This is a genomic window from Rhodospirillaceae bacterium (assembly GCA_002728255.1).
GTDB lineage: Bacteria > Pseudomonadota > Alphaproteobacteria > UBA7887 > UBA7887.
Window position 1 is genome coordinate 57,672 of the sequence record PBWV01000020.1, and the last position, 57,671, is coordinate 115,342.

Below are 57,671 nucleotides of genomic sequence, written 5' to 3' on the forward strand. Positions count from 1 at the left end.
CAACCAGAAACTGCATAGGCACGTGAGGGTTGAATTGGCAACGATTTTTATTGAGTGGCTTACTTCTAGAGAGGGTCAGGAAGTCATTGAAAATTTCAAGATTAATGGAAGGCAAATATTCTTTCCAATTGTTGATTATTAACTTTGGGGGTCCGAGAAGTGTGTTTGGTACGTCTTCTAAAGAGCGGTAACATCTTGGCTCAAGCCATCAACTTGTTCATGGGTACATATAATACTATCAGGAAACTATGGCTAAGTGAAAATCGTTGATGCTATGGTGAAGCATAAATTCCCTCATATCGGAACTTTTTCCCTCGACAGGCCGGATCTTCAAAGGTTTCCTATTGTGGTTTCATCTCCGCACAGTGGGCGTTTGTATCCCTCTGATTTCCGAAAAATAGCACGTATTTCTGTGGACAGTTTAAGACGATCTGAGGATCGTTTTGTTGATCTTTTGGTTGAAGATATTCCTGTCCTAGGAGTCCCGGTCTTGGCAGCAAACTTTCCTCGTAGTTTTCTTGACTTAAATCGGAGTCCAATGGATTTAGATCCGGAACTTATTAGTGGGCTATCAACAACCTTAACCAGGGGTTTGATGAGCCCAAGAGTACGTCAGGGTTTAGGCGTTATCCCGAGGGTGGCTGCAAATGGAGCCGAGATTTACAACCAGTCCTTATCAATTGGAGACGCCCGAAGGCGGTTGCTAAGTTATTATTTCCCCTATCATAAAATGTTACGAGCTCTAATTTCTTCTACGTGTGCCAAGTTTGGGTTGGCGGTGCTTTTTGATGTCCATTCTATGCCCTCTAGGGCCGTGAATATTAGTGGCAATGCCCCCCGTACTGTCGTGCTTGGCAATGCCTTTGGTAGCTCTGCACCAGCGTATTTGACTGATATGGCTTTGAAAATATTTTCGAGGTTGGGTTATCAAGTTTTCCGAAATGAGCCCTATTCGGGCGGATTTATAACTCAGCACTATGGCCAACTAGAACGGGGTGTTTTTGTTCTGCAAGTCGAGATTTGCAGGGCAGCCTACATGGATGAGGAGACACTCAGGCCCAGGGAAGGCTTCTCTGGTGTTAAGAAAGACTTAGCCCAATTTGTTATGGAGTTTGCCGAGAGCTTGTCATTACTACAAGCGGCTGAGTAGTTTAGGTTGACCCACAAATTTCCTATGAAGTGTGAACACTTGGTTTTTCTGGCGCTGGTGGATTATGGTTTTAGGCAAGAGCCCCAAGATAGGTATTCTCTATTCCGCTGCCACGGGCCGGGTTTCCGGGTTATGGAAGGATTCCAGAAGTTTTGTTTCTCGTTCTTTTGCCTCGCGTACACTTTTCTCTTTAACATGGCCAAATCCACGAATTTTTTCTGGAATTTCGGCAATCTGCACTGCAAGTTCGTAGTTCTCGTGGTCAAGTTTTGCGGCAACATCCTTTATAGTGTCAAAGTATTCGTTAATCATTTTCCGTTCCAGCCTGCGCTCTTCAGTATAACCAAATATATCCAATGCCGACCCACGAACAAATTTCAACTTGGCTAACAGTCCAAATACAGTGAGAACCCAGGGGCCAAACGACATTTTCTTAAGTTTACCGCTATTAGGATCTTTGGGAGCAAAGAGGGGTGGGGCTAAATGAAAAGTCAGTTTGTACTCCCCCTCAAATGTCTTCCGTATTTTATCCCGGAATTCTGGGTCTGAATGTAACCGAGCTACTTCGTACTCATCCTTGTAGGCCATTAGTTTGAATGCATATTTTGCCACGGCTTTAACAAGGAAGGTTTTCCCTGGGGTAGCATTTTCTTCCAATTTTTGTATATATCGTACAAGCTCTGTATAGCGGCTAGCATATGCACGATTCTGATATTTTTGAAGAAACTTTTCACGGTGACCAATGATTTGCTCAAGAGTTTCTGAAAGCTCTTGAACAGGGCCTTGTGTTGAACGCTCCGCCGCGGCAGCCTCTGCCGATTCTAGGTCGTGTGCCGCCAATCGGCCCCAGGCAAACGCACTTTTGTTCATTTCCACTGCGACGCCATTGAGTTCAATTGCCCGCTCAATGGCCTCAGCGGAAACAGGAATCAACCCTCGTTGATAGGCGTTCCCCAGCATAAAAACATTGGTTGCTATTGAATCGCCAAACAATGCAGTAGCTATNTTGGTNGCTTCAAGNAAGTGNCTGTTTTTNTCTCCCGACGCTTTCNTGATTGNTTTCTGGTTTGNTNAAGATTGGAAATCTAGNTTGGGGTNATGAATGAACCCTGCAACAGGTGTNTTATGTGAATTAATGATCGCCCGAGTTTCACCACGCCGAACTTTTGCAAGAGCCTCGGGGCTAGCAGAGACAACTAGATCACATCCAAGTAGAAGGTCTGCGCTGCCGGCCCCAAGCTCAACCGAGTGCAATTCTTCAGGTTGATTAGCAATTTTTATATGGCTTACAACCGCCCCTCCTTTTTGTGCAGCACCCATAATGTCGAGAACAGAACATCCTTTTCCTTCCAGATGGGCAGCCATTCCAAGCAATGCTCCCACCGTGACGACCCCAGTACCTCCAATGCCTGTCACAAGAATTTTGGAGGGCCGATTTAAGAGAGGCAACTCAGGGTTCGGAAGCTTGCCGACAAGTGGATCAGACGTTGTGCTAGCAGTTGACGTATTCGGCTTGCGNAGTCCTCCCCCGTTTATAGTTACGAAACTCGGNCAAAAGCCTTTAACGCAAGAGAGGTCTTTATTGCAAGTCGATTGATTGATTACTCGCTTCCGTCCGAACTCTGTTTCAAGAGGTTCTACTGAAACGCAATTTGATGCTGTAGAACAATCGCCGCATCCCTCACATACTGCTTCATTGATAAAGGCGCGTTTTGGAGGGTCAATCATTGTGCCCCGTTTTCTCCGCCGCCTTTTTTCGCTNGCACAGGTCTGATCATAAATTAGGGTAGAGNCCCCCTGCCACTCACGAAGTTCTTTCTGGACTTCATCTAAGTTGTCGCGATGATGAATGGTTGTGCCGGGAGCGAAACTTGATCCAATCGTGTATTTTTCGGGTTCGTCGCTAACAATGGCAATTCGGCGGATTCCCTCGCCATAGAATTGGAATGTTATGTCTTCGACGTTGATTTTACCGTCGACTGGCTGGCCACCAGTCATGGCTACGGCATCATTAAACAAAACTTTGTAAGTCATATTAGCGCCTGAGGCCACTGCAGCCCGAATTGCAAGGAATCCTGAGTGGTAGTAGGTGCCATCACCTATATTGACAAACACATGTTGGTTCCCATTGAAGGGCGCTTGCCCAATCCATGTCACGCCTTCAGCCCCCATGTGAGTGTAGGTATCCGTGTTTCGGTTCATTTTCTGAACCATAAAATGGCAACCAATCCCGCTTAAGCCCCTGCTTCCTTCAGGCACTTTGGTTGACGTATTATGGGGACACCCAGAGCAGAAATAAGGGGTTCGCAGTATTTGGGCGCTGTCCGAGGATGGGGTAGTTCTATCACGTAATAGCTCAGCCTGGCTGCGGAGCTTTTCCTTATCTCCCAAACCTCCAATCCTTGCCGCCAATGCTAAGCCAATTCCCTCTGACGTAAGTTGATAGGTAGAAGGGAATAATGTCTCCCCTGTTTCATCGTTTTTACCAATGACGAGAGCCGGTCGGTTCTCTTCATTAAATAAAATTTCCTTTATCTGGTCTTCTATAAGACCTCGTTTTTCTTCCACCACAATTATCGTGTCCAAGCCAGCGGCAAATTCCAACAAACCTTCTTTTTCGAGAGGCCATACGAGTGCTGGTTTATACAAACGAACTCCCAGTCTTTTGAGGTCCGTTTCATCTAAATCCAAGTCCGATAAAGCCTGGCGGGTATCGAGGTAGGACTTTCCTGCAGCGACAATCCCTAAAGTATCGTTATCTCCCTGCATCACTATCTTATCAATTTTGTTGGCTCTCGCGTAGGCTTGTGCTGCTGCCAACTTGTATTTGTGTAGTCTCTCCTCTTGATCCAGTTGGGGGTCCGGCCAACGAATATTGAGGCCATCGGCCGGAAGGATTGCGTCCTTAGGTAGGACAGTGGTAAGTCGATCGGGATCGACATAAACTGAAGCTGATGAGTCAACTGTAGTTGTGACACATTTGAAGCCGGTCCAGCACCCAGAGAAGCGGGACATGGCAAATCCGTGTAGACCTAGGTCAAGAAATTCTTGCACTCCCGCCGGGCTAAGCACCGGGATCATGGCGTCCATCATTGCATATTCGCTCTGGTGAGCGAGTGTCGATGACTTTGCAGTGTGATCGTCACCCATTAGGGCAAGCACTCCCCCGTGAGGTGAAGTCCCCGCAGCGTTGGCGTGCTTGAAGGCGTCGCCACAGCGGTCTACGCCAGGCCCCTTACCATACCAAATGCCGAATACACCATCAAATTCTGTCTTCTCCAGCAAGTTTATTTGCTGGGTCCCCCATACAGCAGTGGCTGCCAGATCTTCATTTACACCTGGCTGAAACTTAATATCATTATTTGATAAGAAGGCTCGAGCTTGCCAGAGTGCCATGTCGTATGCCCCAAGGGGCGAGCCCCTGTACCCAGAAATGAAGCACCCGGTCTTCAGGCCGGAAATTTTGTCCCGCTGTTTTTGCAGCATAGGTAGGCGCACCAAAGCCTGGGTCCCCGTCAGGTATACCCTTCCAGATTCAGCGGTGTACTTATCATCAAGCGTTGCTTGTGCCATGTTCATAGTGCCTACACTCCCTCACCAAAAAGATTCGACGTCCGCGATAATCAACGATTATGATGCCCTATTTAATCAAATTGTGGGTGTTTTTCATAGTTAATAAGCCCTATTGTCTGAAGCGTTTGGGGTTTTAACACACGATTGGACCCTTATGCGAAAGGAAGAAAAGAGCTTGGGGCAAGGAGGGCTAAGATTTTGAGTGTTCGTGTGACTATCTTTGGGACTGCAATAGCGGTTATTGGTGAAATATTATGACCACTGTCGTTACTGGTGCAGCTGGCTTTATAGGCCATCATGTTTCCCTGTCGCTAGTTTCCAGGGGAGAGCGGGTAGTTGGGTTGGATAATCTAAACAATTATTACGATGTGGCGTTAAAGCAGGCCCGGCTGAGCCGGCTAGAGAGTAATCCTTCTTTTCACTTCGAACAGCTGGACATATCAAGAGAAGTTGACTTAGCTTCGGTCTTTGAACGATATGGTCCCATCCATAGGGTTGTGCATTTAGCGGCTCAAGCTGGGGTAAGATATTCCATCGAAAATCCAATGGCATATGTTCAATCGAATCTTGTCGGTCAAATTGTTGTCTTGGAGCAGTGCAGGCGTCATGAACCATTTGAGCATCTAGTATATGCAAGTTCAAGTTCTGTCTATGGCGGCAATACCAAACTTCCTTTTTCAACTGATGATCCAGTTGATAACCCCATTTCATTGTATGCTGCTACCAAACGAGCGGATGAATTGATGGGCTATTGTTACAGCCATCTTTATGGAATTCCGGCAACAGGCTTAAGGTTTTTTACAGTTTATGGGCCNTGGGGNAGGCCNGACATGGCTGCTTATCTNTTTGCTGAGGCNATCCTGGNAGGAANNCCAATAAAATTGTTNAATNATGGAAANATGAGGAGAGACTTTACTTATATTGATGANATCGTTTCAGGGGTAATTGCTGCCTTGGATCGACCTCCCGTGTCTAGTAACGGNGGAAAAAATTGCCCGCCACACAAGTTATATAATCTGGGCAACAATAACCCGGAACCGCTAACGAAATTTGTTGAGTTGTTGGAGATGGCACTAGACCGTAAGGCCTTGGTTGAGATGTTGCCCATGCAACCTGGGGATGTGGCCGAGACTTACGCAGATATTACAGCGGCGCGAAAAGATTTATCCTTTGCACCTAGGGTCACAATTGAGGAAGGGTTGCCACTATTTGTTTCCTGGTTTCGCGAGTATCACGGAAGGTAAACTGATTTAGTTTGTTTAGAATAGCCCGGTGATCCGACCATCCTTGTCTAGGTGGATGTCTGCCGCGGCTGGACGTGATGGCAGCCCCGGCATTGTCATGATTTCCCCACAAACGGCAACTATGAATCCGGCCCCTGCTGCCAATCTTATATCTGTTATTTTTAAGTCGTGCCCAGCAGGCGCCCCTTTTATCTTGGGGTCGATAGAAAAGCTGTACGGTGTTTTCGCCACACAAATTGGTAGTGAACCGAATTCTTGGTTCTGTAACTCATTCAACTTTCTGTCCGCAGAGGGATTAATGGTAACAGAATCAGCGCCATAAATTTGTGTTGCGATTATCTCTATCTTNTTTTTTAACAGTTCATGATCATCATACAAGAGTTGGAATTTTCTTGGTTTGTTGTCTATGATAGAGACGACTTTCTCGGCAAGAGAGATCGCTCCCTCGCCGCCAGTTGCCCAGTGATCACATTCAGAGATCTCTGCCCCAATAGAGGAGCAGTAGTCCTTAAGGGATGCAATCTCTTTTTGGGTGTCTGAGGTAAAGCGGTTTAAGGCTATGATAACAGGGACATCAAATTTTCTAATATTATTTACATGTCTAGCTAAATTTTCACAGCCGTGTTTCAGAGCGTTAATATTCTCCTTCCACAGGTCATCGCGGTCAACGCCACCATGCATTTTCAAGGCTCGAATGGTAGCTACTACCACGGCGCAATCTGGCTCTAAGCCGGCTTGACGGCACTTAATATTGAAGAATTTTTCAGCCCCTAGGTCAGCGCCAAAACCGGCTTCTGTGACAACATAATCTGCAAGTTTGAGGGCTGTCTTGGTGGCTATCACCGAGTTGCATCCGTGGGCTATATTTGCAAAAGGTCCCCCGTGAACTAGAGCCGGTGTCGCTTCCAGCGATTGGACCAGATTTGGGAGAAAAGCATCTTTTAGGAGAGCTGTCATTGCGCCATTGGCATTTAGATCCGAGGCCTTGACAAANTTCTTCTTCAGGTCTGAACCAACGATTATTTGACCAAGACGATTGTCCAATTCCTTTAGGTTTTCCGAGAGGCAAAGAATAGCCATGACTTCACTTGCTACGGTGATATCAAAGTTTCCTGAGTGGGAAAACCCATTAGAAACTGCTCCGAGACCAAGTACGATTTCCCGGAGTGCGCGATCATTCATATCCACCACGCGGCGCCAAGTGAGACGCCGCGTGTCAAGTTGTTTTTGGTTGCCCCAATAAATATGGTTATCTACCATGGCGGCTAGGAGATTATTTGCGGCACCGATGGCGTGAAAGTCGCCCGTAAAGTGAAGNTTTATATCTTCCATTGGAATTACCTGTGCGTATCCACCTCCTGCCGCTCCGCCTTTCATGCCAAAGCATGGGCCGAGGCTGGGTTCCCGCAGACAAATAGCTGTTCGCACTCCTATTTGCTGTAAAGCGTCACCGAGTCCAACTGTAGTTGTTGTTTTTCCTTCTCCTGCTGGAGTGGGGGTTATGGCGGTTACCAAAATTAACTTTCCTGATGTTTTTTGTTCTTTAATTATTCTGGCATCCAATTTGATTTTAGCCTTGTTTTCACCAAAATTTATCAGTTGGCTTGGGGACAGTTTTAATTTGGAAGAGGCTAACTCTGTAATGGGCATGCAGTTGGCATCCCGAGAGATTTCGAGGTCAGTTTTAGGGTTACTGTGTTGTTCGTGTGAATATGACATTCATTCTTGAAAGATTAATCTTAGATATGTGTGTTTATTTTTGGTCTGAGGNCTATCCGCTTAAAGTTATCTTTTTCTGAGGTCTAAAACTGATCACTCGTTATTACTTAAATGGATTAATTGCTTAAGAAAAGACCAAATAAGGACTTATTATAAAAGACTGCTCTTGTGCAATAGTTCCCCCATTTATTATATTGCAGAAAGTTGGGGGGTTTCGTGAGTACAATGTTAACCAATCGTGACCAACAAGATGTCTCAAAGAGGGTCTTAGCAGCCCGAAATGGTCTCCACGATAAGCCTCTGGTGAAGTTTCTTCTAATTGGATTCGGGTGGCTAAATGTGGGGTTTGGGGCCGTGGGAGTGGTTGTCCCGGGAATTCCAACTACTATATTTCTATTAATTGCTCTCTGGGCTTTTTCTCAAAGCTCTGAGCGCCTTCGCTCCTGGTTGTACACCCATCATGTATTTGGTGCGTTTTTGCAGAATTGGAAGCAGCACGGAGTAATCCCAAGGAGAGCGAAGATTGCGGCTATATCGGTAATGTCTGTAAGTTGGGTTATATTAATTTTTCTTTCAGCAAAATGGATGGTTTGGGGTAGTGCTGGTTTGGTTATGCTGTGTGTTGCTGGTTTTATTGCAACTCGTCCTAGTGTTCCGCGCGGCGACTAGTGTTTTCCCTTCTTTCCTTTAATAAAAGTCTCCGTTACCCACCAATTAGGGTGGGCCTGTGCGATTTGCGATGCAGATGTGTGCGCCATTTTGTGATTTAGGAAGAGCCCAAAACACGTTGGGCCGCTCCCCGATAGGCGTGACAAATAGCAACCTTGGCTTTCTCTTAAACATGTCAACGCGGTCTTGATATCTGAGCACAAGATTTCGGCAGGGAGAGTTAAGGAGTTTGTCTTCCTAGACAAATAAGCTGCCAAGGATCCAGTCTTCGTGAATTTGAGGCGCTGGCTGCGGTTCTTGACGAATGGGCCTGTAAAAGCCTCAAAGACTGAATTGGTAGCAAGATTTTCTTTTGGTTTCACGAGGACCACCGCAAGCTTTTCGTTGGGTAAGGAAGCCTGGATTATTGTATCTCCAACTCCTCTAATGAGGGCCTCTCTTCCATGCATACAGACTGGAACATCGGCCCCTATACTCAGAGCTAGCCTCATTATATCTGTCTGATCGCTCGAAATGCCCCAATATTGAGATAGCAACGTAATGGTGGCGGCGGCGTCAGACGACCCGCCACCCAATCCAGCTGACACGGGTATGTTTTTAGTAAGGGAAATTCTTACCTTTGGCTCTATGCCTGCGAATGTTCCTAGGGCTAGTGCGGCGCGAATGACTAGATCTTGCTCTGGTTTTGCATCTATCTTTTTTGCGAAAGGCCCGGTGCGTACGAGTTCTAAACGATCTGCTCTTTCGATGGAAATCATGTCATGGAGTTCTGCGAAGGCTACCAAACTTTCAAGATTGTGAAATCCATCCTTGCGCGCTTCTTGGACATGCAAGAAGAGGTTAAGTTTGGCGTGGGCGGGCCGCCGAATAGCATCTGTATTGCCCAACTTCAAATCAAGAGTTGCTAGTAGTGTTGAGGGGCTTCTTAGGGTTGGGTCGTTTGAGTTTCTTTTGCACTGACTCCTTTAGATTTTTTTCGGGATCCAATGATAAGGCCCGTAACCATTGGAACTTGGCTTCAGAGTGACGGCCAATAGCCCAGAGCGCGTCGCCGTAATGGTCATTTATGACTGGGTCATCTGGACGAAGCTCTACCGCCCGTTCCAGATGGACCAAGGCGGCTTCAAATTCTTCTAGTCGATACAAAACCCACCCGAGGCTATCCACAATGTATCCATCATTTGGTCGCTGTTCCACAGCCCGTTGGATCATAGATTTTGCTTCTACAAGTTTCGTCCCTTGTTCCACCCATGAGTAACCCAAGTAATTCAGAACGAGTGGCTGATCCGGCTGAAGTCGAAGAGCCTGTAAAAAATCTATTTCCGCCCGCTCCCAATCATTACTTCTTTCTAGGGATATTCCACGAGCATAAAAAATACTCCAATGCCTCGTTTCAATAGGGTCTATCCGGGAAATCGCCTCATCATAAACGGCTATTGCATCATTATACTGTTCCCGACGCCGTAAAATATCTGCAAGCGCCAACAAGGGTTCAATCCTTCCAAGTTCTATCGTGGCTAATTTGCGCAGTTCAGAGCGCGCCTCTTTGGTGCGGCCAGTTTCTTCTAGGGAGTTAGCCATGCGAATTCTTGCGGACCACGAGTAGGGGGAGGTAGTTGGTATTGTCTGAAAAGTCGACACTGCTAGCGAGTGATTACCAATTGCTACATATATGTCTGCAAGTTGCACTCGGGCGGCGTCTAGATCCGGGTGAAGGAAGAGAGCTGTTTGACAGTATATTAGTGCGGGCTCGTACGCCCGTTCACGGAATAAGGAGGCGGAAATTTCAAACAGTGCCTCGGCAAAGCCTTGAGACGCAGTGATTACTAATTCTTTGCCCAATCTTCCACTCTCAAGACGAGATAAAGCATGTTGAAGCACCATATCTTCGGAGCCGGTTTTCGGAAAAGATTTATAGAGCTGTCGTGCCACCTCGGCGTCACTGTGAAGTTCGTAAAAAGCTCCTGCTGCTAATAAGGAGCGAAGAGAGGGTTGCCTTGTGTTGCTGAGCGCTTTGGTAAAGAAGGACGTGGCCTGTTTTTCTTTACCAAGAAGGTTACTTATCAAGGCTGCATGGTAGTCGTGGGTAGGAGCAAAGTTAGGCGAAGAGTTAAGGAAGTTTAGTGTATCTAGTGCTAAGGCTAAGTTGCCTTCCCCTGCCGTTGTCCAAGCCGAAAGGAGTGATTTAATGAAAGGGTAAAATCTTGTTTCCGGAAAGGCCTCAAGGATCTGCCCAGCTTCAGAAAAACTATTAGTTTTCACTTTACCAGCAGCTAACACCAGCAGTGCCAGTGGCTCAGGTCCACTCCGGTCTTTCAGGTGGCGCGCGACATCCAGTGCTTCCTCCAGGTTGCCTAGTGCAACCTGTGCGACCAACAGCTGATGTAGAAGTTCTGGATTGTCGGGATCCGATCTGACTGTTCGGTTGAAGAACTCAGCGGCGGCTTCTGGGTCAAAGATGCGGCGAGCGTGGTTTCCCGCTAAGTAACCGCCCAGGGCAGACTGTGGCATTGTTTGTATACCGCCTACACTAGTAGGGGCGTTACTTTTAGGTTTTTGAGTAACCCCGTCTTGGGAGGCACAACCCAAGAGTACCATGGTTGTAAGGATTGAAACGCTGCGTCCTATCCAGGATCGTATTAGCCCCACGATGCCTAGTTTGTCTTTTAGGTAATTCATTAGTGCATATTATTCATTTAGGTATTGGGTGTCCAATAGTCGAACTGGTAAAATACACAGAAATTTTAATGCTAACATTTGTATCCCATCTACCTCCAGTTTTGGTGTATATTCTCGGCAAGAATTAGGGATGCGGAGCAACCATACAGGAGCAGGCAATACTATGGCGAGTAAGAATAATCCAAGCCGGCGGAACCGGCAGCAGCAGGAAAAGATGTTTGACGGGAAGAAGGTCAAGCCCGTTCTATATGTGGGTTCTCACGTGGGCCACGGCCGTTATATGGCGACACAAGAGGAGGGTGGGAAGCTTGTTACGGACAAAAGTGGAAAGCCAGTGCCCTATAGCCAGGTATAGTTAGTATGACAATTAACACTTTTATGCGGGGTTGATTTGGTCGAGAGACCTCCAGATAATCTGGGCTCCCTGCGTTGGTTAGTAGAGATGGGTGCGGACGAGGGAGTGTCGAATTGCGCAATAAATAGGCTTGGCAGGATGCCTGGTTGGCCGGGCCGGGGCGCTGTTTCCCGCAGCATCCATGATAATTCTCAATCCCCGGCGCTAGTGGAAAGCGGGAGGCAAGATTTTGTGTCGTCTGAGCAAAGGGCCGAGTTTGAGAATATACGTAGCCTAAGCCAATTAAAGGAAATGGTGGAGAATTTTGAGCTATGTGGCTTAAGGAGGACAGCGACCAAAACAGTCTTTGCGGATGGTAATCCAGAAGCCGATGTGATGCTTGTGGGAGAGGCTCCGGGCGCCGAAGAAGATCGGTCTGGCCTTCCATTTGTTGGGGCAGCGGGACAGTTGTTGGATCGTATGTTGGCTGCAATAGAGTTGGACAGAACTTCCGTATATATTACTAACTTGTTGTTCTGGCGGCCACCAGGTAATAGGAATCCTACTAATGAGGAAATTCAGCAATGTCTGCCTTTGGTGGAACGACACATAGCGTTGATTCGGCCTCGTATTTTGGTCTTGGTTGGGAGCATTTCTGCTAAAACTCTCTTACGGCAGTCTGAAGGTATTACTCGGTTGCGAGGCCGATGGTATGAATATGAGTTGGTTGCTCCCAAAATTTCANTTGCCACCACGTGTATTTTTCACCCTGCTTTTCTTTTGAGGCANCCCCAAAATAAGCGTGAGGCTTGGAATGATCTTATTGCAATCCGAGAGCGCCTAAACCAGTTGACGGGAACCAGCTAATAAGATCTCAAAATTAAGCGTTTAAGTTTTTGAACATTTTGTGACTACCTNCCAATATTTGGTGCAGAACCTGACTATATTGATACTATATGTAGGTATTCAATAGAATGTGGTCAGGCGCATAGTTGTTGTCCACGCTGGGCGCATTGCGGAAAACGTAAAACTGGCTTATACGAGAGCGCGAATTCTGAGGGTAGTGATGTTGTCTAAATATTCCACTTTGGGTTTAGCTTTTACTCTGATGCTTGCTTGGGCTCCGTGTTCTCAATCTGGTGTGTCCTCTCAACCCTTTGGTGACAGCCATTTTGTGGCGGTTTCAACCGAGATTAATCCTGGGTCTATTGTAGTGGCTGCTCGCCAGGAAATCGCCTCGGATCTAGCGATGTCTGGGGAAGTGGGCGGTAATTCCCAGAAGCCAGGGGCGNTGCGTTTAGCAGCACTCTCCTATGAGCCAGCAGGTCTTTACGAGACCAGCAATTTACCGACTATATTATCCGATTCGGACATTTCGAGATATAGAAAAATTTTTGAGCTTCAGGATCAAGGGGCGTGGTCGGAGGCTGACCATCTTATTGGCGAGTTAGTGGATGATATTTTGTTGGGGCACGTGAGATTCCAGCGATACATGCATCCAACAGCATATCGATCCAAGTTTATGGAATTAGCAACTTGGCTCGAGGATTATATCGATCAACCAGGATCGCATAGGATCTATCGGCTGGCTATGAAACGTAAGCCTGGGGGTAGTTCCAGTCCAATTGAGCCGGATCGCAGGTATTTGCATGGTGTAGGGGCGGGTACTCCGTCACCGATACCGCCGCTGCCACGGAGAGCTCTTGAGGCGAAGCAGCGTGTTGTGATTTCTGAATTAGAGGCTGAAATAGCTACCCTAATAAGCAGGGGTATGCCAACAAGGGCCACAGAGCTACTTGAGCGATCAGTTGCTGCCCAATCTTGGATGACCGAAGCTGAGATAGATCGATTGAAGGCTAATATTGGCAGAGGCTTCTACTCCTATGGAAAGGATGAACGTGCTTTAAGTATGGCGGACAGNGCGGCTCAACGTTCTCGGCACTATGTTCCAGATGCATATTGGATAGCTGGATTGGCGTCGTGGCGCCTTGGGGAAGTGGCTTATGCTGTGCAGGCCTTTCAAAATGTGGCGGCCAATGAGTCGGGTAGCGAGGCGCTCAGAGCCGCCGGAGCGTTTTGGGCGGCGCGTGCCCACGAGGCCTTGGGAAACAAGTCTTTAGCTAAGAGTTATTTTGGCCGAGCTGCAGACTTCTCCTACACGTTGTATGGGTTGCTTGCGTTGAGGGTGCTGGGCCAGGTTCCTCCTTTTCATTGGGAGGCTATTAGTCTCTACTCTTACGATCTGGATGGCCTCATTGTTATGGAGCATGTGAAGCGTGCCATAGCTCTCAAACAAATTGGCCAAGATAGATTGGCAGAGCAGGAACTACGCGTTTACTTTCCGCAGGCGCCCGAAGCACTCCGGTCCGCATTGTTGCGGATAGCGGTTGCGTTAGACCTACCGGCTTTGCAGATACGAATAGCTGGATTGTTGGCTGGCAGGGATCTCTCACAGTATGAATCCGCCCTCTATCCAATACCGATGTGGCACACAAGAAACGATGAGTTTTCCATTGACCAGCCGCTTCTGTTAGCACTTATAAGGCAGGAATCGATTTTTGATGAAAGAGCAAAAAGTCGCCGCGGAGCCCGAGGGTTAATGCAGCTAATGCCGAGAACGGCCACTTTCATTGATGGTGATTACAAGTATCACACTAATAGGAACCATGCGGATAAGCTTTTTGAGCCAGGGTTAAATTTGGAGCTTGGCCAGAGTTATTTGCAGCATTTGCTTGGCGGTGAACAGTTTGATGGAAATCTTCTCTTTGCGCTGGCAGCTTATAACACCGGGCCTAGCAAGGTGAAAAAATGGGTTCAGCATGTGGATTTTCGTTCAGACCCATTGCTGTTTCTGGAGAGTGTTCCCTCACCCGAGACTAGGAAATTTCTCAGTCGAGTTTTGACTAACTTTGCAATTTATGGACATCGTTTCGGCAGGGACTGGGGACACTTTGATGCTCTCGCGTCCGGTGAATGGCCCAAGTATGTTCATGGTCGGGAGGATGTAGGAGTACGGCGCGTTGCCAGGGATTGATGAGAAAAGGCCGTTTTTGCCTGTGCAGATTGCGATATTAACAATTTCTGATACCCGCACAAAAGCTGATGACCGATCAGGGGAGGTTCTGGTCGGTCGGATAAAAGATGCGGGGCACAAACTTTATGCTCGAAATATAGTGCCGGATAGCGTGGGTGATATTAACGCACAGCTGGTTTCTTGGATAGATGACCCTCAGGTTGATGCGGTGATAGCCACGGGTGGAACTGGTTTGACAGGCAGAGATGTCAGCCCAGAGGCGTTCGAGAGGCTTTATGATAAGCATATTCAAGGTTTCGGGGAGCTTTTCCGAATGCTTTCGTTTGATAAAATTGGAACATCGACGATTCAATCTCGTGCTACGGCTGGGGTCGTCCGCGGTACTTACCTTTTCTTAGTTCCTGGTTCGCCCANCGCTTGCAAGGATGCGTGGGATGGGATACTTGTCCATCAACTTGATAATCGTTATAGGCCATGTAATTTTGTGGAGTTGATGCCGCGACTTACTGAAGTTTAAGTCTGCTCTCCCAGTTAGTAGTATTTTTTGTCAGCAGTGTTCCTCCAGCGTTCCCAGGAAGGCCCATCATCTACGTCTTCTAGCTCTTCCAGGAATTTCACAGTCATACTATGTCTGATGTTGCTTAGCGTTTGGCCAAGCGTCTCGTTTGTTGACCACTGTACATTTTTGAACGGCATAAAATTGGTCGGCCGTCTCTTCATCCCTATAAGCCAGAAACCTCCATCTTTGGCCGGTCCAATTACAAAGTTGGAGTTTCCTAAAGCCTTAAATGCTGATTGAATGTGTTGTGCATTTATACTTGGAATATCTCCTCCAATAATTACCAAAGGCCCAACCTTTTTATTGCGTGATACTTTCTCCATGCGTTCTCCGAGTTCGCCTCGTCCTTGTAACACGCGCTGAAAATATCCTGGCCAGACCCTAGTTGTGTTGGCTAATGTGTCGGGTGTAAGTGCCAGGTGGCACAGCCAACGTTTGTCGGCACTCAAGCGGCGGTATAGTTTTTGTGTCACGATTCGGGAAAAACGCAAAGCTTCAATTGGGCCAATGTCTGCTNCTAGGCGCGTTTTACTAGTGCCTAGAAGTGGTATTTTTGTGAGGATAAATAGCTGTTTTTGAAGGGTCAACTTGGGCCTGTTTCGTANAGTCTTTTTATGGTTTCTATTGGNACGCCTATGAAGTACAGGCACAAACACATCATGTTTCTAACGGCTCTTAGAAGAACTCCCGTTCGCTTGTAACGCCGACCTGAGGTTAGCGCAAAAGCTCTAAGAACTACAATGTTGCGGCGACCAATTCGTTGACAGAAGTTGATATCCTCCATAATCTCCAGCTCTCTATATCCTCCCAATTGGGTATAGTAACTGCTTTCAATGAGCATTCCTTGGTCGCCATATACCAGGCCAAGATTGCTTCTGACCATTACAAGCTTTTCTAGAAGCCAGGCTGATAGGCCGGTCAAGTCGTTTTGATATTGGAAGGCGGCTGCTTTTCTTCGGTTTTGTGAGACCATGATAAANTGTGAAACAGTTTGGCTCCAGCGGTCATCTAGAATTGTGTCAGCATGTAGAAAAAGAAACCAAGGTTTGGTTGCTACTGCTGCTCCCGCTCTTAACTGTTGTCCCCGGCCACGGGGCGCGACTATGAATTNGCAGCCATGGCTTTTTGCGATGTGGATCGTGCCGTCTGAAGATCCGCCGTCTGCGATGATGATCTCCCCGACTAGTCCACTCAGTGGTTTTAAGCACTGGTCTAATTGGGATGTTTCATTCAGAGTAGGTATAATTACTGATAGGTTTGGAAGGGGAATTCTAGAGTGTGTTATGGAACGCTCCAGTTCAAAATGGCGATTATGCAGGTTTACCTGAGGCGCTTCGGGTTCCATTATAGTTTGGGCGGCATGGCAAAGATTATTCAGATGGTAAAACTTGCAGCCCCTGAAGAGTGTAAGGCTGGCGACACTATACGCTGCTTATTTCTAAGTCGCTACTAGGAAAGACTTAATGCTTTTGCGTGGAATATAGGGTTGATGTTGAAACTTCCAGACTTTTGTATTGAAGATGGTTATAATGGCTTGGTTTGTGGCGTTGATGAGGTCGGAAGGGGGGCCTTATGTGGCCCAGTCCTGGCTGCTGCTGTCATTTTGGATAGAAACAACGTTCCTAAGGGCATTAAGGATTCTAAGCTATTGGCGCCGGGGAAACGTAGGTGTTTGTACTCGGAGATTATAGGGTCTGCTGCTTCGGTTGGCGTAGCTAGTGTGTCGGCACAGGAGGTGGACAGGGTGAACATTCTTAATGCCTCTCTTCTGGCCATGGGACAAGCCGTTTCTAATTTGGGTTTGGAGCCTGACGTGGCTCTGATAGATGGCAATAAAGTCCCCGATCTGGACTGTCTGTCACGCTTTGTGATAGGGGGGGATCGTTTGTCCATATCCATAGCGGCAGCTTCTATTGTGGCAAAAGTGGAACGGGATGGAATTATGGCGAGATTAGCCTTGCAGTATCCTGGGTATGGATGGGAGAGTAATATGGGTTACGGTACNGCTCGACATCTTGAAGAAATTAGGAGTGCCGGCATTACCCCCGAGCATCGGAGGAGCTTTCGTCCGGTTGCCGAGGTNCTGCGTCAATATTAAATGTGGCTAACTTTTGGCTTCGGCATCACTTGCTTCTGTACCCAAATAAGGGATATGATTCAGGTTAGTACGTGGATTTTCCAGATTCATCTCTAGCATCTTGTAGTAAGCCATTGAGTCATAAAGAGGGAAGCCTTTGTATGAGCCCGGACCGCATTTTTGATGATCAGCCTTTTGGAAAGGTGTTGACAGGCAACTGCGTGGCATTGATGGACCAGATGGCAACTGGTTCGGCGGACTTAATTTTTGCTGACCCTCCTTACAATCTTCAGTTACAAGGGGAACTTAAGCGGCCAAACCATACAAAAGTAGTAGGAGTGTCTGAGGAGTGGGACAAATTCTCGGATTTCGCAGACTATGATGAGTTTACACGCTCGTGGTTGATCGCTGCACAACGATTGCTGTCTGAAAGTGGGTCGCTCTGGGTGATTGGGAGTTATCACAATATCTTTCGAATAGGATCCATTTTACAAGATCTGGGGTTTTGGATACTTAATGATGTTATTTGGCGTAAGACAAATCCCATGCCGAATTTCCGTGGGAGACGCTTTGCTAACGCCCATGAGACCCTCATTTGGTGTGTAAAATCCAAAGATAATAAGGGCTACACATTTAATTATCAGGCATTGAAGATGNTTAACGAAGACCTGCAAATGCGTTCGGATTGGTCGCTTCCTATCTGTTCTGGTCATGAGCGCCTGCGCAATGGTGATGAAACCGCTCATCCAACTCAAAAGCCAGAGGCTTTGCTTTATCGATTGATACTGGGGACTAGCAATCCCGGAGATCTTGTGCTTGATCCTTTTTTTGGGACGGGCACTACAGGTGCTGTCGCTAAGGAGCTTGGAAGAAGATACATTGGGATTGAGCAGGATTCGAAATACTCGCTAATGGCTCGAGAACGATTAATTAAGGTTGAACCGAGACGTGGCGATGATATCGAGACTACTCCCTCCAAACGCACGCAGCGGCGTGTGCCGTTTGGTAATTTAGTTGAACGAGGTCTGCTCGTACCCGGGGCTATTCTCTATGATCATAGCCGCCGTTTGACTGCACGAATTCGTGCTGATGGGTCGCTCGTGGCAGGTGGTGTGACAGGTTCTATCCATGGTGTTGCAGCATCCTTGCAGGGTTCCCCTAGTTGCAATGGCTGGACATTCTGGTTTTATGAAGACGCTGGCCAACTAGTGCCTATAGATATCTTGAGACAAAAGGTAAGGGCTGAGCTAGTTTCATTGGGGACAGGCTAAAATGTTTTTATTCCTTAGGTGTTGAGGTAATCAGCAGGACAACTTTTCGCATTAAGCTTGGGAATGGTTGAGAATTTAGATCCTCCACTGCGCACCAAAATGTTCCGATGGGTTGGCTGCTGCTCTTAGTGGTGTAGACGTCGAGTATCAATTTGAAATGGCTGAAAGTATGGTGGATTTTTGCGTTAAGTGGAGACCATCGTGCATTAGAGATTGGGGCATAAGATGTGATTTCATTCGGCGCGATGGGCCTTTGAAACCACTCGGAGGTGATGACTTCGGTCATGCCCCCCAGTAGGCCGTGGTCGGGGCGTTTTTGGAGTAGTACGGCTCCATTTGGATGACGGACTGCAAAGACCACTCCAAATCGCGTTGCTTTTTTAGGGTTTGGCTTTTTGATTGGCCAACGACTTGGGGTTCCTGATGTATGCGCTTTGCACCCCGTCGACCAAGGGCATTGGGTGCAGACGGGTTTCTTCGGGGTGCAAATTTGTGCACCTAGGTCCATCATCGCCTGGGCAAAGTCGCCGGGCCTTTCTTTGGGAAAGATCTTAAGGGCGGCCTGTGCTATTGTTTTCTTTGCTCGAGGTAAGGGCGTTTCTATCGTGAGTAACCGAGCTAATATCCTCTCAACATTTGCATCTATAACTGTCGTTGGAATATTAAAGCCAATAGCTAATATAGCAGAAGCGGTATAAGGCCCTACACCAGGAAGGGATCTCAGTTCCTTGGNGGTACATGGAAAATTGCCATTGTGATGGTCCACGAGAGCCCGTGCGCAGGCATGTAAATTACGTGCTCGAGCGTAGTATCCAAGCCCTGCCCAGGAATGAAGTATTTGTTCTCTCGGGGCTTTGGCTAAAGTGTCTAGTGTTGGCCATTGGTGTATGAACTTATTAAAATAGGGAACTACTGATGCGGCTCGGGTTTGTTGCAGCATTATTTCGCTNAGCCACACATGGTAGAGGTTGGGTAGGTGGTCTGGTGCAGTTCGCCAAGGAAATTGGCGTCGGTTCACGTCGTACCATTCCAATAATACTTCAGCATTTTTTTTTGATAAGGGCTTAAGGTTACTAACCATTGTCGAATATCTAAATTTGTGAGCCTTTTTGATGGGTTTTGTGTTACTTTGAGCCTAAATTTTTATCTTACTCAATAGGAGTATTATGCCTCGGGGTAAAGTGCGTTTGGCTCATCTACTGCCGAAAATTACTCGGGAGGCATTTCGGGACCGGGGCTTTTATCAGGCCTCAATTTTGACTAATTGGGCGGACATTGTTGGAAAAGAAATGGCATCTAGGAGTTGTCCAGAAAAAATTTCAAAAGCAGGTGTATTGACTGTGAGGGTCGAGGGATCATTTGCTCTCGAGTTTCAGCACATAGAACCTCAATTATTGGAGCGAATTGCGACCCATTTCGGGCACAAAGCGGTCGGTCGGATATCTTTGAGGCAAGGTCCCATCCCGAGAGATAAAACCTAGCAATGTATAGGTAAGGTCAATGTTTTTAGAAACTCATATATTGGTGAGAGTATGTTAAGTAGAATATTGTTGGCGGCGGCGCTGATTTTTGCGACTTCTTTGNCTGGGTNAAGGGCGGAGGTGACTGATGAAAAAGTGCTGGGTGATCCCGGTGCAAGGGTTACCATTATTGAGTTTGCTTCTCTTAGTTGCCCACATTGCGCGGAATTTCATAAAACTCGATTCGATTGGTTGAAAAAGACCTACATTGATACTGGCGAAGTAAGATTTATATTTCGTGATTTTCCCCTGAATCGAGCAGCTTTGTTGGGCTCAATGGTGGCGCATTGCGCGGAGCCAAGTAAATACTTTGCCTATCTTAGTCTCTTGTTTAAGAATCAGGAGAAGTGGGCCTTCTCGCAGCCAGTTGAGGAACACTTGGTAAAGCTAGCAAGGGTCTCAGGGATGGGCCAAGAGAAATTATTAAATTGTTTGCAGGATGAGGCATTGGCAGAGAGAATAATTCAATCTCGGTTGGAGTCCCAAAATACTTATAACATTGAATCAACTCCTAGTTTTCTGGTGGGGGACGAGCTTATAATCGGCGTGCCAAGCGAGGATCGTTTGCGAGAATTGATCGAAGGAGTAGGGCACTAGACTAGCCTGGGTGGCCAACTGTTGAGGAGCCTGTATATAGTGCTGGTATGACAAGGTGGCACAGTATATAGTGCTATGTCTCCGTCTTGAGGAGATAGCTGGCCAAGCCGACTGGGGCATATCAGAGTGCAATTTTCACGTCTCAAACTAAACGGTTTCAAGTCCTTTGTTGACCCCACCGAATTGTCTATTTCCCCTGGCGTAACCGGTATTGTGGGACCAAATGGTTGCGGCAAGTCAAATTTGGTCGAGGCTCTCCGTTGGGTTATGGGTGAAAACTCAGCGAAGCAAATCCGCGGATCGGAGATGGATGATGTTATTTTTGCGGGGACGGCTTCTCGTTCCGCAAGACATAGTGCTTCAGTAGAGTTATTACTAGAAAATAGGGATCGTGATGCGCCTGCACCTTATAATAATGGTAGTGCGATTCGTGTTTCCCGCCACATCGAACGGGGGGCCGGGTCATCTTTTCGAATTAATGAAAAAGAGGTCAGAGCCCGNGACCAACAATTGCTTTTTGCTGACGCGTCTTCCGGCGCGCGATCTACAGCAATCGTAAGCCAAGGGCAAGTTGGGGCGGTCATCAATGCAAAACCTAGTCAGCGTCGCCATTTATTAGAGGAGGCTGCTGGAATAACTGGCCTTCACTCTCGTCGACATGAGGCAGAACTGAGATTGAAGGCGGCAGAAGGAAATGTTGAACGTCTAGATGATCTTTTGGTGGCCCTAGGAAACCAGTTACAAGCCTTAAAGCGTCAGGCCCGCCAAGCCTCCAGATATAAGAGTTTAAGTGGGCGGATCAGAAAAGCTGAGGCTATGTTGCTTTATAGTCGTTGGGCTACAGCGGATTCAGATGTTGATGCGGCTTCCAGGGAGCTTGGATCAGTTGAGAGGGAACTCCTAACTTGTGAGGCAGATACTGCTCGGGCTACAACGGCCCAGAGCAACGCGGCCTCTGCGCTTCCACAACTGCGGAAAAACGAATCTGAGGCTGCTTCTATAGTGCATAAACTCACGGCGGAGATGGAACGAATAGATGATGAGGTAGAGAGAGTTAAACGCGAAATTGAGGGGCTGACCAATCAATTGGAGATGGTTCGGGCGGATAAAGAACGAGAAAGGTTGCTTCACGGAGATTCGGCAACTCGTTTGGCGGAATTGACTCTGGAGGCAGACGAGCTTCGAGCTAAAGCCGAAGAAGAAAGTGATTTGCCGGATAAAGCTGCAGAAGCCGTTGAGAGGTGCCGGAANCTGGCCGGCGAAAAAGAGGCTATGGTGGCGGCGCTCACGGAGCAATTGGCAGCAGGTAGAATGGCACACTCCAATTTGGAACAAAGGTTGCATAAGCTGAACACCAAGGCTAAGGAGTTAATTAGTAAAAAAGAGTCTTTGGTATTGGAGAAGGACTCTATAAGTGTGCGGCAAGAAGGCTCTGGCTTGGGCAAAGAGCGTGAACAACTTAAGCTAATGCAGGATCGCTCCGAGGGCCTCCGAGAATCATTTCGCGCGGCGTCCGCCCNACGCAAAACGTTCAATGACGACCTTGTGGATGAAAGGCGTATGGTTCATATGGCCGGTGAGGACTTGCACCAACTAGTCCTTAGGGTAGATCGCCTAAGAGCTGAACTGGCTACTCTCGAGAAGGTGATGGGGGGGGGAGGTGTGCAAGGTTCTGGTTCTAGTAGGGACCATTCTATGGTGAGCCAAATTCAAGTTGACCCCGGATATGAGCGCGCAGTCAGTGCGGCGCTGGGTGCAGACCTTGCTGCTTCCACAGAGCCAGGTTCCTCTATGACGTGGTTGTTACTAGAGGGCGACGGGCCCAATCTTCCGAGTGGAGTTAAAGCGTTATCGGATTTTGTTCGGAGCCCCGCTGCACTAAAACGGCGATTGCTACAAATTGGTGTGGTTGAAGATCGGAACCATGGAGATGCTCTGTGGCCAAGCCTCTATCAGGGACAGCGATTGGTAACTTGTAAGGGTGATTTCTGGAGGTGGGACGGATTTAAGCGANAGGCAAGTGCACTTNCCTCATTAGGGCAGCGCTATAGCCAACTACGCAGAATTGCCACTTTAAGGTCGGAAATAGGTATTGGGGAAGCGGAGTTGGAAGAGGCGAAGGTTATCCAATTGGGCTTGGAGACTGGTCTTAGGGAGAAGGAATCCCAATTGGACCTTTTGCAAGAGGCTGAGGAAAATGCACAAAGCAGCGTTCAAGCTCAAGAAAGTGCCGTTGCACGTGCTAGTCAGCACTTAGCAGAGCGTTCTGAAGCTCTCGCAGAGGATTCTGCCCGCCTCCAAATCCTCCAAAATACCATGGGCCAAATCGAAGAAGCTCTGAGTGACGTGGAAATTGAAAAAGGGGTGGTGCATGGTGAATTGTTGCAACTGCCAGATCAGGCCACTGCTGCAGAAACCCTCGAAGAAGAGAAGGCTGCTCTGGCCCTANCAAGAAATCATTTGGAGGTAGAACTGCGTAATCAGGAGCAGGTGTTGCGCACTCAAGAGGTAAGGGCTGAGCGGCTGAGTGCAGTGGCCGAGGAGGCTTCCCTGTGGAAGGGCCGTGGGGCCGGAGCCGAGCACCAGATAGAGGCGCTAATTTTGCGAGAAGCGGAAGTTGAGAAGCTTATCGAAGGTGGCCGATTACGGCCAAATGAACTGGAGTCCAAAAAGACGGCGCTTGTTGACCAAGTAGCTATGGCTGAACGTGGGCGCCTTGAGGCGGCTGAAGAATTGTCTGAAGCAGAAAATAAACTCCGCAGGGTCGACGAAGATTTTAAAAATGCGACTGCCGTATTAGCTAATTGCAGAGAGGCAAAGGCCCGAATAGAAGGAAAGCGCGAGCAGGCTATCGCATTGAGGTCAGTTGAGGAGCAGCAAATCAGGGAGCGTCTGGGCGGGAGTCCGGGAGAACTGCTGGGGATAGCNGAGNTGTCTTCTGCGGAGCAGTTACCTCAGTTATTAGCTCTGGAGAAGCAGATGGAAAGGTTGCTTCGGGAACGTGAAAACATGGGTGCTGTGAATTTGCGAGCCGATGAGGAGGCGACTGAGCTTTCNGCGCAGGTGGAAACNTTAGATGGCGAAAAGGTGGAACTTCTGCAGGCTGTTGCGAAATTGCGTTCGGGCATTGCCTCCCTTAATAGGGAGGGTCGTGAGAGGTTGTTAGAGGCCTTCGAACAAGTGAATGGTCATTTTGAGAAATTATTTGTGCGCTTGTTTGGGGGAGGCAGGGCACGGTTATCCTTGATTGGAAGCGACGACCCACTTGAGGCGGGGTTGGAGATTATGGCTAGTCCGCCTGGCAAACGACTCCAGGCTTTGTCCTTGATGTCGGGGGGTGAGAAGGCATTGGCGGCTTTGTCACTGCTTTTTGCAGTTTTTCTCACAAANCCCGCGCCGATCTGTGTACTGGATGAGGTCGATGCACCATTAGATGACGCTAATGTGGAGCGGTTTTGTCAATTGGTTGAAGAAATTGCTAGTCATGGAAAGACCCGCTTTCTAGTAATTACTCACCATCGTTTAACTATGGCGAAAATGGATCGGCTTTATGGTGTGACAATGGGTGAGAGTGGGGTATCGCAACTTGTGTCCGTGGACCTGCAGGTCGTGGGGAACCTTGAGGCAGCGGAGTGATTTTATCCGGTAAAACAATGTTTTATGAATTTTATTGGTTCACTTGACAGGATTTTTGGCACCACTTATTGTGGCGCCGCTTTGGCATGCGTTGATAGCTATTCCCAAGGTATGGAAATTTGATGAGCAGGAATGATCAAGTGGCTTCGTTGGAGGACCTGGATAAGAAGTTAGAACGTGTGAAAACAACGCGCAAAGGCGTCGAACTTGCAAAAGGATCGTCTGCAGGAATGGGGTATGCATTTCGGCTTGCTACGGAGATGGTGGCAGCCCTGTTAGTGGGGGGCGGGATAGGTTGGTTATTGGATACTTGGTTGGGAACAAACCCTTGGGGGTTGTTGGTATTTCTGTTTGTTGGATTTGTTGCAGGTATTTTGAATGCATTTAGGACAGGACAGCGGATAAATGCAGGCTAACTAGTTAGACATGATAGGGAGAGTATTTAGTGGCTGCAGGACATAGCCCTCTAGAACAATTTGCTATAAAGCGTTTTATTGAACTAGATATTGCGGGGGTAGACTTTTCATTTACCAATTCGTCCGCAATGATGGTGTTGGCAGTAGTGTGCATTATGTCCTTCGTCTTGGTGGGGACCCGGCGCCACGCGTTAGTGCCTACTCGATGGCAATCTATGGTGGAATTATCATATGAACTGATTGCAAAAAGTGTCCGTGATAATATTGGCACGGAGGGCAGGCCGTTTTTTCCTCTCGTATTCAGCCTTTTTATGTTTATACTATTTTGCAATGTATTGGGGCTTGTTCCCTATAGCTTTACTGTAACCAGCCATATCATCGTGACGTTCGTGTTTGCAGGTGCAATTTTTGTTGGGGTCACGATATTGGGGTTAGTCCGGCATGGGCTTAAGTTCTTCAGCCTTTTTTTACCTCCCGGGGTACCGATATTGTTGGCGCCGCTATTGGTGCCTATTGAATTAGTTTCTTACCTTTCGAGGCCTATAAGCCTTTCTGTGCGTCTGGCTGCTAATATGATGGCTGGCCACACAATGTTAAAGGTCTTCGCTGGCTTTGTGGTTGCCCTTGGCCTGTTGGGGATAGCTCCTCTAATCTTTATAATTTTGTTATATGCTCTGGAAACATTGATAGCATTTTTACAAGCTTATGTGTTCGCCGTACTAACGTGTTTGTATATAAATGATGCTATTCATTTGCATCATTAGTATGACGTGACCTTGGATTCTTATACTACTAATTTAAAGGGGGTTTTAATCTTATGGATGTAGAAGCTGCAAAACTTATTGGTGCCGGCCTTGCTACCATCGGTGTAGCTGGNGCTGGAGTTGGGATCGGTACTATTTTTGGACAATACGTAGCTGGAGGGATTAGAAATCCTGCGGCCGCACCGAGGATGTTTGGCAACGTGCTTTTGGGTTTTGCTTTAACCGAGGCCGTTGCATTGTATGCGTTGGTAATGGCATTTCTCATCCTGTTTGGATAGCCCCTGCTAGTAACTTAATTCCAGATAGCGAAAGGTAAGGGCCATGCCCCAGATGGAGTTCGCGGATTACGTTCCACAGGTTATCTGGCTAATTCTGTGCTTTGGTTGCTTGTATTTTATGATGTCGAGACTTGTCTTGCCGAGAGTTTCTGAAATCCTGGAGAATAGGCAAAGAAAGTTAGATCATGACATAGAGTCTGCTGAGAGGCTCCGAAATGAAGCGGCNGTGGCGTTGGCAGAATATGAGTCAGCTATGCGCGATGCCACTCTTCAAGCGGAGAATATAATCTCTGAGGCTCGTGAAAAGCTAAAGATTGAGGCTCAGCAGCGTTTGGATGCGCTGGATAGGCGTCTCAATGAACAAGCTTTAGTGAGTGAGAAAAGGTTAAGTGAGTTAGGGGTAGCCGCTGAGGCAGAGGTTCGGAAGACGGTGGGGGAATTGGNACCTCTTGCTTTCNGCAAACTCATTGGGTTTGAGGTATCCCCTGACGAAGTCAGTCAAGCTATCCAAGCTGCTTCTGAGGGGAGATAACCAATGGGTCATGTCGTGGAGAATCCTGAAACCTGGGTGTTGGTGGCATTTATAATCTTTGTTGGCTTGGTATCAAAAAAGGCCTGGGGCTTTATCACAGCTAGTTTAGATGAACGAGGGCGGCGCATCCGTGCAGAGCTTGAAGAAGCGGCAAGATTGCGGGAAGATGCGCAAAGCCTTCTTTCCGAGTACCAGCGTGATCATCGGGGCTTGGAGGAAGAAATTGCTAGCATGCTTAAACGGGCTAGGGAGGAAAGTGACTCTCTGGTTTCATTGGCTGAGGAGAGGTTGACGGATCAACTTGCCCAAAAGGAGGCTCAAGCAGAGAGAAATCTGCGCCATGCTGAGGCTAAGGTCCTAGAAGAAGTTCGCTCGAAAGCGTCTGATTTCACGATTATGGTGGTGCGTGAATTAATCGGGCGGAAAATGGATTCAGAAAAATCCTTGTCTCTCATAGATAANGCGATTGATGAGGTAGGGGAAAAACTATTAGCCAGGGGCCAGTGACCGCCCTATCGTGCCAGTCTAAGTTGAATTCTGAGTTGTATCCTGTCGCCACCGCAGTTTGGGGTTTCGTGCGGCTTTTGTTTCGTCTAACCGGCGTCGGGGAGTATGGACGGGCGTGCTCCGCAAGGCTGTAATCTTTTCAGGGCTTGAATCTTNTGCGATTGCGATCATTGCATCAATAAATTGATCAAGCGTTTCCTTCGTCTCAGTTTCTGTGGGCTCAATTAACATAGCACCGTTAACGATTAGCGGGAAATAGATGGTCATAGGATGGAACCCTTTATCAATTAGTGCCTTGGCAACATCCAGCGTTTTCAGCCCTNTTGGTTTCAGATTTTGGTCATCGCAGAGTACTTCGTGCATACACGTGCCCGGGTACGGCATTGAGTAATGTTTGCACAGCCCCTGTCGAATATAGTTCGCATTTAGCACAGCATCCTCAGCTATTTGGCGTAGCCCATCCCCCCCGTGACTGATTAGATAGGAAAGGGCCCTGACAAACATTCCCATTTGCCCATGCCATGCTCGCATCCGTCCAAAAGATTGTTGCGAGTGATCCCCCAGGTGTTCAGTAATCGTATATCCGGAGCTCGAGTGCTCAACCCAGGGTAATGGCGCAAATGGTGCCAATTCGGATGTCATGGCTACCGGACCAGATCCAGGTCCGCCTCCCCCATGAGGTGTGGAGAAAGTCTTATGTAAATTAAGGTGCATAATATCTATGCCTAGGTCTGCCGGTTTAACCTTTCCTACGATAGCGTTGAAGTTTGCCCCGTCACAATACAACAAAGCGCCAGATTTATGTACGGCGTTTGATATCTCCAGAATCTCTCCTTCGAATAATCCACATGTGTTGGGGTTAGTTAGCATGACTGCTGCTACTTCGCTATCAAGCATATTTTCGAGAGCTTTTAGATCAAGCGTGCCAAAGCGATTGGAAGGTATAGGTTTTGTCTTGTANCCGCACATTGTTGCTGTTGCGGGATTTGTTCCGTGAGCTGAATCCGCGACAAGTACGATTTTTCTTGGGTTTCCCTGTTTTTCTAGATAGGAGCGGATTACCATGAGCCCACACAATTCGCCTTGGGCGCCAGCGGCTGGAGATAGTGCTATAGTGGGGAANCCCGTGAGTTCGGTAAGCCATTCTTCTANTTCTTTTATTAGGGCCATAGCCCCCTGTACGGTTGACGGCGGTTGCAATGGATGTATATCGGAAAAGCCTGGTAGCCGAGCAACTGCCTCGTTCAAGCGAGGATTATGCTTCATAGTGCACGAACCCAGCGGGTAAAGTCCAATATCAATGGCGTAGTTGTTCCTACTAAGTCTAGTATAGTGACGGACTATTTCTGGTTCAGACAGCCCTGGAAGCCCTATTTTGTTGAGCCTTTTCAGGCTGCCAAGCCTATCTGATTTCCCGCTAATCTCTGGTAGGTCCACACCAGANCGATCTGTGGAGCCTTGCTCAAAAATAAGGGCCTCTTCGATGTGAAGTCCTTTGTTGGTTGCCTGCGAAGGAATTGTTGGGTTATTAGATGCTATCTTTTCGGTCATGATAACTCCTCCGAGATGCTCTCCGTAAGCAGATCGATATCTGATTTGCTGGTAAGTTCAGTGGCATTTACTAGAAGCAGATTGTCAAAGTCTTCGCGGCTGGGGTAGAGTCTTCGAATCGGTACTCCAGCCAATATTTTCTTTTGGGCTAAAGATTCTACTAATAGTCCAGCAGATGTTGGTAGCCGTACCGTGAACTCATTAAAATAAGTCTCATTTAGTATTTCCAGGCCGTTGATTTTGCATAATTTGTCCGCCGTTGAGAGGGCGGCCTCATGGTTCAGAGTGGCGAGATGGGATAGGCCTTTTTCCCCAAGAAGAGAAAGGTGAATACTGAAGGCGAGGGCGCAGAGTCCCGAGTTCGTGCATATGTTACTGGTGGCCTTTTCTCGCCGAATGTGTTGTTCTCTGGCGTTTAGCGTCAGTACCCAACCTCGTTTGCCATCTAAGTCCTCAGTCTGGCCAGCTATGCGTCCTGGAGTTTGCCTTAAGTATTGGGTTCTAGTTGCAAATAACCCAACATATGGTCCCCCAAAGTTTAGTCCAACACCGAGTGATTGGCCCTCCCCAACAACAATATCTGCCCCCATATCGCCCGGACTTTTAAGGGCGGCTAATGCTACCGGTTCATTAAACACTATAATCAAGAGTGCTCCGGCATTTTTACAGTGTTCTCCCAGTTGAGAAAAGTCTCTAATCAAGCCAAAAAAGTCGGGGTATTGAACTACAACACACGCTGTTTCTTTATTTATCCGNTTTTCCAATGCTGTTGTACTATGATGGCCCTTGGTAGGTGCTTCAGGTCGGCTCTTTTCAATGTTGAGCTGGGAGAATTGTGCCAATGTTTCTACTACATCGCAGTAAAAGGGATGAAGGCCGCCAGAAAGAATGACGTTGTTTCGTTTAGTGACACGGCCAGCCATTAAAACGGCTTCCGCGCAGGCAGTAGACCCGTCATACATGGAAGCATTCGCAAGTTCCATGCCTGTTAAGAGTGCGACCTGCGTTTGAAATTCAAATATAGATTGCAAGGTGCCTTGGCTAATCTCAGGTTGGTACGGTGTGTAGGAAGTTAAAAACTCGCCACGTTGTANGAGTGAGTCCACTGTTGCAGGAATGTGATGCCGATAGGCTCCCCCACCAAGGAAAAAAGGAGCGTCTCTTGCGGCTAGGTTAAGCTTTGCGAGCNTTTGCAGGTGCTGGGTCACCTCCAGTTCCCCAGTGTGGGAGGGCAGGGTTTGCGCGAAGGTAGACAAGGCAGATTCTGGAACTTTATCAAAAAGTTCGTTAATATCTTTAATGCCTATTTTCTCCATCATAAGTTCGCGTTCCCGCTTGGTGTGAGGAAGGTATCGCATAGTCCGTAATCCTTAACTTAGTGAGTTCACAAAGTTCTCATATGCTGTCTCGTCCATTAAACTTTCGAGCTCAGAGGCGTCTGTAAGTTCTAGCGAAAAGAACCAACCTACCTCTCGAGGATCACTGTTGATTAGCCCAGGATCATCTATGATAGCGTTGTTAATATTGATAACTTTGCCACTGATCGGAGAAAAAAATTCGCTTGCAGCTTTAACAGACTCTATTGTGGCGGCTTCGCCTCCTTTTTGGACGATTGTGCCTATTTCTGGCAACTCAACATAAACAATGTCCCCAAGTTGCTCTTGTGCAAAATCCGTTATTCCAACGATTCCTATTTGTTTGGTCTCCCTGCTTCCTTCTTCTAACCGCACCCATTCATGGTCCTTGGTATATTTGGCTTTTGGCATCGAGTAGTTCTCCTATTTTCTATAATAGCGGTGGGGCACAAATGGTAATGAAACTGGTATTGCCTCTATATCTTTGCCACGTATTGTGACCCTAGGATTTTCCTTTGAGCCTAGACGCTTACGTTCAACGTAACCAATGGCTATGGAGTTGTTGGTGGTTGGGCTGAAATTACCGCTTGTAATCTCTCCACATTTCTCACCGGAGTTATTTTTTATGGGTGCGCCCGTTCTGGCTATAGCCTTGTTTGTTATAGTGAGGGCAATCCTGCTTCGTGGGGGTTTTTCACGCAGCTGTTTTAAGATCACTTCCGCTCCAGAGAAATTCGCTTCGTCTCGTCGTCGGTGATTTATGGTCCAGGACAGTCCCGCCTCAACAGGTGTGGTATTTTCAGTTAAATCTTGTCCACACAAACTCAGTCCTGCTTCCAATCTAAGAGTATCTCTGGCTCCCAGCCCAGCCATTGCAACTTGTTCGTCTAGAGAAAGTATTCTTGCGATATGCTGTATGGAATCCGGGGCGGCTGCTATCTCGTAACCATCTTCGCCCGTATATCCAGAGCGAGATACCCAACAGGATTGCCCGCAGATGGTTGATTGCATTCCTTCCAAAAATGATAAATCCACAGGCCGAGTGCTGTAACGTAATAGAACCCTCGATGAATCCGGCCCTTGAAGGGCAATTAGGCCGCGTTCTTCTTGTTTTATGTCAATGTGTTGGGATAGGCCTTCGCGCAGAGTGCCGAGGTCTTTGTCTCGATTGTTGGCATTCCCAACAATGAGAAAATTATCGGGTGTGCGTGCAATTATCAGATCATCGATTATTCCTCCCTGTCTATTAGTGAACATCGTGTAGCATAGTTGTCCTGGCTTTAGTCCAATAAGGTTACCCGGAACAAGAGTTTCGAGTTCTGCTGCCAAGTGCTCGAATCCTAATGGACTTGTAAGGGTAAACTGGCCCATGTGGGAAACATCGAACAGGGAAGCTTTTGCTCTACAATGTTTGTGCTCTGCGAGGATGCCTCCGGGATAATTTAGGGGCATGAGAAATCCCCCGAACGGGGTCATCTTCGCACCTAGTGACAAATGAAATTCTGACAGCGGNGACTGAAGTAAAGGGGGTTTATCAGAGGGATCTTGGGTCAAATTTCTCTCCAGGGGCTTAGACGCACAACACTCGATGGCGCCCCCTCTGTCTGAGAACCTGAGAGATTTGCCGCTGGAAAAATCCAGCGATTTACTCCTTCGGTGGGGCCTAGGACATAACGCTCAAAGGCCAGCTTTCCAGAGTTTCAACATCTCCGCGGTCCATTTGCCTGAGAGTTTCCGGGGCGGTTGCTCCTTCGGCTCCAGCCTATNCAAGGCCAGTATCTCCCGCGGTGATATTTGCTATGATAGCCAGTAACTTCACCGCGTCAACAAGAGCTCATTAAATCACGATGCTTATTTATGTTTCGTTTTTCGGATGTGTTCCATTTGCTCCTCTGAAAGCTGAAATCCTACCAACATTTCGTAGCCTTCTGCTTCACCCAAATGATCAATTGGAATTTTTACTAAAATATTCTCAACCACTATTATTTGCCCAGATGGAGGATCATTTTCCGGAGGCACTTCGGTTTGAAAAACTGATTTTGTGGTGATTTTACCGAATCGGTTGGTTAGAGCAACAAAGTAGGGAAGGGGTTGGATCATCGCTTGTTCTTTGGATGAATCAGAAAGGTATAATATAGATATTTCTACCTCCGTTGCTAGAATCGCGAATTTCGACAGCGGATTTTTTTCTTTTTCACTTAGATACTCGAGCTTACAGAAAATTTGTACAGTTGTAATTCTCGCAATGGGATTCGGATTTTGGGTAGTGTTTTGCTCGCCAGAGAGGAGATACGTATCGCCATCTCGTAAGATTCTAGTTGTGGGGCAGGTGACTTCTTGGGTTTCAAAAATATTCAGTTTTTCCTCTATAGCCTTTTGAGAAGGGATATAGTCAGAAGAGCAGGAGGCGATTGCCAATGCAAAAGACGCGAGGGCTAATATTTTAAGCAAGTGTATTGGCGGGTGTATCATTTAAGAGCCACACCTTTAGACAGGTTTGCTTTTGGCATTCCACAATCCTCGTTGTGTTATACAAATATATTTTTTTCCTGGACCATCATCGTACTTTTCTAGGATACACCTTGTACTTTTCCACCAGCCTTTGGTAGTTAATAACCGAACTATATCCATGCTTCTATAACTGTGTGGGTAGAGCAATGATTTCATAGGTTGTATTAGCTTATTAAAGGTCTTTTTACTGTGTCCATTAAAANAGTTAGAGTGGTTCCGGAACAGTGGCAGTTTATACAAAGATAAATGACCAGGAGTTGCAAGCCTTTCTTTCCCAATATCAATTGGGGGAGTGCTTGGAGGTATCGGAAATCCCTGAGGGGGTTGAAAATTCTAATTATCGTTTACGGACAGAGAGGGGCCGTTTCATTCTGACAATTTTTGAGCGTCGTGTTGCTCATAGTGACCTGCCCTTCTTCATGGATTTAATGGGGTTTTTATCTGGAGAGGGAATATGCTGTCCTGTGCCTATAGTAGCTAAGGATGGTCAAGCCCTTGTTCAACTGCATGGGAAGCCAGCAGCTGTGCTAAGCCATTTGCCGGGAACTAGTATTTCTGAGCCGACCCTCAGGCATTGCGGTTTAGTTGGATCTATGCTTGCTAACGTGCATAATGCGAGCTTAAACTTCTCCGGAGGGCGTTCTAATAGCCTGNCGTTNAAAGATTGGCCGAATTTATTGANGCAAATCGGTGCGGAAGGGGATCTGGTGTCTCCTGGTATTACGGCAGACTTAGAAGATGAAATTCAATATCTTTCTGGGCACTGGCCTGAANATCTTCCGCAGGGCGTCATTCACGGTGACTTATTTCCCGATAATGTCCTGTTTTTCGACGGGAAAATATCTGGTGTGATTGATTTTTATTTCTCTTGTCGAGACTTTTTGGTCTACGACCTTAGTGTCTGTCTTAATGCGTGGGGATTTGATGTTAATGGAGGGTTCGATAGGCAACGTTCAGAATCACTAATAAGGGGTTATTGTAGTAGGCGAGTTTTGACCAGCACCGAGTTTGAGTTTTTGCCAATTCTTTGCCGAGGGTCGGCGCTACGGTTTTTGTTGACCAGGCTTTACGATCAGATCAACGCGCCTGTGACGATGATTGGCATGACAAAAGATCCTTTGGAGTATTATAGAAAACTACTCTTCCACCGCAATGTTGCCAGCGCCTCTGACTACGGATCCCCCCAAAAAAATGGCTAAAACTTCCATAGTGAGAATCTTTACAGATGGAGCATGTGCAGGGAATCCAGGCCCCGGGGGGTGGGGCGCTTTGTTGAGTTTTGCAGGTGTGGAGAAGGAAATATTCGGCGGGGAAAGTGGTAGCACTAACAACAGGATGGAATTGTTGGCAGCTATAAAGGCTCTTGAGGCGCTGACGCGGCCAAGCAAAGTAAGGTTATCGACCGATTCTAATTATCTGAAGGATGGTATTACCAAATGGATTCACAATTGGAAGACTAATGGCTGGCGTACGGCAGGGAAAAAGCCAGTCAAGAATGTTGATCTTTGGAAACGCTTGCTCGAGGCTGCTGGACCCNATGAAATCGAGTGGGAATGGGTCAAGGGTCACTCTGGACATCCGGGGAATGAACGAGCGGATGCATTAGCTCGCCAGGGCATCGAGGAAGGCGTCGAGTAAAACAAGTCGATGAAATTTGTCTTCCTTGCTGTACAGTTGATTGACTGTGGCAGCTAATGTATTGGAATAGGCTTAGGCTGGTACAGTCTAATACTGAGAATCTATAGTTTAGTAAGGATGTGCTCCGCACTGGAATTATTAAGGCCGGGACCTTCTTCTACTTCTAGAGTTGTAACCTTCCCATCCTCTATTATCATGGCGTATCTCTGGGATCGCGTGCCGAGGCCAAAGCCGGAGCCGTCCATTGTAAGGTCGAGCAGGCGAGTTAAGTCGCCATTGCCATCGCCAAGCATCATAATGTCTTGAGTGGCGCCGCGATCCTTTCCCCATGCATCCATGACGAATGCATCATTAACTGATAAACAGATGATCTGATCGACTCCTTTTGCCTTGATCTCAGAGGCATGAGCGAGAAATCCGGGAACGTGCTTCGCAGAGCAGGTTGGCGTGAATGCGCCTGGCACGGCAAATAAGACAGTCTTTTTTCCACTCAAAAGTTTTTCTGTGTCAATGTCTTCCATTCCATCAACTCCTAAATATTTTAGAGTAACTGAAGGAATTTTTTCTCCGACTTTGATGGNCATATTTTCTCTCCTAAGTGTTTATATAATGTTTTGGTAGAGCAACAGAGCTCGCTCGACTGCACGATATCACGCACTTGTGCTTGACTAAAGGTCTTGGCATCCATGATGCCAAGGCTAGCCACTAGGCGAGCAGAGGGTTTCTTGATGGAGTGCACTTCTTGCCTCACTTTCCCGGAATNTTCTCGTCCCCGCGCGCCATCTCCANTGCATGGGATATGTTCGTTTTTGTCAATAATTCTGGTAGCGCTATTCCAGTAGGAGCACCAATCCCATACACGGCGTTAAACGGGATCCCATATCGGTTAAAGCTNAACAGATAATTTTGGATATCCGGATTTCTTTTTGTCCAATCGCCTCGCATTTTGACAATATTTGGNGAATCCAGCTTATTTATAATCGCAGGACTATCCAAAACCAGTACTTTGTTTATTTTGCAGGTTAGACACCAGTCCGCTGTTATGTCCACAAATACAATTTTTCCAGAAGTTACAAGGTCGGGAATTTTACTTGCATCCAGTTCAATCCAACTGGACCACTGTGAGTTGGAAGTAGATTCCCGCCTCTTGTCTTCAGAGGGGGCGCTGACTACGAATGACGCCATACTGCACCCGCTAACTACTAAGGTCAGAGTGTATAGCAAAAGCTTTTTGTTACCCATTATGGAGGATATCAATTTCATACTTATACCGCAGAGCACCGCAATGGTTCCGATGAAAAATGCCAGGTCTATAGTGGTTTGATGTGACAAAATTACCAGTAACCATACAGCCGTAGCCGCTAAAAAAAATCCTAGAATGATACGGAGTTGGATCATCCACTTGCCAGGTCGAGGGAGCCTGTTTACTAAATTAGGGTTTGCTGCAAAAAGTAGATAGGGCATAGCCATGCCTAAACCCAACATGGCAAATATCAGAAGTATTTCTGTGGCTCCTTGGCTGAGAGCAAAGCTGATTGAGGTGCCTACAAATGGTGCCGAACAGGGGGTGGCCATCAACGTGGCTAATGCGCCTGTAAAAAAGCTTTGAGTGAGCCACCTTGATTTTTCTCTATTATTTGAAGATCCTCGTGGGTTGTTTGAGTAGGATGGCGCACCGATTTCAAAGAACCCNAATAAATTACATGAGAAAACTGTAAGTACTAAGACTAATGATACTAGAAAAAGTGGTTCCTGGAATTGCAGGCCCCATCCGACGGAGTTTCCTAAATTTCTTATTAGGATGGTTCCTAATGCAAGAAGTAGGTAAGAGAATAGAATGCCACCAACCGAAGCGAGGAAGCTCAGACGTATTTTTAGTCTACTTTGGCCGGCACTCTTTAGGACACTGAGAATTTTTATTGACAGAACGGGCAGTACACACGGCATGAGGTTTAGAACCAGGCCACCAATGAGTGCAGTAAATAAAATACTGAGCATTGTTAGACTGTTTTTCCGTGGATCTGATTGGGCTATCGCTCCTACTGTGTGAGAGAGCTCTTTGGCAGATCCGACATCGACCAATGTAATCAGAAGTTCGAAGTTTTTTAGGTTATCCCCTTTCACATTTGATACTGGCACGGAGAATTCAGCTTTAAGGGAAGAATTGGAAAGGGAGACTGTTTCCACACCAAAACGATAAGCGCCTGGTCCTTCAAGAAATATGATGGGAGTAGTGAAGGGNNTATGGCGAGTGACATTGATTAAAAGGGTTCCTGTGTTCTCGGTTTCCGGTATGTAAATAGAGTCAATATTCGTGATGGACTCCCCAGCAGCCATAGGGACTTTTTCCTCGAATTCTCCAATTAGCGAGGCATATTTTGTGGGCTTTTGGTCGCCAGGCGGCACCGAAATAGNCAACTCAGTTGATACTGGTATGCAAATTGTTTTGCAAACCTGGTATTCTATTATGAATCGAAGATCCAAGGGTTTAAGAGGGTCCCTGGCTTTGGCAGTTATCGGAAAAATGACATGGTNTTTGTATCCAATGGTTGTAAGGTTGTTGCCCTCATCAAAGCGTTCTGGCCAGGGCCATTTCATTTCTATTAATTCAAGATTAACCGATTGCGATCTTTCTATAATTGGCGGCGACCCGGAGTCTCCAGGGCTTCTCCAATAAATTTTCCAATCTGGTTTAAGGGAAAACTCCAGCCCTAATTTGATATCAGTTCCGTTGCCAATTCCTGATGTACCAGAAATTAATCTGACTTCCGCAAATTCCCTCGAGTCCCATCCTGAAGAAAACTCCCCGTCCGATCGCGCTGTGTTNCCAAAGCCCATACAAATAAGTAAAAAGCCCAGGAAGGATATATATGTATGGTTTAACGAATACTTCATTATGAGTAAAATAATCGAGTGAATGTATTGTATGGAAGTGGCGTGGTACTCGATAATCCCTTTATATTATTTTTTTATAATTACCAAACTTATACGAAAAGCATAGTTGAAATGATCAATACAGTGCACCAACATGAAGGATACTTGGNGGGACGGCTACTCATTGCCTTGCCGGCAATGCTAGACCCACGATTTTCTCAAAGTGTTATATATTTATGCAGCCATAATGAGCATGGGGCAATGGGTCTAATCGTAAACCAGGTTATGGAGGAAGTAAATTTTTTGGATATGTTGGAGGCTATGNATATTAAGACCGGCCATNCGCAATCAAAAAGGCAGGTTCATTTTGGTGGGCCTGTTGAGGCAGAACGAGGGTTTGTGCTGCATAGCGCAGACTATAGTTGTGAGGACACTCTGGTAATCAAAGGCGGGGTCAACCTGACGGCGACAATAGATATTCTTCGACTTATCGCGTCCGGATGTGGGCCTAAGAACTCGCTCTTTGCGTTAGGTTATGCGGGATGGGGGCCAGGACAACTTGATGCAGAAATTCAGGGAAACAGCTGGATGTTTGGGGTGCCAGAAACGGAAATATTATTTGGTGAAAAGCACTCTCAAAAGTGGTCTCTTGCAACCTCTAGGGCTGGAATAGACCTTAGTACGTTGTCTAGTGAAATCGGCAGTGCCTAGAGTGATGGGCACTCGGCTGTTTTAGNTTTGTGCGGCAGATGGCGAGGTTTCAAGACGCTTTCTGTTGAGTTGTCTTGTGCCATTCTTTTTTTCTTGGCGTATTTCTGAAATGGGTTCAATTCGCGTATCACTTTCAAGAAGGCCGAACAAGATATGGTCCTGCCAAACGCCATTTATTTTTAAGTACCTTCGTGCAAAACCTTCTTTGCGGAACCCTACTTTTTTTAGAAGTGCCTGGCTTGCATCGTTATTAGGGAGACAGGCAGCTTCAATGCGGTGGATCCTAAGTCTCGAAAAGATCACAGGAAGCACTCCAGAAAGGGCCTCTGTCATATATCCTTTGCCGGCATAGCTTTGTCCCACCCAATAGCCAATGCTGCAGCTCTGCGCCACACCTCTCCGGACATCGTTTATAGCCACTCCACCTATTAAGGCCCCGTCCACCTGTCTAAATACTAGAAAAGTGTAACCAAGGTCCCTGTTGCTGTGAAGGGCATGGGCTTTTAGTCGGCGAAAATAAGCTTTCCTAGTAAGGGAGTCGGTGGGCCAGGTCGGTTCCCATGGCTGCAGGAATTGCTGGCTATCTTTCCTGAGTTCTANCCACTTCCAGCAATCTCGGCGTTGGGGCGGTCTCATATAAACTCGGCCAGCCCTTATGGGGTTTCCCTTGATTGCTTGGGATAGTGATTTGAACAAGGCAATCATTTTTTTACCTTTATGCGAAACCTGTATTCACCCTCTTCTGCTACACATTCTTCGAGAGAATGGCCTGTCACTTGGCAAAACGTTTTAAGATCAGCGACTGAACTTGGGTCAGTGGCTNCCACAACTAGCACTTCCTCGGGCGATAAATTTTTAATAAACTTTTTGGTTTTTAGCACCGGCAGAGGACAGATTAGATTTCTCACGTCAAGATGGTAGNTCGAANCGCAGCTTTCTGTGGGTTTCATATTTGGAGACTCGCTTGAAATTGTGAGAATTGATCGCTATCGGTTTTAGGACCCAATGTAGTCATGGTTGGGCATCCGCGGGACAAGATTTTTTGTATCACTTGCATTAGTTGTTTGGAGTCTACAGCGTCAATTTTCTTTATGATTTCCTCATGCGATAGAGGTCTTCCAAATAGTAACACTTGTCGGGCTAATTGTCCGCATCTCGAGGATGTGCTTTCCAGTGACATTAACAAACCAGATTTCAACTGAGCACAAGCGCGCGAAGTTTCTGTGTTTGTTATATGCTTAGTGACTTCTTTCAATTCATGGCAGATGGTTTCCACAAGTTCAGCAGTTGCCTCTTGACTTGTCCCAGCATAAATACCNAACAGGCCCCCATCGGCATAGCTCGTCGCGAAGGAGTAGACAGAGTATGCCAAACCTTTCTCTTCCCTAATTTTCTGAAATAATCTAGATGACATTCCACCGCCAAACAGGACGGAAAAAACCTGAAGAGCGTAGTAGTCTTCATCCTCATATGCTAGACCGTCAAAGCCCAGCACAATATGCATTTGGTCGAGATCACGCTGTTCTTGCACAAAGCCCCCCACATATTCCGCTTGATCAAGGTCTCGGTCAGGTGCAGGGTCTCTTTTCTGGAAAAAATTGGCCGTCAAATCTACAAGATCCTCGTGCTTAAGGTTGCCAGCCGCGGATACTACCATTCTATCCGGGGTGTATTGGTTCGCCATATATTCGGAGAGAGATTTAGGGGAAAAAGCTCGCACATTTTTGGCAGTTCCCAAGATAGGGCGGCCGATAGGTTGATCCGGGTAAGCCAATTCCTGAAACTGGTCAAAAATGATCTCATCTGGTGTATCACGCGTTTGCCCCATTTCCTGAATCACTACTTCTTTTTCTTTGGCTAATTCGTCCTCCGAAAAAGTTGGGTTTTCCAAAATGTCGGAGAGAATTTCTGTGGCTAGAGGGAGGTCATGCCTGAGTACTTTAGCATAATATGCTGTCTGCTCTTTGGAAGTGTATGCATTCAAATGGCCGCCTACATTCTCAATTTCCTCCGCAATNTTCCTGGCTGTGCGGGTGGTGGTGCCNTTNAANGCCATATGCTCGAGAAGGTGAGAAATGCCATTGTTGTTTTTNGTCTCNTGGCGGGANCCGGNATTAACCCANACGCCGACCGAAGCAGTCTCCANGGTGCTGGTTGATTCACTAATAATGCGCAGACCGTTCTCGAGAGTGCTCAACTGTACCGATTCACGTGTTGCCATATTTTTTCCAAAAAGTTAAATTTTATGAAAACGCCTACTGCGTTGACGGATATAGGATTGAATTTTTAGGATTTCGCATTCCAATATATCGTATCTTTCCTTTGATTCCAAAGCAGATAGCAGTCGGTCTGGGATGGACGGCCTTTTGCCGGTTGCTTTAATCACGGATTCAGAGAATTTGGCTGGATGGGCTGTCGCTAAGCATACCATGGGTCCAATCTCCCTGTAATCAGACTTTCTGGCAGCAGCCGTTCCTACTGCAGTATGGGGGTCAATGANATTGCCTGTCTCACTGTAAACAAGCTCCATTTCCCGTAATGTTTCTGCTTCATCGATGGATGAGCTAGAAAAGCATTTTCTGGCACCCCCTATATGGTCAGATGTTATGGTAAATTTTCCATCATCCTTCAGTGCTTCCATGTTTTGGCAGAGTGCGTCGTGGTCCCTTCCTTGTAATTCGAAGAGATATCGTTCGAAGTTGCTCGCGACTTGGATATCCATACTTGGGNATATTCCCGGCATAACAGGCTCTGTCTGGTACGTGCCCGTGGTCAATACCCGATGGAGTATATCGTTTTGGTTGGTGGCTACAAGAAGCTCCTTGCTAGGGAGGCCCGTGCATTTTGCAACGTAGCCTGCGTATACATTGCCAAAGTTTCCTGTGGGCACAGAAAAGGCTAGGAGCTTATTTCTCAACTTCATGAATGCTGCGTAATAATACACCACTTGTACCATCACACGCGCCCAATTAATTGAGTTAACAGCAGCGAGAGATAGTTCTTTATTGAAGTGGGGGTCCCCAAACATTTCCTTTATTAGGCTCTGGCAATCATCAAAAGTACCTTTCACCGCTATATTGTGGATATTAGCAGCGTCGACAGATGTCATCTGCCTTCTTTGGACTTCTGAGACCCTTCCCAAAGGATGGAGCATGAAAAGGTCAATATTCTGGCGNTTCTTGCATGCTTCAATAGCGGCAGAACCAGTATCGCCAGAAGTCGCGCCTATGACAGTAATATGTTCGCCTTTTTGCGAAAGAACATAATCGAACATTCTGCTAACTACTTGCAGGGCAAAATCCTTAAATGACAGGGTCGGGCCGTGGAATAGTTCAAGAAGCCAAAGGGAAGGCCCTATTTCAACTAGTGGTGCGACTTCTTTACAGACAAATTCTGAGTAGGCTTCGGAGGTAATAGTTTGAAGAGTTGGATCGTCTATGTCTTCACCTACAAAAGGTTTTAATATTTGCGCTGCTAGGTTGGCATAGCCGAGTTGAAGCGAATCTAGATCCTCTGTTCGTATCTTTGGCCATTCTGACGGTACATAAAGTCCCCCATCGGGTGCAAGGCCCGTCAGCAAGGTTTCGTTGAAGCCCAATATCTCATTAGTATTACGAGTGCTAATGTAGTTCACGCTCTCTCCCATGTCACATTGCTCTCCCGCCTGTCTGGTAGCATATTTTGACTTCCCTATTTTGTTGACAATACCCGGACATGTGGCTTCGACTCAATACACACCTTATTGTAGCCTATAGGTTGTTTTGATGAGAACAAGAGTGGATTAAGCGAGTGCCTCAGGGTGGTAAAAATAGGCCTAAGAAGGCTTTGGTTATCTTAAATCCGGTGGCGGGCAACCGCGATCCGACGTTGTCTAAGTTGGTTGTGCAGAAACTAAGCTCTTTAGGTTGGGAGATTCGCATTCGTGAGACTTCTAGCATTGGAGACGCAGAGATCATTGCATCAAAGATTGGTAGGAGGAATTTTGCATTTGACCTAGTTATTGTATCAGGTGGAGATGGCACTATAAATGAGGTTGTGAACGGGTTGGTCGGAGGGGAAAAGCTGGACATCCCCATTGGTGTGATCCCAACAGGAAGTGTGAACCTGCTTGCCAGCGAACTCGGCATAAAAAATTCTGTGGCATCCACAGTGGCCGCTCTTTTGAGTGGAACCAAGCGATCGATTTCTTTGGGGAAGGTTATAGGTAGGGATGGTGAACGTGTCTTTCTTGTTACCGCTGGGGTTGGTTTTGACGCAAATGCTATTTCGCGTGTATCTATGGGTATCAAGAAACTCCATGGAAAAACCGCATATGCTTTGGCGGGGTTAATGGAGTACCTGTTGGGTTCGTTCCCAAAACATAAGGTTGTTCTCGGGGGAAAGAGATATATCGTAGGTTCAGTTTTGCTTGCAAATGGGAAATATTACGCTGGTCGTATGGTTTGGGCCCCTGATGCTGACGTTGGCGGACCTGGCTTGCAAATTGGGTTGTTCAGGACCCTAGGCCGACTAACCTTGCCGATCTACGTGTTTGGAATAATGTTTGGTTTTTTATCTAAGCTCAAAGGTTTCCATCTAGTTGGTGCAGACGAAATTATTGTAGAAGGGCCCAAAGGGCAGCCGGTTCAAATAGATGGTGATGTACTTGCCCAGTTGCCGGTACGTATCCGGGTGGCTCGAGACAAGGTCAATGTCTATGCAGCCCGATCCCAGAAATAATAGCGCTAGGTTCCGGCAATAGTCATTCCGTCTACTCGAATAGTGGGAGCGTTAGTTGAATATTTGAACGATAGGTCATCCGCCACTGTCAAGTTGGCAAACATGTCGAGTATGTTGCCAGCTATCGTCATTTCATTGACAGGAAATGCAATGCTCCCATTTTCGATCCAGAACCCAGAGGCTCCTCTGCTGTAATCCCCCGTCAGACTATTAAAGCTCATTCCCATCATTTCTGTTATGTAGAAGCCATTCTTAACCTCTGCAATAAGCTCGTCTCGACTGATTTGTCCTTCCATCATGTAGAGGTTGCTTGGTCCCGGGCTAGGAGCACTAGATGGCCCACGGATAGCGTGGCCGGTGCTATCTAGGCCCAATTGGTTGGCAGATCGTGTGTCCATGAGCCAAGTGGTCAGGACGCCTTTATCAACTACCTTTCTCGTTTCACCAATATGGCCTTCACCATCAAAGGGACGAGAGGCAAGTCCTCTCAGGCGGTGTGGATCATCACAAATGGAGACGGTCTCAGGGAAGATTTTTTCCATCAATTTGTCTTTAAGAACACTGGTGCCCCGAGCGATGGATGCTCCAGAAATAAGTCCCGATAGCAGGCGGGGTAGCCCGCCTGACAGCCTTGGGTCAAAAATAACCGGGGCTTGTTGGCTTTTGACTTTTTGCGGATTCTGTCGTGCGATGGCTTTTTCTCCAGCGCTTCTCCCAATAGCCAAGGGCGACATGAGGTCTTCAAAGAAACGGGTCGAAGAATATTCATAGTCCCTTTCCATTGCCGTATCCTGCCCGGCTATCACGGATACTGATGCACCAAAATTAGTTACTGAATACTCGCCCGCAAAGCCGGCGGAATTAGCCAACGCAATATGCCCTTTATTCTTAGTTGCTTCTGCGCCTTCCGAATTTGTTACCCCTTCCACCGAACGGGCTGCGTCTTCGGTTTCTTTTGCCAGATCGAATAGGTCTTCTGGAGAAATTTCTCTCGGGTCATATAGTTCGAGATCAGTCTGGGTTGTTGGGGGAGCTTCGGTTGAGGCAATTTCGCAATATGGATCCGCGGGCGCATTTCGGGCCATGGTGATCGCGCGATCTATCAGGTCCTGCAGGGTCGAAGTTTTTAAGTCTGTGGAGGATACAATTGCCTGTCCCTTTCCCACGAGAGTTCTAAGGCCAAGATCATGGGATTCTTCCCTTTCAACGCCCTCTTTTTTGCCAAGGCGCCACGAAACGCTGAGAGATTCCGATTCGAATATTATGGCGTCGGCAGCGTCTGCGCCAGCCTTGCGGGCCTCTGCGATAAGGTCAGTTAGGAGTGCTATTTTCGATTCTTGCATTCGCATTTACTAAACTTTCCATCGGTTGTCTGGAAACCAAGTAGGGGTAAAGCACAACCTCGAGCCGGGGAACCCCTATTCTAGTGTCCGGATGTCACTCTATAATAAAGTGTTCTCGGGTTAGCATGAGGTTTTGAGAGGTTGTCTCTGTAAAGTTTGCACCATCCGCGAGAGTAGATTCATATTCCGGAGTGCCAATGCTCGTCCGCATTTTATCCACTGAATCGAACCAGGTGATTCCTATACCATCCCAGGAAGGTTTTGGTTCTCGATTGTAGCCAGCTAATTTTGTGTGGGATTGCACGTATCGGCGTACAACGGGAATTTCATTTGCAATAGGCCCGTGGATATTCTTCCAGTAAGTTTGGAAATCTTGAACACTCATTCCGTTTTTGCGGGTAACAAGCCCTATGCTTTTGATGCCATCTTTTGGAATTTTTCCATCTTTTAGAACATGTTCTTCAGTAAGGAGTAGGGAGGTATTCTTTGAATCAATGAAGTTGGCTTCGTCCTTTGTCACAGCTTTGTACGCATCCGATTTTGCCATGGAACGCAGCGCCTCAGTGTTGTCCACCCATATCTCCGCAAGGCCATCATAAATCAATTCACCTTTCCTATACCCTCCGAGAAGTGGATGGGATTGCACATATCGTTTCACGAGCGGGAGTTTTCTTACAATATCGGCGTGCTTGCCGAGCCAATATTTTTGGAATGTTTCTACCTCCATTCCCTGAATACGCTTCACTAATGTACAGGCCTTTAGCATGTTTCCTCTCCCAAGTCCCCACGGCAACATTCTATCGGATTGGTGCTATTACAAACTAGAGTTGGTCTTATAGACTAGTTTGTGTCGCTCTCCCATATTGATTTTCCTTCACCAGGAAGTCCGTATTCAGCCCATCTTTTGCTAACTTTATCAATCGTGTTTTTTTCCATAATTATTTTGGTTCCCCACTCCCTGTTGGTTTCAGGAGGAATCTTATTTGTGGCATCAAGCCCCATCTTTCCACCTAAACCAGATTCGGGACTAGCAAAATCAAGATAATCAATAGGAGTGTTTTCTAGGAGAGTGGTGTCTCGTACTGGGTCCATTCTTGTAGAAATTGCCCACATGACGTCCTTCCAGTCCTTCACATTGATATCGTCGTCAACGATGACGACTATTTTCGTATATAGAAATTGGCGCAGGAAAGACCAAACTCCCATCATTACCCTTTTAGCCTGTCCAGCATAGTTTTTCTTAATGGAGACGACGGCAATTCTATAGCTGCAGGCCTCAGGTGGGAGCCAAAAATCCACGATTTCTGGAAATTGTTGGACCATTAGGGGAACAAAAAGTTCATTCAGGGATTCACCTAGTATGCTGGGTTCATCGGGTGGTCTGCCTGTGAAGGTAGAAAGATATATTGGCTTTTGGCGGGTGGTTATGGTGCTTACCGTAAACACGGGGAATTTTTCTCTCGAATTGTAATATCCCGTGTGATCGCCAAACGGACCTTCCTCCCTGAAATCCTTCAAAGACACGTGCCCTTCTAGGACGATTTCTGCAGTGGAAGGCACCTTCAATGGTACGGATTGACATTCGACAAGTTCGGTTCGTTTTCCTCTTAGGAGACCGGCAAATTGATACTCTGACATCGTGTCAGGTATGGGCGCTACAGCAGCCAGTATAGTCGCGGGGTCCGCGCCGATTACAACTGCCGCGGGGAGTGGCGCAGATTCTTTTTGCGACCATTTTCTGAAGTGCTGAGCACCTCCCCTGTGTTTTAACCAAAGCATGAGGGTCTGGTTCTTCCCGATCACCTGCATGCGATAAATCCCCAAGTTGAATTTCTCCATGGGCGTGCCAGGATGGATTGAGGTCACCACCAATGGCCATGTAATTAGGGGTGCAGGTTCGTTTGGCCAGCAGGTTTGTACGGGCAGCGTTGATAGATCAACATCCTTTCCTGTTATAATTTTTTCGTGAATGGGCCCATTACGTAGAACTCGAGGTTTCATAGTCATTGCAGCTTTAAGGAGGGGCAGCATTTCAGCAGCTTGTTTCCATCCATCAGGTGGCTCAGGTTGACGCATCAGGGCCAGTGCTTCGCCCAATTGTCGAAGTTCCTGGGGTTCTTTTCCCATACCCCAAGCTACGCGGTTTTTAGTCCCAAAAAGATTTGCTAGAATGGGTATTTCAAAAGGTCCATTTGGCCCTACCACGTTTTCAAATAATACAGCAGGGCCACCCTGAGCTAATAAGCGGGTCTGAATCTCTGTAATTTCTAGTTCAGGCGAAACCTTGGCAGAAACCCTAATAAGTTCTTTCTTATTTTCTAAGAAAGATAAAAATTCACCTAAGCTTGCGTATGGCATTAATGTCTTTCCTAGATCCAAAATTAATATACTCTGGTCTTAGCGCTAACATTTGCGCTAAAGTATTTCTCCCCAGTTTACCCAGTAATAAATCCTATAAACATTATCGCAGCAAATCTATTGTTGGACTGAAACATTGTAAGGCAGCTTTTTGGATCGTCCAAGTTCACCTTTTGGATTTGCCAAACCAGATGTAGGCCGCCAGCAACTAGTCCGACAAAGGCGGGCCAGGCGAGGCCGGCTAACTCCACCGAGATATAGAGGCAAATTAGAGATAAGGCGTAGAATAGGGCGATTATTGGTTTGCTTTTCGTTCCTAATCGTAGAGCGGAAGATCTAACGCCAATTAAAATGTCGGAATCCTTGTCTTGGTGGGCATAGATTGTGTCATAACCAAGCGTCCAGAATATGCCAGATATGTAAAGAGCGATCGCCCAAGGATAAATTTGTCCTGCCACAGCGGCACTACTGAGGAGCGCCCCCCAGTTAAAAGTGAAGCCTAGCCAGAGTTGTGGCCACCAGGTGATCCTTTTCATAAAAGGGTATACAAGGACGAGCGGAACAGCCGCCACGCCAACCCAGATGGCCGTTTTGTTGAATTGAGTTAAGACGATTAACCCGAGAATACACAGAATGACTAATAGCAGAATCGCGTGGCTGATTGGGATTTCTCCGCTGGCCAGCGGTCGGTTGCTAGTTCGGATGACCCGACGATCAAAATCGCGGTCCGCAATATCGTTGATAATGCAGCCCGCACTTCGCATGCATAGTGTGCCCAGAAGAAATAGGAACAAAAATAATGGCAGAGATTCATAGCTCGCGTCAGAAATAGCTAGCCCCAGCCAACATGGCCAAAGCAAAAGCCAATAACCGGTTGGGGCGTCGGCCCGCATTAGGCGCAAATAGGGGAGAGACTTGTGCCAGTAAGATATGTAATAAGGATGATTTGTCATTGGCTAATTAGGCCGCGAAGGTTAGTTGGGTGAACATTTTCGAGAAAGTGTAACATGGTATTGAACCTGAATACTCGCAACCTCTTTATTTTGCTTCTAGCTAACGATGGCAAGTAGCCCCCAGGTTGTGGTGGCTACTCGTCTTTGGGTAGGCGCTAGTCTAGGTGAGGGAGAGATTATTCCAGCTACTGCCTCCCAAAGCCATTATCTAAGGAATGTCCTAAAAATTTCAGAGGGGGGGCGAATAGCTGTTTTTAATGGTTCAGATGGAGAGTGGCTTGCAGAGGTTAGGTTTTCTGCGCGTAAAGGTTGCAGCTTGCTCCTAATAGCTCTTGCCCGACCACAAGTCGTTGAAGAGGGTCCTTGGTTATTGTTTGCACCGGTAAAAAAATATCGGCTGGACTTTCTGGTGCAAAAATCGGTTGAACTGGGGGTTGAGGTTATCTGTCCCGTCCAGACGCGGCGAACAATAGTCCGTCGGGTAGCCAAAAAACGCATTTTAGCAAATGCTATTGAGGCGGCGGAGCAATGTGGGCGCTTAACTCTTCCAAAGGTTGCTGAATTCAGCCCTTTGTCAGAGGTAATATTGAGTTGGCAACCAGGTCGGACACTATTCTGGGGAGATGAAAGTGGGGGCGGTGTTCCGGCCTTAAGAGCGTTCGGGTCCGACTTGACTAAAGCGGCATTTCTAATCGGGCCGGAGGGTGGCTTTGAAGAAAGTGAACGGGAATTCTTAACCGCGCAGTCTTTCACTAAGGCTATAGATTTGGGTCCACGAATACTCCGTTCTGATACGGCGGGGTTGATGGCACTATCACTTTGGGAGGGGGCACGTGGTTGAATAGGGGACGGCCTCTAACGGACATGTTGAGATCATTAGTTGGCCTTGGGTTAAATCCCAGATATACAGGCCCTATTGTTTATTTGTCCCCGAAGAACGGAAGATGGGATGGCACAAGAGACTATAGCTGATGGGTTGATTTCTGATCGAGCTAGTTTGATTGAATACCTAGAAAGTGGCTGCAAGCCTCGGAGTGAGTGGGGCATTGGCACGGAGCACGAAAAAATCGGCTATCATTTATCCGATCTTTCTCCTTTATCGTATGGTGGAACCAATGGAATCCGAGCCATGCTGCAGGGTTTAGAGCGGTTTGGCTGGAAGCCAATCCTGGAGGGGGATAATATTATAGGCCTCACTATGGAGGGACAGTCCATAAGCCTGGAACCCGGCGGTCAATTTGAGCTTTCGGGGGCCATATTAAAAAATATTCATGAGACGTGCGCTGAGGTTAATTCCCATCTCTCTCAAGTGCGAGAAGTAGCCAGTGACCTGAAGGTGGGTTTTATTGGAATTGGAATGCAACCTAAGTGGGGGCGCGAGCAAATTCCAGTGATGCCCAAACAACGTTACGACATCATGCGTGGTTATATGCCAAAGAAAGGGAAGCACGGACTGGATATGATGTTGCGAACTTGCACTGTTCAGGTCAATCTGGATTTTGAGAGCGAAATTGACATGGTAAAAAAATTCCGGGTTGGTCTTGCTTTACAGCCTATAGCGACGGCGTTGTTTGCAAACTCACCATTTGTTGATGGTCGGCCAAGCGGTTATGTAAGCACTCGGTCCAATGCTTGGTTCAATACGGACCCTGACCGATGTGAAATCCCACAATTTGTTTTTGAAACAGGTATGGGCTTTGAGAGATACGTCGATTTTGCTTTAGATGTCCCCATGTATTTTGTCTTTAGGGATGGCCGTTATTTGGACGTAAGCGGGCAATCCTTTCGTGATTTTTTGAAAGGGAAATTACCGGGCCTACCAGGTGAACTGCCCACGTTGAAGGATTGGTCAGATCATTTAACCACCATATTCACAGAAGTGCGGCTGAAGCAATTTCTAGAAATGCGTGGGGCAGACGCGGGTCCCTGGAACCAGTTGTGTGCGTTGCCGGCTCTTTGGGTTGGGTTGCTATACGATTCGACGAGCTTGGATCAGGCATGGGATATCATTGCGGATTGGAGTTTTGAGGAGGTACGGGAATTGAGAGGCGAAGCGGGTGGACATGGGATGGCTGGTTCATTCAGGGGGATGCCGGTGCGTGAGTTGGCAAAGAAGGTAGTAGAGTTGGCGCGGGAGGGTCTTGGTCGGAGAGGTTGTGTGGATAACGCTGGAACTGATGAAACGGGTTTCTTAGTTCCGCTCGCCAAGGTAGCCCAGTCAGGGAGAACGTTAAGTGATGAACTTTTAGACTTATACCATGGGGCTTGGAATGAAACGGTAGATCCTGTTTTCCAGGACTTTGCATATTGAAGATGGTATCAATTGTGGAAAGGCCTTTGGGCTTTTAAGCGTGTTGTTTCTTAATCCACTAGGTGGGGTAGCTACATGGAACACATTAGAATTGAGTTTTCGAGATTTTCTGCGTTTTACAGTCCATTGATTTTGACTATGGCGGGTGGCTTTCTGGATCGTGAGGGGCTTAAGCATAGTTACAGTGTGTCCACGCCGGAGCAAACAGCTATGAGCGCAATCTTGGGCGGCACTGTGGATGTAGCACAGTCTGCAGTTTCGGCTGCCTTTGGGCCAGCAATTGATGGCCGTAAGCCCGATGTCGTGCACTTCGCTCAGATCAACGAGACGGATGGCTTCTTTCTGTTTGGGCGGGACAACGAATCCAATTTTTCGTGGTCTCATCTGGTAGGAAAGGATGTTTTGGTAGATCATGGTGGACAGCCGATGGCTATGTTTCGTTATGGTTGCCTGAAATCAGGTTTGGACGATAGCAAAGTAAATTTTATTGATGCCGGCTCTCCAGAGGAGATGGAGGCCGCATTTCGCTCCGGGGTGGGTGACTATATACATGCTCAGGGTCCTCTGCCTCAGCAATTCGAGCAAGATGGGCTTGGTCAGATAGTCGCCTCGGTAGGCAAGGCAATTGGCCCGGTAGCATTTTCCACTCTGGCCGCTAAAGCGGAATGGCTCAGAACTGATATGGCTATGGCCTTCATGCGCGCCTACAGGTTGGGGAGGGAGTTCGCCATTACCGGTTCACCAGAGGAGATTGCGCGAATGGAAGCTGAGTTTTTTCCAGAAATTCACGTCGAAGCTCTTGCTAACACTATTCGATTTTATCAAAAGCTTGGTTGCTGGAGCCCCCACTTAGAAATCACCCAGCAAGCATTCGAAGTCGCAGTAGACGTTTTTCTCCACTCTAAGGCCATTTCCCAACGCCCAGCCTACGACTTGGCTGTTTATCCTGTTCCAACAATATAGCACAAGCTCGTCTTGGTAATTTAGGCGTTGTCGGCGTACTTGCGCACTGGGTTTGCCCAGAGCAATAGTTCAATCGCTAGCCTCAGTCCCTCCAACCGTAAGCCCATCTATTAGAAGGGTTGGTTGCCCTACTCCTACGGGGACGCCTTGGCCATTCTTTCCACAGGTGCCAATTCCAGGATCCAGCTCCATGTCGTTGCCTACAGCCTTTACGTTTTTAAGGACTTCAAATCCGCTACCAATGAGAGTTGCCCCTTTCACGGGTGCCCCTATTTTTCCATCGTCTATTTTGTATGCTTCGGAAGCTGAGAACACAAATTTGCCATTCGTAATATCAACTTGGCCACCGCCAAAGTTTACTGCATACAATCCGCTTTTTACGGAATTAATGATTTCCTGAGGGTTCTCGTTGCCAGCTTGCATTATGGTATTTCGCATTCGCGGCATGGGCTGATGGGCAAAGCTTTGGCGGCGACCATTGCCAGTAGATTTTGTGCCCATCAATTTTGCGTTTGTCCTATCCTGCATATAGCCGACCAGGATTCCATTCTCAATTAGAGTGGTGCACTGGGTAGGAGTGCCTTCGTCATCTATCGACAAAGATCCACGGCGGTTTCCGATAGTTCCATCGTCTACTACCGTAACCGATGGAGCGGCTACACGTTCGCCCATGAGGCCGGAGAAGACACTTGTCCCCTTCCTGTTAAAATCTCCTTCAAGGCCATGACCTATTGCTTCATGAAGCAGTATGCCTGGCCAGCCAGATCCCAGAACAACTTGCATTTCACCTGCAGGAGCCGGCTCGGCTTTTAACAGAATCTTGGCTTGCCGATAGGCCTCATCCACGTGCTTTTGCCAAGTGTGTTCTTGTAGAAAAGCCTCATACGAAAAGCGCCCGCCTGAACCATAGCTTCCACTTTCCATGGTATCGCCGTCACCAACCACAACCGAGACGCTAAGTCTAACCAGTGGCCGAATGTCGCCAGTGAGTTTGCCTCCAGCCCTAAGTATTTCCACTGCCTGCCAGTTGCCGGTCAACGAGGCCATCACCTGCTGTACTTTAGGGTCTTTGGCCCGAGCATATGCATCAATTTCCTGCAGCAATTTCACCTTCTTCTCGAAAGGCACCTGTTGCAGAGGGTTTTCATCCGAATATAGCTGCTGGTTTGTAGTGGGAGGGGCACTGGCCATTACGCCCCCTGCGCCAGTTCTGACAGTCTTTACCGTTTCCCCTGCGCGGCGAACTGCAGACTCACTCAGTTCCGACGCATGGCCGTATCCAGTGCACTCACCTGAGACCGCCCGTAAGCCGAACCCTTGCGATGTGTCAAAATTCGCCGCTTTTAATTTGCTGTCGTCAAAAGCGAAACTCTCAGATTGCTTATATTCCAGAAATAATTCGCCATCGTCTGACCCAGCTAGAGCGTCGTCAACGACGGATTCCAATCTTGTTTGGTTCAGGTCGGTATTGTCAAAAAATAATTTATTTAGCCGGGCGATATCTGTCATTTTTGCTCTTCCTGAGACTGCGATTAACTGCCTTTGTACCGACTTGAGTATAGTGTATTTTGGTTTTCTACAACTTCCAATTTCTTCGTTTGCGACGAGGTATATTTGGATGCCCCTTGAATTTGATAGTGGTGGAAGTAATGGCGCTCTTATTGGAAGATACGGTCAGGTTTGGGGTCCAAGGCATCTTCAGGAGGACGGGAAACTCCGCGTCGCCTTGGATTCCAGATCTGGGGGATGCTAAGGGCTTAGTTAGATTGGTTGACGAGTTAGGTTTTGATTCAATGTGGGTTGGTGACCATGTGGCCTTCCCTGTACCCATTATGGATTCTATTTCTCAGTTAGCTTGGGCGGCAGCTCTGAGTGACCGTATGACATTTGGCACAGCGATATATCTCTTGCCCCTGAGGCATCCCACTCCAGTAGCAAAACAGATTGCAGCCTTAGATCACCTTTGTGGAGGCCGATTAGTTTTTGGGGTGGGGGTCGGGGGTGAGTTTCCGACGGAGTTCAAAGCTTGTGGTGTTGACGTGTCCCAACGTGGTCGACTTATGGATGAGAACCTGGAAGTGCTGAAGAAACTATGGCGACCAGGCACAGCGAGCCATAGCGGAGCCAGTTTATCATTTTCCGAGATTGAGTTGCTGCCCAAACCACTTCAAGAAGGAGGCCCTCCAGTATGGGCTGGTGGTCGATCTGATANTGCTTTGAAACGAGCTGGGCGAGTATGTGATGGGTATATATCTTACGTTGTAACCCCAAAAATGTTTCGGGATTCCTTAGACAAAATTTCTAGCGCTGCTGAGGCGGTGGACCGTGACGTTGGAACTTTTGGAACTGGCCATCTATTATTCCTTAGGATTGATAATGAGTATGAGAGAGCGTTGGACACCGCGAGCGCTTTCCTGAGTGAGAGGTACGGAATGGATTTTAGGCAAGCCGCTAAAAAGTATTGTGCCCTGGGTTCCCCGGAAGCGATAGCAGATCGCATGCAAGAGTATATTGATGCCGGTATTCGCCATTTTGTTTTGGATTTTGTGGGGCCTAGCGAGGATTACATGGAACAAATTGAAAGGTTTGCGTCTGATGTTCGGCCTCTGATTCGTTGTTAGCTCCTGGGATCTGTGAGGCAATCTAGTAGAAAGGCAGCAAGATAGAACATCGATGATTGGGAAAGCCTCAAGTCGACCGAAAAAGAGACGTAATGTTCGGCTGCGGGTCGAAGGCGCCAATCAGATTGGGGGGCTACCCAGCAGCCTTTCANGGGCTTATTTAGAGGCGGTTAGCGCTGTTAAAGGCTGCTACAGTGGTTTTTATGGAGCGCATTATCGGGTATTGTTATCGGCGTAGTCCTTGAGGTTTGGTCTAAAGGGTTGATTATGGGCTCTCTCGCTGTATATGGTGTTGTCTAGGAAGGGGTTGAGTGCTAAATCCACCCCTTTTTAGGATTGGGAGACAACGCTGCCTCAGAGGGGTGGCGATGGTTGTTTGGGGGACCAGTGGAAAGGTATTAGTGAGTATGTTTATGAAAAACATCCTGCCCGGGTTAGCAGCTTTTGTGGCGACTGTAATGGTGCCGGGAGCGCAGGCGTGGGCTAACGCAGAAACAGGACAGCCGTTTGATTGGCAGTTGGGTTTTCAGAGGGCTNCGTCGCCTGTTATGGAAGCGATAGCGACTCTCCATAATCAGGTCTTAATCCTTATAACTATAATAACNCTGTTTGTTCTGGGGTTGCTTATCTATGTAGTTATAAAATTTAATGCTAAGGCTAANCCGAACCCGTCGCAGGTCACACATAACACTTTGTTAGAGGTTCTGTGGACGGCGATCCCTATAGTCATCCTGGTCGTGATGGCTGTGCCAAGCTTTAAGCTTCTGTATTATCAGGACACCGTGCCGGAAAAGGTTGATTTGAATATTAAGGCTACGGCGTACCAATGGTTCTGGAGTTACGAATACAGTGATGCTGGTTTTGAATTCGATGCTTTCAAGATGGAGCAGGAAGATGCAGAGGAAGAGGGTGAGCCCTACCTTTTGGCAACTGATACAAAGGTCGTTGTTCCNGTTGGAAAGGTTGTGCGGGTTCAGTTAATTGCTGCAGATGTAATTCATGCGTGGGCCGTTCCGGCCCTTGGTGTCAAAATGGACGCTTACCCAGGACGATTGAATGAGTTGTGGTTTCAAGTAGATGAACCGGGTGTTTATTATGGCCAATGTTCAGAACTGTGCGGTCAAGGTCATGCTTTTATGCCAATTGCTGTGGAGGCAATGGAGGAAGCAGACTATCAGGAGTGGTTAGCTGAGGCTTATGATGAATATGCTAGGGTGAGGTCAGATGTAGACGTTGCCGCAGCCCAAATAGATACGACACGGTAACAAGCGAGTTAGAAAAGGTGGATTGTAATGAGTTCAACTGACACACAGGCAGCCGGGCACGCCCATCATCCAACAGGTTGGCGCCGCTGGTTATATTCGACCAACCACAAAGATATCGGAACCATGTATTTGGTGTTCGCGATTTTGGCCGGCCTAATCGGGGCTGGGTTCTCCGTTGTTATGCGGATAGAGTTGAGTACTCCCGGGGACGGGATCTTTGGTGGGAATCATCACGTCTACAACGTGTTTGTTACAGCACATGCACTGTTGATGATCTTTTTTATGATCATGCCGGCTATGATTGGCGGTTTTGGGAATTGGATGGTGCCAATCATGATTGGGGCCCCTGATATGGCGTTTCCGAGGCTCAACAACATTAGTTTTTGGCTGTTGATACCTTCGCTTACATTGCTCTTGGCTTCGGCCTTTGTGGAAGGGGCCCCTGGCGGGAAGGGCGCAGGGACGGGTTGGACGATATATCCTCCACTCTCGAGTTCGTCTGGTCATCCGGGGCCAGCTGTTGATCTAGTGATCTTCAGTTTGCATCTAGCCGGAGCTTCATCAATCCTTAGCTCGATTAATTTTATCACGACTATTCTGAATATGAGGGCGCCGGGACTGACCCTGCATAAGATGCCGCTATTTGTATGGTCCATTTTGGTTACAACATTCTTATTGCTCTTGTCTTTGCCGGTTCTGGCTGGCGCAATTACTATGCTTCTCACAGATAGGAATTTTGGGACAGCCTTTTTTGAAGCTTCAATGGGGGGAGATCCGCTTCTATTCCAGCATTTATTTTGGTTTTTTGGCCACCCGGAGGTTTACATACTTATTCTTCCTGGTTTTGGAATAGTGTCACAGGTAGTCGCCACCTTTTCTAGAAAACCCATTTTTGGATATCTTGGGATGGCATATGCNATGGTNGCGATAGGGTTTATTGGCTTCGTGGTCTGGGCTCATCATATGTATACGGTTGGGATGGATACCGATACACGGGCTTACTTTATGTTAGCGACACTAGTGATTGCGGTTCCAACTGGCATTAAAATTTTCAGCTGGATAGCGACCATGTGGGGTGGTTCTATAGAGTTTAAAACGCCAATGTTGTATGCCATCGGGTTTATCTTCTTGTTTACTGTTGGTGGTGTTACAGGGGTGGTTCTGGCAAATGCGGGAATAGACATTCCTATGCATGACACTTATTACGTTGTCGCCCATTTTCATTATGTCCTGAGTTTGGGGGCTGTATTCTCGGTTTTTGCGGGCATTTATTACTGGCTTAGCAAGATGTGTGGTCGGCAATACTCCGAGGCATTAGGTAAATTGCAGTTTTGGACTCTGTTTGTTGGCGTTAACCTAACCTTTTTCCCAATGCATTTCTTGGGTTTGGCTGGGATGCCAAGGCGCTACGCAGATTACCCGGATGCTTTTGCGGGGTGGAATATGGTGGCTTCTCTGGGGTCATACTTGTCTGCATTTTCGGCGCTTTTGTTTGTGTATATTCTTATCAGGACTGTCACATCTGGGGAGCGCGTTTCGGAAAATCCGTGGGGTGAGGGTGCAACAACGATGGAGTGGAAGTTACCCTCTCCGCCTGAGTTTCATACCTATGATGAACTCCCGGTTATTAAATAAATGTTGTCGGATTTTCTCGGAGGGCATTGATGACTGATGGTGCGGTGAGGGAGATACATTCGCCGATGTCATTGGCGTCGGCCGCCAATATCTCGGATTACTTTGCCCTATTGAAACCGCGAGTGATGTCGTTAGTGGTTTTTACTGGGCTTGTCGGGATGTTTTTATCTCCAGCGACGATCCACCCCGTTCTGGCCATAACAGCACTGTTTTGTATTGCGGTTGGGGCCGGGGCTTCTGGGGCAATCAATATGTGGTTTGATCGCGATATTGATTTTAAGATGGAGCGTACCCGAAATCGGCCTATACCTTCCGGTCGAGTGAGCCCAGGTTCGGCGTTGGGTATCGGTGTATGGCTTTCCTTTGGATCTGTCACTTTGATGGGCTTAGCGGCTAATTGGGTGGCAGCCGCACTTCTTGCGTTTACGATTTTTTTCTACGTTTTTGTTTATACCATGTGGTTAAAGAGGCGCACGCCCCAGAACATTGTGATTGGAGGTGCAGCGGGCGCGCTCCCTCCAGTGGTGGGTTGGGCTGCTACATCGGGTGATGTCACATTGTTACCTATTATATTGTTTGCCATNATTTTTCTCTGGACGCCGCCCCATTTTTGGGCCCTAGCGATAACACGGGCTGAGGAGTATAAGGAGGCTAATGTGCCAATGCTTCCCGTGGTAGCTGGTGCAAGGAGGACTAGAAGTCAAATTTTTTGGTATAGCATGCTACTTGTGGCATGCTCTTTTGGGCCAGTTTTTGTTGGGTTTAGTGGTTTTGTGTATGGTGCTATTGCGGCGATCCTAGGCTTAGGGTTTTTGGCGTTAGCCTTCTCCGTTTTTATTTCCACCAGTCATGAATCCTGCCGGCGATTGTTTGGCTATTCTATTTTTTATCTTTTTGTTGTTTTTCTGGGATTGAGCATTGACCATATGGTCAGTATGTCTTCCCTCGGTCTCAGTGTGGTTTGAATTTGCTATGCCATTACATGACCTTCATCGGCGACAAAAACTTAAGAACCTGGCAATTGGTTTGATGCTCGCGGGTTTGGTTGTCATGTTCTTTCTTATAACCCTAGCGAAATTAAATCCGGAGCCAGGTCAATGAGGGGGGATAAAAGGGCTGTGGCCACGGCGGCGAGCCTGGTGGGGCTTGTTGTAGGCATGGTGACACTGTCTTATGCATCGGTTCCTTTGTATGACCTATTTTGCAGGGTGACAGGGTACGGTGGAACTCCGCAGGTGGCAGCGGGAATGCCTCCTGCCTTGGGGGATAGGGAGTTGACGGTGCGGTTTAACGCCGATGTCAATCGCGATCTGCCTTGGGAGTTCGAGCCGGTTGATGGAAGGGTTGTTGTAAGAGTAGGCGAGCCAACTTTAGCTTTCTATCGTGTTACTAATCTAAGCGATGAGACAATCACCGGCACGGCAACCTATAACGTTACTCCTCTTCGTGTTGGAAACTATTTTTCAAAAATTGACTGTTTCTGCTTTGAGCANCAAGAGTTATCGCCTGGTGAGAGCGTGGATCTCCCCGTAAGTTTCTTTGTGGAAAAGTCTATAGAATCCGATCCGGATATGGCAGGCATTAACACGGTGACCCTTTCTTATACGTTTTTTGAGTTGAAGAAGAGAGCAGCCATAAAAGACGCGGGCCCAGAGGAGGGTCGACGTTTATAATGGCGAGATAATAGTTGTCGATATGATTAAAAAGCGTTGGTTCCTAGTAGGAGATTTGAGCTCATGACCGATACCGCAAAACATCCTTATCATCTGGTGGATCCCAGCCCTTGGCCAGCCCTTGGTNCTTTGGCNGCCCTTTNTTTGACAGGTGGTTTGGTTCTTTTTATGCACGAGATAGTTGGTGGCGTGGCGCTAACTTCTATAGGCGGGATTTTGACCCTCTTGACTATGGTGGTGTGGTGGCGAGATGTCATCAGGGAGGCTACATATGAGGGTCATCATACCCCTATAGTACAGCTGGGAATGCGCTATGGGATGGTGCTGTTTATTGCATCTGAGGTAATGTTTTTTGTTGCGTGGTTTTGGGCTTTTTTTGATGCGAGCCTGTTTGCCGGAGAAGCACAGCTAGTTGATCGCGTTGCCTTTACCGGCGGGGAGTGGCCACCGCAGGGTGTAGAGGTGTTGGATCCTTTCCATCTGCCGCTNCTAAATACCATCATTCTGCTAACCTCTGGGGCGACGGTAACTTGGGCGCATCATGCACTACGTGAAGGAAATGCAGGGCACGTGCGATTGGGCTTATGGCTCACTATTTTGCTTGGGGCGACGTTTACAGGGGTCCAAGCGT

Annotated in this window: 54 protein-coding genes and 1 riboswitch (2 of these 55 cut by a window edge); of the genes, 31 read left to right on the plus strand and 23 right to left on the minus strand. The window is 47.4% G+C overall.

What is annotated here, in order from left to right; all coding sequences use genetic code 11:
- Both CMM32_05785 and CMM32_05790 read left to right on the plus strand, forming a co-directional pair.
- Positions 1 to 142, plus strand: partial view of a sulfate transporter gene (locus tag CMM32_05785; GenBank protein ID MBT06411.1) — the 3' end only. The gene continues 800 nt to the left of window position 1, outside the view; only the last 142 of its 942 coding nucleotides appear in the window; its start codon lies off the left edge, out of view; its stop codon occupies positions 140 to 142.
- 114 nt (positions 143 to 256) lie between these two features.
- A complete protein-coding gene (locus tag CMM32_05790) occupies positions 257 to 1,150 on the plus strand; it encodes an N-formylglutamate amidohydrolase (protein MBT06412.1) in 894 nt (297 codons plus the stop codon).
- A 99-nt stretch (positions 1,151 to 1,249) separates the two neighbouring features.
- Here CMM32_05790 and CMM32_05795 read toward each other — a convergent pair whose 3' ends face one another.
- Positions 1,250 to 4,729: an indolepyruvate ferredoxin oxidoreductase gene (locus CMM32_05795; GenBank protein ID MBT06413.1), complete on the minus strand. Its 3,480-nt coding sequence runs from the start codon at positions 4,727 to 4,729 to the stop codon at positions 1,250 to 1,252.
- Positions 4,730 to 4,974: 245 nt separating this feature from the next.
- Here CMM32_05795 and CMM32_05800 point away from each other — a divergent pair, with 245 nt between their 5' ends.
- The gene (locus CMM32_05800) at positions 4,975 to 5,967 is read left to right on the plus strand and encodes a protein CapI (protein ID MBT06414.1); all 993 of its coding nucleotides are present in this window, start codon (positions 4,975 to 4,977) and stop codon (positions 5,965 to 5,967) included.
- A 15-nt stretch (positions 5,968 to 5,982) separates the two neighbouring features.
- Here CMM32_05800 and CMM32_05805 read toward each other — a convergent pair whose 3' ends face one another.
- Positions 5,983 to 7,686: a formate--tetrahydrofolate ligase gene (locus tag CMM32_05805; GenBank protein ID MBT06415.1), complete on the minus strand. Its 1,704-nt coding sequence runs from the start codon at positions 7,684 to 7,686 to the stop codon at positions 5,983 to 5,985.
- A gap of 225 nt (positions 7,687 to 7,911) precedes the next feature.
- Between CMM32_05805 and CMM32_05810 the strand changes: the two genes are divergently transcribed.
- Complete coding sequence (locus tag CMM32_05810) at positions 7,912 to 8,355, plus strand: hypothetical protein (protein MBT06416.1); 444 nt, start codon at positions 7,912 to 7,914, stop codon at positions 8,353 to 8,355.
- Here the strand turns inward: CMM32_05810 and CMM32_05815 are convergent.
- Together CMM32_05815 and CMM32_05820 are read right to left on the minus strand one after the other, a co-directional pair.
- Positions 8,352 to 9,248 carry a 4-(cytidine 5'-diphospho)-2-C-methyl-D-erythritol kinase gene (locus tag CMM32_05815; GenBank protein ID MBT06417.1) on the minus strand — a complete coding sequence of 299 codons (897 nt, stop codon included), beginning with the start codon at positions 9,246 to 9,248 and terminating at the stop codon, positions 8,352 to 8,354. The two genes, CMM32_05810 and CMM32_05815, sit on opposite strands and share 4 nt — an antisense overlap.
- Before the next feature lies 1 nt (position 9,249).
- Entirely contained in the window at positions 9,250 to 11,034 is a 1,785-nt protein-coding gene (locus tag CMM32_05820) for a hypothetical protein (GenBank protein MBT06418.1), read from the minus strand.
- A 163-nt stretch (positions 11,035 to 11,197) separates the two neighbouring features.
- Between CMM32_05820 and CMM32_05825 the strand changes: the two genes are divergently transcribed.
- The 4 genes from CMM32_05825 (at position 11,198) to moaB (ending at position 14,919) form a co-directional block, all read left to right on the plus strand.
- Positions 11,198 to 11,389: a hypothetical protein gene (locus tag CMM32_05825; protein ID MBT06419.1), complete on the plus strand. Its 192-nt coding sequence runs from the start codon at positions 11,198 to 11,200 to the stop codon at positions 11,387 to 11,389.
- 87 nt (positions 11,390 to 11,476) lie between these two features.
- Positions 11,477 to 12,235 (plus strand): uracil-DNA glycosylase, encoded by a 759-nt coding sequence (locus CMM32_05830; GenBank protein ID MBT06420.1) that lies wholly within the window; start codon positions 11,477 to 11,479, stop codon positions 12,233 to 12,235.
- Positions 12,236 to 12,344: 109 nt separating this feature from the next.
- Positions 12,345 to 14,402 (plus strand): transglycosylase, encoded by a 2,058-nt coding sequence (locus CMM32_05835; GenBank protein ID MBT06421.1) that lies wholly within the window; start codon positions 12,345 to 12,347, stop codon positions 14,400 to 14,402.
- Complete coding sequence (gene moaB / locus CMM32_05840) at positions 14,389 to 14,919, plus strand: molybdenum cofactor biosynthesis protein B (GenBank protein MBT06422.1); 531 nt, start codon at positions 14,389 to 14,391, stop codon at positions 14,917 to 14,919. Before CMM32_05835 ends, moaB begins: the two co-directional genes overlap by 14 nt.
- A gap of 14 nt (positions 14,920 to 14,933) precedes the next feature.
- Here the strand turns inward: moaB and CMM32_05845 are convergent, their stop codons facing one another.
- On the minus strand, positions 14,934 to 15,617 hold the full coding sequence (locus CMM32_05845; GenBank protein MBT06423.1) for a hypothetical protein: 684 nt from the start codon (positions 15,615 to 15,617) through the stop codon (positions 14,934 to 14,936).
- Positions 15,545 to 16,306: a glycosyl transferase family 2 gene (locus CMM32_05850; GenBank protein MBT06424.1), complete on the minus strand. Its 762-nt coding sequence runs from the start codon at positions 16,304 to 16,306 to the stop codon at positions 15,545 to 15,547. The genes CMM32_05845 and CMM32_05850 overlap by 73 nt, the downstream gene beginning before the upstream one ends.
- Positions 16,307 to 16,450: 144 nt before the next feature.
- Here CMM32_05850 and CMM32_05855 point away from each other — a divergent pair, with 144 nt between their 5' ends.
- Both CMM32_05855 and CMM32_05860 read left to right on the plus strand, forming a co-directional pair.
- A complete protein-coding gene (locus CMM32_05855) occupies positions 16,451 to 17,059 on the plus strand; it encodes a ribonuclease HII (GenBank protein MBT06425.1) in 609 nt (202 codons plus the stop codon).
- Between the two features lie 140 nt (positions 17,060 to 17,199).
- Entirely contained in the window at positions 17,200 to 18,309 is a 1,110-nt protein-coding gene (locus CMM32_05860) for a modification methylase (GenBank protein ID MBT06426.1), read from the plus strand.
- 7 nt (positions 18,310 to 18,316) lie between these two features.
- Here CMM32_05860 and mutY read toward each other — a convergent pair whose 3' ends face one another.
- Positions 18,317 to 19,390: an A/G-specific adenine glycosylase gene (gene mutY, locus CMM32_05865; protein ID MBT06427.1), complete on the minus strand. Its 1,074-nt coding sequence runs from the start codon at positions 19,388 to 19,390 to the stop codon at positions 18,317 to 18,319.
- Positions 19,391 to 19,475: 85 nt separating this feature from the next.
- On the opposite strand from mutY, the gene CMM32_05870 reads away from it, so the two are divergent.
- From CMM32_05870 to CMM32_05905, 8 genes are all read left to right on the plus strand, one after another.
- Positions 19,476 to 19,790 carry a hypothetical protein gene (locus CMM32_05870; protein MBT06428.1) on the plus strand — a complete coding sequence of 105 codons (315 nt, stop codon included), beginning with the start codon at positions 19,476 to 19,478 and terminating at the stop codon, positions 19,788 to 19,790.
- A 51-nt stretch (positions 19,791 to 19,841) separates the two neighbouring features.
- Positions 19,842 to 20,426 carry a disulfide bond formation protein DsbA gene (locus CMM32_05875; GenBank protein MBT06429.1) on the plus strand — a complete coding sequence of 195 codons (585 nt, stop codon included), beginning with the start codon at positions 19,842 to 19,844 and terminating at the stop codon, positions 20,424 to 20,426.
- Between the two features lie 111 nt (positions 20,427 to 20,537).
- Positions 20,538 to 24,062, plus strand: coding sequence for a chromosome segregation protein SMC (gene smc / locus CMM32_05880; protein ID MBT06430.1), 3,525 nt, complete (start codon positions 20,538 to 20,540; stop codon positions 24,060 to 24,062).
- 122 nt (positions 24,063 to 24,184) lie between these two features.
- Complete coding sequence (locus CMM32_05885; protein MBT06431.1) at positions 24,185 to 24,478, plus strand: hypothetical protein; 294 nt, start codon at positions 24,185 to 24,187, stop codon at positions 24,476 to 24,478.
- Positions 24,479 to 24,507: 29 nt separating this feature from the next.
- Positions 24,508 to 25,242, plus strand: a complete 735-nt coding sequence (locus CMM32_05890; GenBank protein MBT06432.1) for a F0F1 ATP synthase subunit A — start codon at positions 24,508 to 24,510, stop codon at positions 25,240 to 25,242.
- Positions 25,243 to 25,295: 53 nt separating this feature from the next.
- Entirely contained in the window at positions 25,296 to 25,520 is a 225-nt protein-coding gene (locus CMM32_05895) for an ATP F0F1 synthase subunit C (protein MBT06433.1), read from the plus strand.
- Between the two features lie 43 nt (positions 25,521 to 25,563).
- Positions 25,564 to 26,052, plus strand: coding sequence for a hypothetical protein (locus tag CMM32_05900; GenBank protein ID MBT06434.1), 489 nt, complete (start codon positions 25,564 to 25,566; stop codon positions 26,050 to 26,052).
- Positions 26,053 to 26,055: 3 nt separating this feature from the next.
- The gene (locus tag CMM32_05905; protein ID MBT06435.1) at positions 26,056 to 26,559 is read left to right on the plus strand and encodes an ATP F0F1 synthase subunit B; all 504 of its coding nucleotides are present in this window, start codon (positions 26,056 to 26,058) and stop codon (positions 26,557 to 26,559) included.
- An 18-nt stretch (positions 26,560 to 26,577) separates the two neighbouring features.
- Here CMM32_05905 and CMM32_05910 read toward each other — a convergent pair whose 3' ends face one another.
- The 5 genes from CMM32_05910 to CMM32_05930 form a co-directional block, all read right to left on the minus strand.
- A complete protein-coding gene (locus CMM32_05910) occupies positions 26,578 to 28,110 on the minus strand; it encodes a glycine dehydrogenase (aminomethyl-transferring) (protein MBT06436.1) in 1,533 nt (510 codons plus the stop codon).
- Positions 28,107 to 29,468: an aminomethyl-transferring glycine dehydrogenase gene (locus tag CMM32_05915; protein ID MBT06437.1), complete on the minus strand. Its 1,362-nt coding sequence runs from the start codon at positions 29,466 to 29,468 to the stop codon at positions 28,107 to 28,109. Before CMM32_05915 ends, CMM32_05910 begins: the two co-directional genes overlap by 4 nt.
- A 12-nt stretch (positions 29,469 to 29,480) precedes the next feature.
- Complete coding sequence (gene gcvH, locus CMM32_05920) at positions 29,481 to 29,876, minus strand: glycine cleavage system protein H (protein ID MBT06438.1); 396 nt, start codon at positions 29,874 to 29,876, stop codon at positions 29,481 to 29,483.
- A 12-nt stretch (positions 29,877 to 29,888) separates the two neighbouring features.
- On the minus strand, positions 29,889 to 31,019 hold the full coding sequence (gene gcvT, locus CMM32_05925; protein ID MBT06439.1) for a glycine cleavage system protein T: 1,131 nt from the start codon (positions 31,017 to 31,019) through the stop codon (positions 29,889 to 29,891).
- A 148-nt stretch (positions 31,020 to 31,167) separates the two neighbouring features.
- A riboswitch (glycine riboswitch) is annotated at positions 31,168 to 31,260 on the minus strand.
- A gap of 56 nt (positions 31,261 to 31,316) precedes the next feature.
- Positions 31,317 to 31,937: a hypothetical protein gene (locus tag CMM32_05930; GenBank protein ID MBT06440.1), complete on the minus strand. Its 621-nt coding sequence runs from the start codon at positions 31,935 to 31,937 to the stop codon at positions 31,317 to 31,319.
- Positions 31,938 to 32,200: 263 nt separating this feature from the next.
- Here CMM32_05930 and CMM32_05935 point away from each other — a divergent pair, with 263 nt between their 5' ends.
- Positions 32,201 to 33,175, plus strand: a complete 975-nt coding sequence (locus tag CMM32_05935) for a homoserine kinase (protein ID MBT06441.1) — start codon at positions 32,201 to 32,203, stop codon at positions 33,173 to 33,175.
- On the plus strand, positions 33,168 to 33,614 hold the full coding sequence (locus tag CMM32_05940) for a ribonuclease HI (GenBank protein ID MBT06442.1): 447 nt from the start codon (positions 33,168 to 33,170) through the stop codon (positions 33,612 to 33,614). Before CMM32_05935 ends, CMM32_05940 begins: the two co-directional genes overlap by 8 nt.
- A 101-nt stretch (positions 33,615 to 33,715) precedes the next feature.
- Here CMM32_05940 and CMM32_05945 read toward each other — a convergent pair whose 3' ends face one another.
- Both CMM32_05945 and CMM32_05950 read right to left on the minus strand, forming a co-directional pair.
- Positions 33,716 to 34,198: a peroxiredoxin gene (locus tag CMM32_05945; GenBank protein MBT06443.1), complete on the minus strand. Its 483-nt coding sequence runs from the start codon at positions 34,196 to 34,198 to the stop codon at positions 33,716 to 33,718.
- A 163-nt stretch (positions 34,199 to 34,361) separates the two neighbouring features.
- Complete coding sequence (locus CMM32_05950) at positions 34,362 to 36,509, minus strand: disulfide bond formation protein DsbD (protein ID MBT06444.1); 2,148 nt, start codon at positions 36,507 to 36,509, stop codon at positions 34,362 to 34,364.
- A gap of 111 nt (positions 36,510 to 36,620) precedes the next feature.
- Between CMM32_05950 and CMM32_05955 the strand changes: the two genes are divergently transcribed.
- On the plus strand, positions 36,621 to 37,199 hold the full coding sequence (locus tag CMM32_05955) for a hypothetical protein (protein ID MBT06445.1): 579 nt from the start codon (positions 36,621 to 36,623) through the stop codon (positions 37,197 to 37,199).
- Positions 37,200 to 37,220: 21 nt separating this feature from the next.
- Here CMM32_05955 and CMM32_05960 read toward each other — a convergent pair whose 3' ends face one another.
- From CMM32_05960 to CMM32_05975, 4 genes are all read right to left on the minus strand, one after another.
- Positions 37,221 to 37,904, minus strand: coding sequence for a 30S ribosomal protein S5 alanine N-acetyltransferase (locus CMM32_05960; GenBank protein MBT06446.1), 684 nt, complete (start codon positions 37,902 to 37,904; stop codon positions 37,221 to 37,223).
- Positions 37,901 to 38,149 carry a response regulator SirA gene (locus tag CMM32_05965; GenBank protein MBT06447.1) on the minus strand — a complete coding sequence of 83 codons (249 nt, stop codon included), beginning with the start codon at positions 38,147 to 38,149 and terminating at the stop codon, positions 37,901 to 37,903. The genes CMM32_05960 and CMM32_05965 overlap by 4 nt, the downstream gene beginning before the upstream one ends.
- On the minus strand, positions 38,146 to 39,420 hold the full coding sequence (locus tag CMM32_05970) for a peptidase M16 (protein ID MBT06448.1): 1,275 nt from the start codon (positions 39,418 to 39,420) through the stop codon (positions 38,146 to 38,148). The genes CMM32_05965 and CMM32_05970 overlap by 4 nt, the downstream gene beginning before the upstream one ends.
- Positions 39,421 to 39,435: 15 nt before the next feature.
- Positions 39,436 to 40,845 (minus strand): threonine synthase, encoded by a 1,410-nt coding sequence (locus CMM32_05975; protein ID MBT06449.1) that lies wholly within the window; start codon positions 40,843 to 40,845, stop codon positions 39,436 to 39,438.
- Between the two features lie 134 nt (positions 40,846 to 40,979).
- Here CMM32_05975 and CMM32_05980 point away from each other — a divergent pair, with 134 nt between their 5' ends.
- Positions 40,980 to 41,918, plus strand: coding sequence for a lipid kinase (locus CMM32_05980; GenBank protein MBT06450.1), 939 nt, complete (start codon positions 40,980 to 40,982; stop codon positions 41,916 to 41,918).
- Positions 41,919 to 41,923: 5 nt separating this feature from the next.
- Here CMM32_05980 and CMM32_05985 read toward each other — a convergent pair whose 3' ends face one another.
- The 4 genes from CMM32_05985 to CMM32_06000 all read right to left on the minus strand — a co-directional run bounded on the left by CMM32_05985 (position 41,924) and on the right by CMM32_06000 (position 46,572).
- Positions 41,924 to 43,267 carry a modulator protein gene (locus CMM32_05985; protein MBT06451.1) on the minus strand — a complete coding sequence of 448 codons (1,344 nt, stop codon included), beginning with the start codon at positions 43,265 to 43,267 and terminating at the stop codon, positions 41,924 to 41,926.
- 88 nt (positions 43,268 to 43,355) lie between these two features.
- Positions 43,356 to 44,057: a hypothetical protein gene (locus CMM32_05990; protein MBT06452.1), complete on the minus strand. Its 702-nt coding sequence runs from the start codon at positions 44,055 to 44,057 to the stop codon at positions 43,356 to 43,358.
- Positions 44,058 to 44,101: 44 nt separating this feature from the next.
- The gene (locus CMM32_05995) at positions 44,102 to 45,619 is read right to left on the minus strand and encodes a hypothetical protein (GenBank protein ID MBT06453.1); all 1,518 of its coding nucleotides are present in this window, start codon (positions 45,617 to 45,619) and stop codon (positions 44,102 to 44,104) included.
- Positions 45,620 to 45,696: 77 nt separating this feature from the next.
- The gene (locus tag CMM32_06000) at positions 45,697 to 46,572 is read right to left on the minus strand and encodes a 4-hydroxybenzoate octaprenyltransferase (GenBank protein ID MBT06454.1); all 876 of its coding nucleotides are present in this window, start codon (positions 46,570 to 46,572) and stop codon (positions 45,697 to 45,699) included.
- A 106-nt stretch (positions 46,573 to 46,678) separates the two neighbouring features.
- On the opposite strand from CMM32_06000, the gene CMM32_06005 reads away from it, so the two are divergent.
- From CMM32_06005 to CMM32_06015, 3 genes are all read left to right on the plus strand, one after another.
- Positions 46,679 to 47,413 carry a 16S rRNA (uracil(1498)-N(3))-methyltransferase gene (locus CMM32_06005; GenBank protein MBT06455.1) on the plus strand — a complete coding sequence of 245 codons (735 nt, stop codon included), beginning with the start codon at positions 46,679 to 46,681 and terminating at the stop codon, positions 47,411 to 47,413.
- Between the two features lie 108 nt (positions 47,414 to 47,521).
- Entirely contained in the window at positions 47,522 to 48,883 is a 1,362-nt protein-coding gene (locus tag CMM32_06010) for a glutamate--cysteine ligase (protein MBT06456.1), read from the plus strand.
- 75 nt (positions 48,884 to 48,958) lie between these two features.
- On the plus strand, positions 48,959 to 49,846 hold the full coding sequence (locus tag CMM32_06015) for a hypothetical protein (GenBank protein MBT06457.1): 888 nt from the start codon (positions 48,959 to 48,961) through the stop codon (positions 49,844 to 49,846).
- Positions 49,847 to 49,915: 69 nt separating this feature from the next.
- Here CMM32_06015 and CMM32_06020 read toward each other — a convergent pair whose 3' ends face one another.
- Positions 49,916 to 51,355: a metalloprotease TldD gene (locus CMM32_06020; protein ID MBT06458.1), complete on the minus strand. Its 1,440-nt coding sequence runs from the start codon at positions 51,353 to 51,355 to the stop codon at positions 49,916 to 49,918.
- 140 nt (positions 51,356 to 51,495) lie between these two features.
- Between CMM32_06020 and CMM32_06025 the strand changes: the two genes are divergently transcribed.
- The 6 genes from CMM32_06025 to CMM32_06050 all read left to right on the plus strand — a co-directional run.
- Complete coding sequence (locus CMM32_06025) at positions 51,496 to 52,467, plus strand: hypothetical protein (GenBank protein MBT06459.1); 972 nt, start codon at positions 51,496 to 51,498, stop codon at positions 52,465 to 52,467.
- Positions 52,468 to 52,925: 458 nt separating this feature from the next.
- On the plus strand, positions 52,926 to 53,732 hold the full coding sequence (gene coxB / locus CMM32_06030) for a cytochrome c oxidase subunit II (GenBank protein ID MBT06460.1): 807 nt from the start codon (positions 52,926 to 52,928) through the stop codon (positions 53,730 to 53,732).
- A 27-nt stretch (positions 53,733 to 53,759) separates the two neighbouring features.
- The gene (ctaD, locus tag CMM32_06035; GenBank protein ID MBT06461.1) at positions 53,760 to 55,367 is read left to right on the plus strand and encodes a cytochrome c oxidase subunit I; all 1,608 of its coding nucleotides are present in this window, start codon (positions 53,760 to 53,762) and stop codon (positions 55,365 to 55,367) included.
- 29 nt (positions 55,368 to 55,396) lie between these two features.
- Positions 55,397 to 56,332 carry a protoheme IX farnesyltransferase gene (locus tag CMM32_06040; protein ID MBT06462.1) on the plus strand — a complete coding sequence of 312 codons (936 nt, stop codon included), beginning with the start codon at positions 55,397 to 55,399 and terminating at the stop codon, positions 56,330 to 56,332.
- A 132-nt stretch (positions 56,333 to 56,464) separates the two neighbouring features.
- Complete coding sequence (locus CMM32_06045; protein ID MBT06463.1) at positions 56,465 to 57,040, plus strand: cytochrome c oxidase assembly protein; 576 nt, start codon at positions 56,465 to 56,467, stop codon at positions 57,038 to 57,040.
- Between the two features lie 63 nt (positions 57,041 to 57,103).
- A protein-coding gene (locus CMM32_06050) for a cytochrome c oxidase subunit 3 (GenBank protein ID MBT06464.1) crosses the window boundary here: on the plus strand, positions 57,104 to 57,671 show its 5' portion. It continues 254 nt past the right edge of the window; only the first 568 of its 822 coding nucleotides appear in the window; it begins with the start codon at positions 57,104 to 57,106; its stop codon lies beyond the right edge, outside the window.

What these genes read in the sequence shown, in the direction of transcription:
- CMM32_05810 (MBT06416.1), top strand. Translation starts at nt 7,912, where the DNA reads ATGTTAACCAATCGTGACCAACAAGATGTCTCAAAGAGGGTCTTAGCA.
- CMM32_05820 (MBT06418.1), bottom strand. Translation starts at nt 11,034, where the DNA reads ATGAATTACCTAAAAGACAAACTAGGCATCGTGGGGCTAATACGATCC.
- CMM32_05825 (MBT06419.1), top strand. Translation starts at nt 11,198, where the DNA reads ATGGCGAGTAAGAATAATCCAAGCCGGCGGAACCGGCAGCAGCAGGAA.
- CMM32_05870 (MBT06428.1), top strand. Translation starts at nt 19,476, where the DNA reads ATGCCTCGGGGTAAAGTGCGTTTGGCTCATCTACTGCCGAAAATTACT.
- CMM32_05885 (MBT06431.1), top strand. Translation starts at nt 24,185, where the DNA reads ATGAGCAGGAATGATCAAGTGGCTTCGTTGGAGGACCTGGATAAGAAG.
- gcvH (MBT06438.1), bottom strand. Translation starts at nt 29,876, where the DNA reads ATGCCAAAAGCCAAATATACCAAGGACCATGAATGGGTGCGGTTAGAA.
- CMM32_05930 (MBT06440.1), bottom strand. Translation starts at nt 31,937, where the DNA reads ATGATACACCCGCCAATACACTTGCTTAAAATATTAGCCCTCGCGTCT.
- CMM32_05985 (MBT06451.1), bottom strand. Translation starts at nt 43,267, where the DNA reads ATGCGAATGCAAGAATCGAAAATAGCACTCCTAACTGACCTTATCGCA.
- CMM32_05990 (MBT06452.1), bottom strand. Translation starts at nt 44,057, where the DNA reads ATGTTGCCGTGGGGACTTGGGAGAGGAAACATGCTAAAGGCCTGTACA.
- CMM32_05995 (MBT06453.1), bottom strand. Translation starts at nt 45,619, where the DNA reads ATGCCATACGCAAGCTTAGGTGAATTTTTATCTTTCTTAGAAAATAAG.
- CMM32_06000 (MBT06454.1), bottom strand. Translation starts at nt 46,572, where the DNA reads ATGACAAATCATCCTTATTACATATCTTACTGGCACAAGTCTCTCCCC.
- CMM32_06005 (MBT06455.1), top strand. Translation starts at nt 46,679, where the DNA reads ATGGCAAGTAGCCCCCAGGTTGTGGTGGCTACTCGTCTTTGGGTAGGC.
- CMM32_06010 (MBT06456.1), top strand. Translation starts at nt 47,522, where the DNA reads ATGGCACAAGAGACTATAGCTGATGGGTTGATTTCTGATCGAGCTAGT.
- CMM32_06015 (MBT06457.1), top strand. Translation starts at nt 48,959, where the DNA reads ATGGAACACATTAGAATTGAGTTTTCGAGATTTTCTGCGTTTTACAGT.
- CMM32_06020 (MBT06458.1), bottom strand. Translation starts at nt 51,355, where the DNA reads ATGACAGATATCGCCCGGCTAAATAAATTATTTTTTGACAATACCGAC.